The organism is Antrihabitans cavernicola (assembly GCF_008297975.1).
Lineage (GTDB): Bacteria > Actinomycetota > Actinomycetes > Mycobacteriales > Mycobacteriaceae > Antrihabitans > Antrihabitans cavernicola.
Genome location: NZ_VLNY01000009.1, coordinates 115343 through 173013, shown reverse-complemented (window position 1 = coordinate 173013; position 57671 = coordinate 115343). Strand labels below are relative to the sequence as shown.

At 64.6% G+C, this 57671-nt stretch carries 31 protein-coding genes and 1 pseudogene (2 of these 32 running past the window's edge); 24 read left to right on the top strand and 8 right to left on the bottom strand.

The annotated features are described in order from the left end of the window. From FOY51_RS18770 to FOY51_RS18755, 4 genes and pseudogenes are all read left to right on the top strand, one after another. On the top strand, positions 1 to 416 hold part of the coding region annotated (locus tag FOY51_RS18770) for a non-ribosomal peptide synthase/polyketide synthase (RefSeq protein ID WP_149431788.1) (this coding region is incomplete at its 5' end). The annotated region extends 17780 nt beyond the left edge of the window; 416 of 18196 annotated nt are visible. 242 nt (positions 417 to 658) lie between these two features. Then, positions 659 to 17185 (top strand): annotated as a pseudogene (locus FOY51_RS18765) (amino acid adenylation domain-containing protein); the annotation flags it as partial. Positions 17186 to 17199: 14 nt separating this feature from the next. Next, positions 17200 to 18444: a GNAT family N-acetyltransferase gene (locus FOY51_RS18760; RefSeq protein ID WP_149431786.1), complete on the top strand. Its 1245-nt coding sequence runs from the start codon at positions 17200 to 17202 to the stop codon at positions 18442 to 18444. A gap of 209 nt (positions 18445 to 18653) precedes the next feature. Continuing rightward, positions 18654 to 19925 carry a GNAT family N-acetyltransferase gene (locus tag FOY51_RS18755; RefSeq protein WP_187776385.1) on the top strand — a complete coding sequence of 424 codons (1272 nt, stop codon included), beginning with the start codon at positions 18654 to 18656 and terminating at the stop codon, positions 19923 to 19925. 4 nt (positions 19926 to 19929) lie between these two features. On the opposite strand, the gene FOY51_RS18750 is transcribed toward FOY51_RS18755, so the two are convergent. Beyond that, complete coding sequence (locus tag FOY51_RS18750) at positions 19930 to 28938, bottom strand: non-ribosomal peptide synthetase (protein WP_187776384.1); 9009 nt, start codon at positions 28936 to 28938, stop codon at positions 19930 to 19932. Between the two features lie 387 nt (positions 28939 to 29325). Between FOY51_RS18750 and FOY51_RS18745 the strand changes: the two genes are divergently transcribed. Then, positions 29326 to 30348 carry an alpha/beta hydrolase gene (locus FOY51_RS18745; RefSeq protein WP_235916486.1) on the top strand — a complete coding sequence of 341 codons (1023 nt, stop codon included), beginning with the start codon at positions 29326 to 29328 and terminating at the stop codon, positions 30346 to 30348. Positions 30349 to 30384: 36 nt separating this feature from the next. On the opposite strand, the gene FOY51_RS18740 is transcribed toward FOY51_RS18745, so the two are convergent. The 4 genes from FOY51_RS18740 to FOY51_RS18725 all read right to left on the bottom strand — a co-directional run bounded on the left by FOY51_RS18740 (position 30385) and on the right by FOY51_RS18725 (position 34078). Beyond that, the gene (locus FOY51_RS18740) at positions 30385 to 31326 is read right to left on the bottom strand and encodes an esterase/lipase family protein (protein ID WP_149431782.1); all 942 of its coding nucleotides are present in this window, start codon (positions 31324 to 31326) and stop codon (positions 30385 to 30387) included. Positions 31327 to 31488: 162 nt separating this feature from the next. After that, positions 31489 to 32331 carry an ABC transporter permease gene (locus FOY51_RS18735; protein WP_149431781.1) on the bottom strand — a complete coding sequence of 281 codons (843 nt, stop codon included), beginning with the start codon at positions 32329 to 32331 and terminating at the stop codon, positions 31489 to 31491. Beyond that, positions 32328 to 33122, bottom strand: a complete 795-nt coding sequence (locus FOY51_RS18730; protein ID WP_149431780.1) for an ABC transporter permease — start codon at positions 33120 to 33122, stop codon at positions 32328 to 32330. Before FOY51_RS18730 ends, FOY51_RS18735 begins: the two co-directional genes overlap by 4 nt. After that, positions 33119 to 34078 (bottom strand): ATP-binding cassette domain-containing protein, encoded by a 960-nt coding sequence (locus FOY51_RS18725; protein ID WP_149431798.1) that lies wholly within the window; start codon positions 34076 to 34078, stop codon positions 33119 to 33121. Before FOY51_RS18725 ends, FOY51_RS18730 begins: the two co-directional genes overlap by 4 nt. A 248-nt stretch (positions 34079 to 34326) precedes the next feature. Between FOY51_RS18725 and FOY51_RS18720 the strand changes: the two genes are divergently transcribed. Next, positions 34327 to 35838: an aldehyde dehydrogenase family protein gene (locus FOY51_RS18720; protein ID WP_149431779.1), complete on the top strand. Its 1512-nt coding sequence runs from the start codon at positions 34327 to 34329 to the stop codon at positions 35836 to 35838. A 3-nt stretch (positions 35839 to 35841) separates the two neighbouring features. Here the strand turns inward: FOY51_RS18720 and FOY51_RS18715 are convergent, their stop codons facing one another. Then, a complete protein-coding gene (locus FOY51_RS18715) occupies positions 35842 to 37062 on the bottom strand; it encodes a TetR/AcrR family transcriptional regulator (protein WP_371830467.1) in 1221 nt (406 codons plus the stop codon). Positions 37063 to 37243: 181 nt separating this feature from the next. Here FOY51_RS18715 and FOY51_RS18710 point away from each other — a divergent pair, with 181 nt between their 5' ends. Next, entirely contained in the window at positions 37244 to 38293 is a 1050-nt protein-coding gene (locus FOY51_RS18710; protein WP_149431777.1) for an SDR family oxidoreductase, read from the top strand. Here the strand turns inward: FOY51_RS18710 and FOY51_RS18705 are convergent. Next, entirely contained in the window at positions 38290 to 39441 is a 1152-nt protein-coding gene (locus tag FOY51_RS18705; protein WP_149431776.1) for a lycopene cyclase family protein, read from the bottom strand. The two genes, FOY51_RS18710 and FOY51_RS18705, sit on opposite strands and share 4 nt — an antisense overlap. 59 nt (positions 39442 to 39500) lie before the next feature. Further along, positions 39501 to 39977, bottom strand: coding sequence for a hotdog fold domain-containing protein (locus tag FOY51_RS18700; RefSeq protein WP_149431775.1), 477 nt, complete (start codon positions 39975 to 39977; stop codon positions 39501 to 39503). A gap of 488 nt (positions 39978 to 40465) precedes the next feature. Here FOY51_RS18700 and rpsJ point away from each other — a divergent pair, with 488 nt between their 5' ends. The 17 genes from rpsJ to pglZ all read left to right on the top strand — a co-directional run. Beyond that, positions 40466 to 40771 carry a 30S ribosomal protein S10 gene (gene rpsJ / locus FOY51_RS18695; RefSeq protein ID WP_003938093.1) on the top strand — a complete coding sequence of 102 codons (306 nt, stop codon included), beginning with the start codon at positions 40466 to 40468 and terminating at the stop codon, positions 40769 to 40771. A 14-nt stretch (positions 40772 to 40785) separates the two neighbouring features. Beyond that, entirely contained in the window at positions 40786 to 41451 is a 666-nt protein-coding gene (rplC, locus tag FOY51_RS18690; protein WP_149431774.1) for a 50S ribosomal protein L3, read from the top strand. Beyond that, positions 41448 to 42143: a 50S ribosomal protein L4 gene (gene rplD / locus FOY51_RS18685; protein ID WP_149431773.1), complete on the top strand. Its 696-nt coding sequence runs from the start codon at positions 41448 to 41450 to the stop codon at positions 42141 to 42143. The genes rplC and rplD overlap by 4 nt, the downstream gene beginning before the upstream one ends. Then, the gene (gene rplW, locus FOY51_RS18680; protein ID WP_149431772.1) at positions 42140 to 42445 is read left to right on the top strand and encodes a 50S ribosomal protein L23; all 306 of its coding nucleotides are present in this window, start codon (positions 42140 to 42142) and stop codon (positions 42443 to 42445) included. The genes rplD and rplW overlap by 4 nt, the downstream gene beginning before the upstream one ends. A gap of 32 nt (positions 42446 to 42477) precedes the next feature. Next, positions 42478 to 43317: a 50S ribosomal protein L2 gene (gene rplB / locus FOY51_RS18675; protein WP_149431771.1), complete on the top strand. Its 840-nt coding sequence runs from the start codon at positions 42478 to 42480 to the stop codon at positions 43315 to 43317. Between the two features lie 17 nt (positions 43318 to 43334). Next, positions 43335 to 43616 carry a 30S ribosomal protein S19 gene (gene rpsS, locus FOY51_RS18670; protein WP_149431770.1) on the top strand — a complete coding sequence of 94 codons (282 nt, stop codon included), beginning with the start codon at positions 43335 to 43337 and terminating at the stop codon, positions 43614 to 43616. Further along, positions 43616 to 44029, top strand: a complete 414-nt coding sequence (gene rplV / locus FOY51_RS18665) for a 50S ribosomal protein L22 (RefSeq protein WP_149431769.1) — start codon at positions 43616 to 43618, stop codon at positions 44027 to 44029. The genes rpsS and rplV overlap by 1 nt, the downstream gene beginning before the upstream one ends. After that, entirely contained in the window at positions 44030 to 44848 is an 819-nt protein-coding gene (gene rpsC, locus FOY51_RS18660) for a 30S ribosomal protein S3 (RefSeq protein WP_149431768.1), read from the top strand. A 2-nt stretch (positions 44849 to 44850) separates the two neighbouring features. Next, the gene (rplP, locus tag FOY51_RS18655) at positions 44851 to 45267 is read left to right on the top strand and encodes a 50S ribosomal protein L16 (RefSeq protein WP_149431767.1); all 417 of its coding nucleotides are present in this window, start codon (positions 44851 to 44853) and stop codon (positions 45265 to 45267) included. Continuing rightward, positions 45267 to 45500 carry a 50S ribosomal protein L29 gene (gene rpmC, locus FOY51_RS18650; RefSeq protein WP_149431758.1) on the top strand — a complete coding sequence of 78 codons (234 nt, stop codon included), beginning with the start codon at positions 45267 to 45269 and terminating at the stop codon, positions 45498 to 45500. Before rplP ends, rpmC begins: the two co-directional genes overlap by 1 nt. Continuing rightward, a complete protein-coding gene (gene rpsQ / locus FOY51_RS18645; RefSeq protein ID WP_149431757.1) occupies positions 45497 to 45781 on the top strand; it encodes a 30S ribosomal protein S17 in 285 nt (94 codons plus the stop codon). The genes rpmC and rpsQ overlap by 4 nt, the downstream gene beginning before the upstream one ends. 469 nt (positions 45782 to 46250) lie before the next feature. Beyond that, positions 46251 to 46883, top strand: a complete 633-nt coding sequence (locus FOY51_RS18640) for a DUF1819 family protein (RefSeq protein WP_187776383.1) — start codon at positions 46251 to 46253, stop codon at positions 46881 to 46883. Further along, a complete protein-coding gene (locus FOY51_RS18635) occupies positions 46880 to 47503 on the top strand; it encodes a DUF1788 domain-containing protein (RefSeq protein WP_149431765.1) in 624 nt (207 codons plus the stop codon). Before FOY51_RS18640 ends, FOY51_RS18635 begins: the two co-directional genes overlap by 4 nt. Then, complete coding sequence (brxC, locus tag FOY51_RS18630; protein WP_149431764.1) at positions 47503 to 51057, top strand: BREX system P-loop protein BrxC; 3555 nt, start codon at positions 47503 to 47505, stop codon at positions 51055 to 51057. Before FOY51_RS18635 ends, brxC begins: the two co-directional genes overlap by 1 nt. Continuing rightward, complete coding sequence (locus FOY51_RS18625; protein WP_149431763.1) at positions 51054 to 51740, top strand: hypothetical protein; 687 nt, start codon at positions 51054 to 51056, stop codon at positions 51738 to 51740. Before brxC ends, FOY51_RS18625 begins: the two co-directional genes overlap by 4 nt. Positions 51741 to 51828: 88 nt before the next feature. Further along, positions 51829 to 55347: a BREX-1 system adenine-specific DNA-methyltransferase PglX gene (pglX, locus tag FOY51_RS18620; RefSeq protein WP_149431762.1), complete on the top strand. Its 3519-nt coding sequence runs from the start codon at positions 51829 to 51831 to the stop codon at positions 55345 to 55347. After that, positions 55344 to 57671, top strand: the 5' portion of a protein-coding gene (pglZ, locus tag FOY51_RS18615) for a BREX-1 system phosphatase PglZ type A (RefSeq protein WP_149431761.1). It continues 219 nt past the right edge of the window; the window shows 2328 of its 2547 coding nt (coding positions 1-2328); it begins with the start codon at positions 55344 to 55346; its stop codon lies beyond the right edge, outside the window. The genes pglX and pglZ overlap by 4 nt, the downstream gene beginning before the upstream one ends.

Genomic DNA, 57671 nt, shown 5'->3' with positions numbered 1-57671 from the left:
CCTGTGTGGTGGACGGCTCGGACGCTGCGGGGACCGTCATCAGCCACAGCGATCTCGCGACCTACGCAAACTGGGCACGGGAGAAGTTCGCGGTCACCTACGAATCGCGGACCCTGCTGGTCGGCCCACCGGCCGGCCCCGGTGCTCTGATCGAGTTCGTGCTCGCGTCGACGACGGGTGCGGTTTCGGTCATCGGAGACGACGGCGCCGGGCTCTCGGATCTGCTGGCCGACGAATGGGTGACCCACGCCTTCCTGCCACACGGCGCGTTGGCCGCGGCCGATCCCGATGGTCTGGAGGACCTGGAAGTGGTTGTGCTCACCGACGGAACCGCAGATCAGGCGGTTGTGGACCGCTGGTCGGAGGGTCGAACCGTGTGGACGGATATGGCCGACGGGCTGCTCGCGCTGGAGTGAGGACCAAGCGAACACCCACGCGAACCCCGATATGTAGCCTTTAAGAGGTTTACAGTCGCCGGTTTGCGCCCAGATCTGTGTGGTCACGAAAGGTGAATCAACTCGATGCTGTCTCTTCATGCCCGTAAGTTCCGCCGGTGTGGTCGATGAGTACGTCGGACGCGGGCGAGGGACGGGCGCGCGGCGGTCGGGAGCGGCCGGCGGCGCGAGGAGCGCGCCGCAGGCGATCGGGTGTGTTGCTGCTGCCGCAGTTGTTGACGGCGGCGGTCGAGTCCGCGGGTGACGCGCCCGCTCTCGTTTTCCAGGGCCGAACGGTCAGCTATCGCGAGCTGGACGCTTCGTCGTCGCAGCTGGCGCGGGTTCTGATCGAGGACGGTGTCGGACCGGGCAGCGTTGTCGCCGTCGGGCTCACCCGCTCGCTGGAATCGGTGCTGTCGGTGTGGGCGGTCGCCAAGGCAGGCGGCGCATTCGTCCCCGTCGATCCGACCTATCCGGCAGATCGCATCGAGCACATGATCCGCGACTCCGGTGCAGCCCTCGTGCTGACCGTCGAGACGCATCGGGAGGCGCTGGCGGCAGTAGTCGACTCGTCCGTTCCACTGCTGGTGCTCGACGACGCGGACACGCGCGATCGAGTGGAGAACGCGCCGGTTGCCCCGATCACGTATCGCGACCGTCTCCGCACGCTGCACCCGGAAGACGCGGCGTACGTGATCTACACGTCCGGCTCGACCGGCCTGCCCAAGGGTGTCGTGGTGACGCACACCGGGCTCGGCGGGGTTTCGGCCGCCGAGCGTGAGCACTACGGGGTGACGTCGGACTCGCGTGTGCTGCATGTGTGTTCGCCCAGTTTCGACGTGTCCGTCCTCGAACTGCTCCTCGCTTTCACCGCGGGCGCCTGTCTTGTCGTGGCGCCTGCCACCGCGTTCGGCGGCGAAGAACTCGGTGAGCTCCTCGCCCACGAGCGGGTCACCCATGTCCTGATCACGCCGGGCGCGCTCGCCACCGTCGATCCCGGTGCGCTGCCGGACCTTCGGGTCGTGGTGGTCGCAGGCGATTCGTTCGGTCCCGAGTTGGTCGCCAGGTGGTCGCCAGGACGCGACTTCCACAACGGGTACGGACCCACCGAGGCCACCATCCTCGCAACGAGCAGCGCACCGCTGCAGCCCGAGCAGCCGATCACGATCGGCTCGGCGATCCCCGGCGTCGCCACGCTGGTGCTCGACCACCGCCTTCGGCCTGTCCCGCTGGGTGTTTCGGGAGAGCTGTACCTCGCGGGTGCTCAACTCGCACGCGGCTACCACGGGCGATGGAGTCTGACCGCGGAACGCTTCGTCGCTAACCCGTTCGGGGATCCCGGCGCACGCATGTATCGCACCGGCGACCTGGTTCGGGTATCGGAATCGGAAGCGGGTGACGCATCGACTCGGGTCATCGAATACATCGGCCGCAACGACTTCCAGGTGAAGGTTCGCGGCTTCCGGATCGAGCTGGGCGAGATCGACGCCGCACTGACCGCACACGACCATGTCGAGTTCGCGGTGACCATCGGCCACACCAGTGACATCGGAGCGGTGTCACTGGTGTCGTATGTGGTTGGCCCCAAGGGAAATTCGCTCGACACCGACGAACTGACGGCATTCGTTTCCGATGCGCTGCCGCGGCACATGGTGCCTGCATCGATCATCGTGCTGGACGAGGTCCCGCTCACTCCGGTCGGGAAGCTCGACCGTAAGGCGTTGCCGGAGCCGGTGTTTGCCAGTGCGGCGGAATTCCGAGCGCCGCGCACTCCGATCGAACAGACCATTGCGGACGTGTTCGCGGAGGTGCTCGGTGTCGATCAGGTGGGAATCGACGATTCCTTCTTCGCCCTCGGCGGTGACAGCATCGTGTCCATCCAGGTGGTGTCTCGCGCCAAGGCGCGCGGTGTCGTCTTCACCCCGCGCGACGTGTTCGAACACCGAACGGTCGCAGGATTGGCGGCGGTAGCCGAATCGGGCGACGCCGCAGGTGCGGTGACCGAACTGGTCGAGCTCAGCGGTGGCGGAGTCGGATGGCTGCCGCTGCTTCCGTTCGGCCGCTTGATGATCGAGCGCGGTGGCGGATACTCCCGCTACAACCAGACGATCCCACTCGAGCTGCCCGTCGGTATCGACCGCATCGGTGTCGTCAGCACGATCGCCGCCGTTGTCGACCGCCATGATGCGCTGCGCTCCACTCTGGTGCACGACGACCGCGGGTGGGGTCTCGAGGTAGCGGACTCCAGCTCGGTGGACGTCGGACCATGGGTGCACCGGGTCGAACTCGGGGACGTCGACGACGCCGAATTCGTCACGCGTGCATCGTCGGAACTGGATGCCGCGCTCGGCCGCCTGGATCCGGCCGCAGGTGTGATGGTGCAGTTCGTCTGGTTCGACTTCGGACCGAGTCGTTCCGGGCGACTGCTGATCGTCGCGCACCACCTGGTGGTCGACGGTGTGTCCTGGCGAATCCTGGTGCCGGACTTCGTGTCCGCGTGGGCGCAGGTGTCCGCAGGCGGGCGCCCGGAGCTGGCTCCGGTCGGTACGTCGCTGCGACGCTGGGCGCACGGACTGGTCGACGAAGCCGCGGAGCGAACCGGCGAGCTGGAACTGTGGACGTCGATACTCGACGGGCCGGATCCGACGTTGGGCGCGCGTCCCTTCGACGGTGCGATCGACACGGTAGCCACGGTCGAGCGTCTCGACGTCACCGTTCCTGTCGATGTGACCAAGAAAGTTTTGACGGTCGTTCCGGACCGTTTCTACGGCGGCGTCAACGATGGACTGGTCGCGGGACTCGCACTGGCAGTGGCCAAGTGGCGGCGCGACCGCGGAGTCTCGGAGACGTCGACGCTGCTGCAACTCGAGGGGCACGGCCGCGAGGAAGGCGTCGTTCCCGGCGCCGACCTGTCGCGGACGGTCGGCTGGTTCACCAGCGTCTACCCGATCAGGGTCGACGTCGGAGCCATCGATCTCGACGACGCGTTCGCCGGACGTGGTGCGGCAGGTGCGGCGGTGAAGGCCGTCAAGGAGCAGTTGCTGTCCGTCCCGGATTCCGGCATGGGATTCGGGATGCTCCGCTTCCTGAACGACGACACCGCGTCGCAACTGTTCGGCCTGCCGTCGGGGCAGATCAGCTTCAACTACCTCGGCCGAATCTCCTCCGGTGACATCCCGTCCGGCATGGAGGGTGTGGGCTGGCTGCCTGCAGGCGACATGGGCGACGTGAGCGCGCCCGGCGATCCGGACATGCCCGCGAACAAGACCGTCGACATCAACGCCATCGTCACCGAAGGCCCGGACGGTGCCGCCCTGCGTGCGACGTTCGCGTACCCGGTGGGCGCGATCGATGCGGACGACGTGCAGCGGTTGGCCGACTTGTGGGTCGAGGCACTCGGTGCGATCGCGACCTACACCGACACCGCGCAATCGGGCGGTCGAACGCCGTCGGATCTCTTGCTGGCGAACACTTCCCAGTCCGACATCGAACTGTGGGAGACGCAGTTTCCAGCTCTCACCGATGTGTGGCCGCTCTCGCCGCTGCAGTCGGGCCTGCTCTTCCACGCGATGCTGGCGGCGACCTCGGTCGACGTCTACACCGCGCAGGTCGTGCTGACGCTCGAAGGTGCGGTCGACAGTGACCGGCTGCAGACCGCCGGGCGCGCGGTGCTCGACCGCTACCCCAATCTGCGCACCGCATTCATCACCGATGCCTCCGGATCGGCGGTCCAGGTGGTCCTCGATTCGGTCGAGTTGCCTTGGACCGAAGTCGATCTGAGTACCCGCGAGGACAGCAAGGCCGAGTTCGAGCGGCTGTTGGTCGACGATCGCAAGACGCGGTTCGACCTGGCGCGGCCGCCGCTGATGCGGTTCACGCTGGTATCGCTGGGCGACGGTGATCACCGACTTGTGGTGACCAACCACCACATCCTGCTCGACGGCTGGTCCATGCCGCTCCTGATGAAGGACCTGCTGGTCCTCTACGCAACCAGCGGTGACACATCGATTCTGCCGCCGGTCCGCCCGTACCGAAGCTATCTGGCTTGGTTGGGTGAGCAGGACATCGACAGCTCGGTGCAGCGCTGGGCGACGGAATTGGCAGGGGTCTCCGAACCGACCACGCTTGCGCCCGTTGTGCCCGGTCGCGAAATCACCACGCTGTCGGGCGAATACACCTTCGACATCAGCGCCGATGCCACGGCGCGACTGACAGCGTTCGCCGCCGACCTGGGCGTCACCGTCAACACGGTCGTCCAGGTGGTGTGGGGAATCCTGTTGGGCCGCTCGATCGGTCGCGACGACGTGGTGTTCGGTGCCACCGTGTCGGGCCGTCCACCGGAACTGCCGGGCGTCGAATCGATGGTCGGGCTTTTCATCAACACCATTCCTGTTCGGGTGCGGTTCGATCCGTCGGACACGGCAACCTCGGTACTCTCGCGTGTGCAAGCCGAGCAGGCCGACCTGCTCGGTGACCACTACCAGGGGCTGTCCCAGATTCACGGTGCCGTCGGTGCGGGCGTGGAGTTCGACACGCTACTGGTATTCGAGTCCTACCCGGTCGACACCGCGGGTATCGCCGCGGCAAACTCGATCGACGGCATGAGTGTCACCGGCGTCGACATGACGACGATCACGCACTACCCGCTGACCCTGCTGGCCGTGGTAGGGGAGCGGCTCGAGTTCACGTTCCAGTACCTCAGCGACGTTTTCGACGTCGCCACCGTTGCCGCATTCGGTGTCAAGATCACCCGCATTCTGGACGCGATCGTCGACGATCCCACCACAGTCGTTGGCGACATCGAACTGCTCGACGCCGCCGAACGCGATCTGGTGCTGACCGGCTTCAACGACACCGCTCGATCTGTCGACGCCGATGCGACCGTGATCGATCTGTTCGAAGCTCAGGCGGCCGCCACGCCCGATGCCGTCGCGGTGACCTTCGGCGACCAGTCGCTGACCTATGTCGAGTTCGCGTCGCGCGTGCACCGTCTCGCACGCTTCCTGGTCGCCGAGGGCGTGAGCGCCGAATCGTTGGTGGCACTGGGGATGCGCCGATCCATCGACATGCTGGTCGGCATGTATGCGGTGCTCGCCGCGGGTGGCGCGTACGTTCCGCTCGACCCCGACCATCCGGCCGAACGCACCGAGCACGTGCTGGAGACCGCGGCACCGGTCTGTGTGTTGACCACCGACGCCGACGGGCTTGCGGCGCGGGTCGACGTACCCGTCTTCGCGATCGACACCCAGGACCTCACCGGCTACTCGGACGAGCCGATCGGTGCGGCGGAACGGTTGTCGGCGTCGACGCCGGACAACACTGCGTACGTGATCTTCACATCGGGATCGACAGGTCGACCCAAGGGTGTCGCCGTCCGCACCGGCTCTGTGGTGAATCAATTGGAATGGATCACGGCGGAATACGGCATCGGTCCGGATGACGTTGTGCTGCAAAAGACCCCGACCACCTTCGACGTTTCGGTGTGGGAGCTTTTCGGCACGTTGATTCGGGGTGGCAGGCTGGTGATCGCCGCACCGGACGGTCACCGCGATCCCGACTATCTGGCCGGCGTGATCGCACGCGAGCAGGTCACGATGACGTCGTTCGTCCCATCGATGCTGTCGGTCTTCGCAGCCAACGTCGCGGCCCGCGACGTTGCATCGCTGCGCACCGTGTTGATCGCCGGTGAGGCGCTCACGGCGTCGACCGTTGCCCAACTGCGTGCGGTCTCGACCGCGTCGGCACACAATCTGTACGGGCCGACCGAATTCACGGTTCACGCAACGCATTACACCGCCGACGGAACCGAGACCGGTGCTATTCCGATCGGTGGCGCAGTGTGGAATGCACGCGCACTAGTACTCGACGAGCGGCTGCACCCGGCGCCGGTCGGTGTTGCCGGCGAGCTCTACATGGCGGGCACACAGTTGGCACGCGGCTACTTCGGCCGCGCCGACCTGACATCGGACCGCTTCGTGGCCGATCCCTTCGGCGAACCCGGCGCCCGGATGTATCGCACCGGGGACCTGGTGCGTTGGGATGACAAGGGCAACCTGGAGTACCTGGGCCGCACCGACTTCCAGGTGAAAGTACGTGGCCTCCGGATCGAACTCGGCGAGATCGAGTCGGTGTTGTCGCGGCAGGACACGGTTCGCCAGGCCGCGGTGATCGTCGTATCCGACTCGACGGTCGGCGATCAGCTGGTGGGATACGTGGTGCCCGCAGGTGGTGCCGCAGTGGACACCGAGACGCTGACCCGCGCGATCGGCCGCGAACTGCCCAGCTACATGGTGCCCGCGACGATCGTGGTGCTCGACTCGATGCCACTGAACCCGAGCGGCAAGCTGGATCGAAAGGCGTTGCCCGCGCCGGTGTTCGCCAGTGCCGCGGCCTTCCGCGCGCCGACGACACCCACGGAGCAGACCATCGCCGAGGTGTTCGCCGAAGTGTTGGGTGTGCAACGGGTCGGTGTCAACGATTCCTTCTTCGCGCTGGGCGGCGACAGCATCGTGTCGATCCAGGTGGTCTCGCGCGCTAAGGCCCGCGGCGTGGTCTTCTCGCCGCGCGACGTTTTCGAGCAGCGGACGGTTGCCGGACTAGCTGCCGTCGCGACCGCAGGAGATGCTGGTCGTCCGGCCGAACTGGTCGAACTTCCCGGCGGCGGTGTCGGCGGCATGCCGCTGACACCGGTGGTGCGGTACATGGTGGATCGCGGCACCTTCGATCGTTTCAACCAGACGTTGAGCCTGGAGCTGCCGGCGGGAATCGACAGGGCCGGTGTCGTTTCGACGATCTCGGCCGTTGTCGACCATCACGATGCCCTGCGATCGCGGCTCTTCACCGATACGGTCGGTGTCTGGCATCTCGAGACGCGCCCCGCCGGTGATGTCGATGTCGATGCCCTCGTGCATCGCGTCGAAATCGACTCCGCGGAAACCGATCTCGTCGAGGCAGCGACGAGTGCGACAGAAGCCGCACTGACCCGGCTCGATCCCGCAACCGGCAGCGTTCTGCAGTTCGTGTGGCTGGATCCGAAGGACAACGCCGACACCGGTCGATTGATCGTCGTCGCGCATCACCTGGTCGTCGACGGGGTGTCCTGGCGCATCCTCGTGCCGGACTTCGTCAGCGCCTGGGCGCAGCACAATTCCGGTGCGACACCCTCGCTGTCGGCGGTCGGTACGTCGTGGCGTCGCTGGGCACACGCACTGGCAGATGTCGCCACCGAGGACGAGCGACGCGCCGAGCTGCCGATCTGGAAACAGGTCGTTGCAGGCGCAGATCCCGAGCTGGGTAGCCGAGCGTTCGATCCGGCGATCGATGTGGCATCGACGGTGCGCACGGTGTCCGTCAGCCTCGATGCGCAGGCAACCGACGCCTTGCTGACCTCGGTTCCCGAGGCGTTTCACGGCGGCGTCAACGACGCACTGCTCGCGGGACTCGCTCTCGCGCTTGCGAAGTGGCGGAACAACCGTGGTGTCGACGCGTCGTCCGCGTTGGTCCGCATGGAGGGTCACGGACGCGAGGAAGGCGTTGCGCCCGGAGCGGATCTGTCGCGCACCGTCGGCTGGTTCACCAGTGTGTACCCGGTGCGTCTCGATGTCGCCGGTCTCGATCTCGACGATGCGTTGGCGGGTGGAGTCGCAGCGGGTGCGGCCGTCAAGGCGATCAAGGAGCAGCTGCGTCGGTTGCCGGACAACGGCATCGGATACGGCTTGCTCCGGTATCTCAATGCGGAGACGGAAGCGCAACTGCCGCATCGGGTTCCCGGCCAGATCGGCTTCAACTACCTCGGCCGGATCTCGGCGGGAGACCTGCCCGAGGGAATCGAGGCACTCGGTTGGTTGCCCGCTTCCGATCTCGGTGACCTCCCGGCGCCACCCGATCCGTCGATGCCCGCTATGGCCGTCGTCGACATCAATGCCGTGGTTGTCGGTGGACAGCTCTCGGCATCGTTCGCCTACCCGGAGACGTTGCTCGACGAAGCCGCGGTCACCGAGTTCGCACACCTGTGGCGCACAGCTCTGGAGTCGATCGTCGCAGCGACCCAGCAGCCGGGCGCCGGTGGCCTGACGCCGTCCGATCTGCCGCTGGTACCCACCCGGCAGTCCGATATCGAGCTGTGGGAGAAGCGATTCCCCGCACTCACCGACGTCTGGCCGTTGACGCCGTTGCAGTCGGGATTCATGTTTCACTCGATCCTGGCCGAAGCATCGGTGGACGTCTACACCTCGCAGGTGGTGCTCTCGCTGACCGGTTCGGTCGACGCGACTCGTCTGCATGCGGCGGGTGAGGCCGTGCTGAGCCGGTATGCGAATCTGCGGACCGCGTTCATTCCGGACTCGTCCGGTGCTGCGGTGCAGATCGTGCTCGATTCGGTGCAGTTGCCGTGGCGTGAGGTCGATCTGAGCGGCAGCTCCGATGCGGCGTTCGAGCAATTGCTGGTCGACGATCGGACCGAGCGATTCGATCTCGCGCGGCCGCCGCTGATCCGGTTCGTTCTGGTGACGCTCGGTGAGGGCGACTACCGACTCGTTGTCACCAACCATCACATCCTGCTCGACGGCTGGTCGATGCCGTTGCTGATGAAGGATCTGCTGGTGTTGTACGCGACATCCGGCGACGCATCGGTGCTGCCGGTTGTCCGTCCGTACCGCAGCTACCTCGGTTGGCTGGCTGGCCACGACGAGGCCGCGTCGATCCAGGCCTGGCGCACTGCGCTCGACGGAGTTGCCGAGCCGACCACGGTGTCGCCGGTTGCGCCACGTCGCGAAATCACCGCACTCTCCGGTGAGTACACGTTCGAGTTGAGCTCGGAAACGACTGCCGCCCTCGCCACGTATGCCGCCGATCGCGGTGTCACGGTGAACACCGTGGTGCAGGTGGTGTGGGGAATTCTGTTGGGCCGCTTGACCGGTCGAGACGACGTGGTGTTCGGAACCACCGTCTCCGGTCGTTCGCCCGATGTGCCGGGCATCGAATCGATGATCGGCTTGTTCATCAACACCGTGCCGGTGCGCGTGCGCTTCGAGCAGTCGGACAGTGCCGCGAGCGTGTTGTCGCGGATTCAGGCCGAGCAGTCGGATCTGCTCACCCATCACCACGTCGGGCTGCCACAGATTCACGACGCAGTCGGCGTCGGTGCCGAGTTCGACACCCTGCTCGTCTACGAGTCCTACCCGGTCGACACCGCGGGCATCGCCGCCGCGAACTCCATCGACGGCATGAGCGTGACCGGCGTCGACATGACGACGGTCACCCACTACCCGCTGACACTGCTTGCGGTGCTGGGGGATCGGCTCGAGTTCACCTTCCAATACCTGGTCGACCTTTTCGGTCGCACGGAGGTGGAGACCCTCGGTCTGCGGCTGATTCGGATCGTGGAAGCGATAGTTGCCGACCCGACCGTTGCGGTGGGCGACATCGACATCCTCGACGCCGCCGAACGACGCCGGGTCGTCACCGAACTCAACGCCACCGCACACGCGGTCGAGGCCGATGCGACCGTGGTGTCGCTCTTCGAGGCGCAAGCAGCGGCAACACCCGATGCCCCCGCGGTGACGTCCGGCGCGGAGTCGCTCACCTACGGCGAGTTCGCGGCGCGGGTCAACCGTCTTGCGCGCCATCTGATATCGATCGGCGTGGGTCCGGAATCGCTGGTCGCCCTCGGCATGCGCCGATCGGTGGATCTGCAGGTTTCGATGTATGCCGTGCAGGCAGCGGGTGGCGGATACGTGCCGCTGGATCCCGATCATCCTGCTGAGCGAATTGCGCACGTCCTCGACACCGCGGCACCGGTCTGCGTACTGACGGCCGACGGCTTCGACGTGCCGGGCGATGTTTTGACGGTCCCGATCGAATCGATCGACACCACAGGCCTCTCGGGTGCGCCGATCACGGAAAACGAGCGCCTCGGTGCCCTCACGCCGGCGAACGTGGCGTACGTGTTGTTCACATCCGGTTCGACGGGACGGCCCAAGGGCGTCGCGGTCAGCCACCGGTCCGTTGTGAACCAGTTGCTCTGGCTGAGCACCGAATACGGTCTCGGTGCACAGGATGTGGTGCTGCAGAAGACGCCCGCGACCTTCGACGTGTCGGTATGGGAGTTGTTCGGCACGCTGATTCGCGGCGGCAGGCTCGTGATCGCCACACCGGATGGGCACCGCGACCCGGAATACCTGGCACAGGTCATCGCGTCGGAGCGGGTGACGATGACGTCGTTCGTGCCGTCCATGTTGGCGGTGTTCGTCGCGAACGTTGCGGCCGCGGACGTGGCATCGCTGCGGACAGTGCTGATCGCAGGTGAGGCATTGCCGGGTTCGACGGTCGCTGCCTTGGGGCGGGTGAGTGCGGCGAGCGCGCACAACCTGTACGGCCCCACCGAATTCACGGTCCATGCAACGCATTACGCAGTCACCGATACGACGGTTGCCTCGGTTCCGATGGGCGTTCCGGTGTGGAACGCGGCAGCGCTGGTTCTGGATGCGCGCCTGCGGCCGGTCCCGGTGGGCGTCGCAGGCGAGTTGTACCTGGCGGGATCGCAACTGGCACGCAGCTATCACGGCCGGCCGGACCTCACGGCCGACCGTTTCGTCGCCAATCCACTCGACACCGACGGTGGCCGGATGTATCGGACCGGCGACCTGGTGCGCTGGAACGAGTCCGGTGACCTGGAATACCTGGGCCGCACCGACTTCCAGGTGAAGTTGCGCGGTCTGCGCATCGAGCTCGGCGAGATCGAGGCCGCGCTGTTGCGGCAGAGCGCTGTGTCCCAAGCGGTCGCCGTCGTACACACCGACGCCACGATCGGCGATCAGCTGGTTGCCTATGTGGTGGGTAGCTCGATCGACGAGGCTCGCCTGATCACCGAACTGTCACGCGAGGTGCCGAGCTACATGGTGCCGGCCACCGTCGTCGTGCTCGACGAAATGCCGCTGAACGCGAGCGGCAAGCTCGATCGCAAGGCACTGCCCGCACCCGTGTTCGCCAGCGCCGCGGCGTTCCGCGCGCCGGAAACGGCTGTCGAGCAAGCCATTGCAGATATTTTTGCCGACGTTCTCGGAGTCGAACGGATCGGCCTGGACGATTCGTTCTTCGGGATCGGTGGCAACTCGCTGCTGGCAACGCATGTCGCGGCGCGTGTCGGTGCCGCACTCGACACGCGGGTCCCGGTCCGTTTGCTGTTCGAAGCGCCCACCGTCGCTCGCCTGGCCGCCGCCGTGGAAACTCATTCCGGTTCGGGTGGTCGCAAGGAACTGACCGCGATGCCGCGGCCGGACCGAGTGCCGCTTTCGCTTGCGCAGCAGCGGATGTGGTTCCTCAACCGGTTCGACACCGACTCCGCTGCCTACAACATTCCCGTTGCCGTCCGGCTCAGCGGCGATCTGGACGTCGCTGCACTGCAGGCCGCGATCGGTGATCTGGTCGAACGTCACGAGGTGCTCCGCACGCGCTACCCGGCATTCGACGGCGAGGGATTCCAGCAGATACTGGGGCCGTCCGAGGTGGACGTCGAACTCGCTGTGGAGTCCGTGGACGAGTCGGCGGTGATCGAGCGGATCGGTGCGCTGATCGCCGAAGGCTTCGACGTCTCCACCGCGCCGCCATTCCGTGTAGCGTTACTTCGCCTGGCGGACAACGAGTTCGTGCTGGTCTTCGTGGTGCATCACATCTCGTCGGACGGCGTCTCGATGGGTCCGTTGACCCGGGATCTGATGGTCGCGTACGCGGAGCGCACGCACGGCAACCAGGTCGATTGGCCGCCGCTGCCGGTACAGTACGCCGACTACACGCTGTGGCAGCGCGAGGTTCTCGGCGACGAGTCCGCTGCGGATTCCTTGGTGTCGCAGCAACTGGACTTCTGGAAGGGTGCGCTCGCCGGTCTTCCGGAGCAACTGGACCTGCCGTCGTATCGGCCGAGGCCTGCGACGGCGTCCAATGTCGGTGGGACAGTGGCCTTCTCCATCGATGCCGATCTGCATCGCAAGCTCGACGATCTCGCCCGCCGCGAGAATTCGACGCTGTTCATGGTGGTACACGCCGCCCTCGCCGTATTGCTGGCGCGGTTGTCGGGTACCAGGGACATCGCGATCGGCACTCCGATCGCGGGTCGCGGTGAGGCTGCGCTCGACGGTGTCATCGGCATGTTCGTCAACACGTTGGTCCTGCGGACCGAGGTGGATCTGGCGGTGAGCTTCGAGCGTCTGGTCGGCGCCGTTCGCGAGACCGACGTTGCGGCATTCGGACACGCGGACGTTCCTTTCGAGAAGGTGGTCGAGGTACTCGATCCCGAGCGCTCGCCCGCTCGGCACCCGCTGTTCCAGGTGGTGCTGGCCTTCCAGAACATGGCTTCGCAGGCCTTGGATCTGCCGGGTCTGTCGGTGGCGGGCATCGACTTCGATGTGCCGGTGTCGAAGTTCGATCTGCAGTTGACGCTCTCGGAGCTCGGTGCGGGCGCAGGCTTGTCCGCCGTGTTCACCTATGCCACCGATCTGTTCGACGAGGCGACGGTGCGGACGTTCGCGGAGCGTTTCACCGCCATCGTGGACGCGATCGCCGCAACTCCGGATGTTGCTGTCGGTGATATCGGTGTGCTCGGCGACGGGGAATCGGATGCGATCCTTGCTCGCTCGCTGACTTCCGGTGCCACTTCTACCGACGTGACGTTGCTCGATGTGATTCACGATCGCATCGACAGCAACGGCAGTGGGACGGCTGTTCGTTTCGACGGGGTCTCGACGAGCTACGACGAGCTGGGCAGGCGGGCGAACAAGCTGGCGCGCAAGCTGATTGCTGCGGGTGCGGGTCCGGAGACGCTGGTCGCGGTCGCGATGGGCCGTTCGGCCGATCTGATCGTGGCGTTGCTCGCTGTACTCGAGACCGGTGCGGGCTACCTCCCGTTGGATGTGACCTATCCAGCGGAGCGCCTCGAGTTCATTCTCGACGACGCCGCACCCGCTGTGGTGCTGACGCGCTCCGATGAACGTGATCGTTTGCCGCAGCACACGATTGCGACGATTGATGTCGATGTCGACGACGAGGTCCATGTCGATAGCGCAGTTCAGGCCGAGAGTCGGATCGTCGACGCGGATCGGCTCGCTCCGTTGCGGCCAGAGCACACGGCGTACGTCATCTACACCTCGGGCTCGACGGGACGCCCGAAGGGTGTTGCGGTGGAGCATCGCAACGTGGTGCAGCTGATCACGAACACGCAGCCGTCGTTCGGCTTCACCGAAGACGATGTGTGGACGATGTTTCACTCCTTTGCCTTCGACTTCTCGGTGTGGGAGATCTGGGCGGCGCTCGCGACGGGCGGCACCGTGGTGGTCGTCGACTACCTGACTTCGCGCGCACCCGACGAAGTGGTGGAGTTGCTTGCGCGGGAAAAGGTGACGGTGCTGAGTCAGACGCCGTCGGCGTTCTATCAGCTCGCCGAAGCCGATCGGGCGCGCGGTCGTAGCACAGCGGGTCGTGACGATCTGTCGCTGCGGTTCGTGGTGTTCGGTGGTGAGGCGTTGGATCTGCGTCAGCTCACCCGCTGGTACGAGCGGCATCCGGAATCGCCGCGATTGGTGAACATGTACGGCATCACCGAGACCACCGTGCACGTGTCGTTCCTGGAACTCGACCGAATCAGTGCTGCGCAGGCGTCGGCGAGCGTGATCGGTGTCGGGCTGCCCGGCCTCGGTGTGTATGTGCTCGACGAGCGCCTGCGTCCGGTGCCGGTGGGTGTGCCCGGTGAGATGTACGTGACCGGTGCGCAGCTCTCGCGTGGCTACATCGGTCGTCCGGATTTGAGTGCGGGCCGTTTCGTGGCGAATCCATTCGGCCCCAGCGGGACTCGGATGTATCGCACCGGTGACGTCGCGAAGTGGAACGTCGACGGGCAACTCGAGTACGCGGGTCGCAGCGATCAGCAGGTGCAGTTGCGCGGCTTCCGTATCGAGTTGGGGGAGGTGGAGTCGGCGCTGCTGCGATTCGACGGTGTCGCGCAGGCCGTTGCGTCGGTGGTGTCAGACGATTATTCGGGTCAGCGTCTGATCGGGTACGTGGTGCCCGAGTCCGGTCTCGGTATCGCGGACGTCGATCGGACCGAGTTGCGTGACTTCGTCGGCGGATTCCTCACCGGCTACATGGTTCCCGACGTCCTGGTGGTGTTACCGGCGTTGCCGCTCACACCGAACGGCAAACTCGACCGTAATGCGTTGCCCTCGCCGGAGTTCGTCAGCGACAAGGTGTTCCAGGAGCCCAAGACGCCGATCGAGCAGACGGTAGCGGAGGTCTACGAGACTCTTCTCGGTGTCGATCGGGTCGGCTCGGACGACGATTTCTTTGCCCTCGGCGGCAACTCGCTGGCCGCGACTCGGGTGGTGGCTCGGGTCAACGAGGCTCTCGACGCCAACCTCGGCGTTCGCGATCTGTTCGAGGCGTCGACGGTCAACGGCCTTGCCGCCCGGGTGGTGCGCGGTTCGGGCTCTGCTCGACGTGGACCGACCCGGATGGATCGCCCGGAACGAGTGCCGTTGTCCATTGCGCAGCAACGGATGTGGGTGCTCAATCAGCTCGATCTGGAATCCGCGGCATACAACATTCCGTTGGCCATCGAGCTGAAGGGCTCGCTGGACGTCGATGCATTGCAGCACGCGGTGTCGGATGTGATCGAGCGACACGAGAGCCTGCGTACTCGCTATCCGGCGCATGAGGGCGTGCCGTATCAAGAAGTACTGCCGCAGGCCGACGTCGTGTCCGACCTGGAGCTGGATGTGGTCGATGCCCCGGATGCGCTGCCGATGATCATCGAGCTGGTCACGACCGGCTTCGATGTGACCGAGCGGGTGCCGTTGCGCGCGAAGCTGTTCCGGGTCGCCACCGACGACTACATATTCGCTCTGGTCGTCCATCACATCGCTGCCGACGGTGCGTCCATGGCGCCCCTGGCACGCGACATGGTTGCCGCGTACGCGGCACGGACGGCAGGGGCTGCGCCGGGGTGGGCCCCGCTGGAGATCCAGTACGCCGACTTCACGCTCTGGCAGCGTGACGTGATCGGCCTGGACACCGACGACGACTCGATCGCCGCCGAGCAGCTCCGCTATTGGAAGAAGACGCTGTCCGGGCTGCCAGGTCTGCTGGAGCTCCCGAGCGATCGACCGCGACCGGCGGAACCGTCGCTACGCGGTGCCAACGTCGCCTTCTCGATTCCGGACGAGGTACACGGCGAACTCATTCGGATCGCGCACGCGCACAACGCATCTCTGTTCATGGTGATCCAGGCCGGACTGGCGGTGTTGTTGGCGCGACTGTCCGGTCGGACCGACATCGCCATCGGCACGCCGATCGCGGGACGCGGCGAGCGCGTCCTCGACGACCTGGTCGGGATGTTCGTCAACACGCTGGCATTGCGCTCGACCATCGACCCGGCGGCCACCTTCGGTGAGCTGCTCGACCAGACGCGCGAAACCGACCTGTCGGCGTTCGCGAACGCCGACGTGCCGTTCGAACGGATCGTGGAAGAGCTCGGCGCGACGCGATCGAAGTCGCACCATCCGCTGGTTCAGGTCGTGATCGCGTTCCAGAACCTCGAAGCGGCGCAGCTGGAGCTGCCGGGGCTGACGGTCAGCGCACTCGATGCCGGTGCCATGTCCGCGAAGTTCGATCTGCAACTCAACGTCGAGAGCATGCACAACGCGGATGGTTCCACCGCGCAGCTGGACGCCGTGTTCACCTACGCGCTCGACCTTTTCGACGAGTCGACCGTTGCAGCGTTCGGCAGGCGGCTCGTCCGCATCCTCGGCGCGGTGGTGGCCGATCCCGACATCAAGGTCGGCGATATCGACATCTTCGATGCCGACGAGCGAGAGCAGATGCTCGCAGCGGGAGCGGCTCGAACGGTGGCGCCGACCGCGCCGTCCTCGGGCACCAACCTTGCACAGCTGTTGGTTGCCGCGGTCGAGGACGATCCGGAGGCGCCTGCAGTCGCGTTCGGTGACGACGAGATGCCCTATCGAGATCTGGATCAGCGATCGTCGCGGCTCGCACGCGTTCTGATCGATCGCGGTTGCGGCCCGGGTACCGGGGTGGTGGTCGACTTCGACCGCACGATCGAGGGTGCCGTCGCTCGGTGGGCGGTCGTCAAGACCGGCGCCGCCATCCTGGTGGGCGGCGCTGGAGCAGGCCCCGCGGCGGCGCTCGGAGTGACATCGTCGGATCGCTCGAAGGCTTCTGATCTGCCGTGGCTGATCGTGGACGACGCGAGCGTCGAAGACGAGATCGCTCAGCAGTCGCCGCGACCGATCACCTACGCGGACCGCGTGAGTCCGACCAAGGGCGACGACACCGCGTTCGTGAGTGGAACCGGCTCGCTGGTCACGTACGAGCAGTTGGCAACCGTGGTCGAACGGGCGCGCTCGCAGCTGTCCGTCGAATACGACTCCCGGACCTACTACCTGGGGTCGCCGACGTCGCCGGCACTGCTTCTCGAGTTGATTCTCGCAGGGACGGTCGGTGCCACCATGGTCATCGATTCGCAGTCCGACGACGCGGATCCGGAAGAGGTGCTTGCCGCCGAATGGGTGACGCATCTGATCGCCGAGCCCGGAACGCTCGCAAACATCGATCCGTCCGGAATGGACGATCTGCAGAGCGTCGTGGTGGTGGGCGCTGACGCCGACTCCGAAATCGAGCGCTGGTCGTCGGCTGATCTCGAGTTGCACGCCGTCGCGGGCCCGTTCGAGAATTGGCTCGACAACTAGAGATTGGGCAACGCATGCGCCGTTCCGCGAAGTCTCCGCTGCTCGGACTGATCGCAAAGAACACCACGCTCGGCCCTGTCGATGTGAACGGCCGGACCGTGTTGCTGCGGCCGCCTCGGATATCCGATGGCGCCGACTGGCGTCGAATTCGGCTGCGAGACCGCGAGTTCAACGAGGCTGCCGCGCCGACGTCGACGCTGGACTGGGACGAGCGGCACAATCACGACCACTGGGCGCGCAATTACATGATGCTCAAACGTGCGCAACGTGAAGGTCGACGAGTGCCGTTCGCCGTCGAGATCGACGGGCGATTTGCCGGTGAAAGTGCGCTCACGTGGGCCGAAGTGGGTTCCGGCAGTGCGGAACTCGCCCTCTGGCTGGATACGACCGTGGTGCGCGGTGGGCTGTCGACCGTCGTCACCGGGTTGATCGCGGATTACGCGTTCACCACGTTGGGCCTTCCGGTTGTCACGGGATCGACGGCTACCGAGAACAAAGCGGGCAATGCTCTCGCACTCGCGCTGGGTATGCACCCGGAAGCGACGATGGCGTCGTTCTTCGACGCGGGTGGGCGACGTAAGGCGTACAACTGGTACACCCTGACCACCGACGACATTCCGGACGGCGGCTTTGCGGCTCGCGCGGTGGAGCGTGCTCGACCCCACTCGGCCCAGGCTCAGGACTCGAGTACCGACAAAGCTTGGGGGTCACGGGTTCCGGCATCGATCAAGATCGGCGCTTATGCAGCCAAGTACGCGGTCGTCTCGACTGTGCAGCAACAGTTGCAGCGGGTCCGACGTGCTCCCACCGTGAATCGTGGACCGAAAACCGTTGCGGCAGGCGTGGTGACGTTGCGTAGCCGTCGAAAGTCCGATGCGGCACCGATCGCCGAGTGGATGCGCGGGGTCGAGGTCGATCCGGAGCTACCGTTCGCCATCGATCTGAACGGCACGCTCGTCGGCCAAGCGTGGCTGCGGCAGATCTACAACCTGACTGCGGAGTTGGGCGTCGTCGTCGACCCACGAACCGCCACACCGGAACTGACGACCGCTGCAGCAGAGTTGATGTTGAACTACGCATTCGAAGTCGGTTGCGAGCGGGTGTGGATCCCGGTACTTGTCGCGGACGACGATACGAGAAATCTTGCCGAACAGCTCGGTCTGACGAACGAGGGGACGCTCACGCAATTTCGTCCGGTCGGTGGTGTCCGTAAAGACCACGAACTGTGGGCAATAACGCCGAATATTACCGGCCAGTAGCCCATTAGCTTTTCTGGCTAATCAATTACAAACCGTTCAGTGTCATTCAATAGTCGGATTTCAATCCGTTTTGTCGGTGTTAACATCCTCGTGTCTCGAAAGCCCGACTTGTACTGCTCGACGGGTATTCGAACGTCCTGACCAGCAGTGCAACAGATCGTGCCGGGCCCGCTCCGCCGAGTATGTGCATGACGAGATTGGCGAGAGATATGGCACCGCACGACACGTTGTCCAGAATCAAGATCATTTCGAAAACGACGAAAATAGGCCCGCAGAAAATCAACGGTCGCACGCTTGTATTGCGTCGACCGCGAGTATCGGATGCCGCCGAATGGCGTCGAATCAGCATTCGCGATCGTGAATTGGACGAGCCGTTCGCGCCGACATCGACGTTGAGCTGGGACCAGCGCCACACCTTCGAGCAGTGGGTCCGGACCTGTGTAGCGCTACGGCGGCAGCAACGCGAAGGGCGCACGGTGCCGTTCGTTCTCGAAGTCGACGGTCGGTTTGCCGGTCGATGCGCGATTGCGTGGGTCGAGCCGGGCTTGCCGTCGGCGGAACTGAGTATCTGGATCGACGGCGAGCTCGCAGGTGGCGGTGTCGCCATGCTCGCAGGCGCGATGATGATCGACTTCGCCTTCGACACGATGGGCCTGGAACTGATCACGGCCGGAACTGGCGTCGAAAACGTTCGTGTCAATCGCGTATGCGAATTCATGGGTATGCACCTCGACGCGACCATGGACTCGTTCTTCGACGCCGGCGGCATGCGCAAGACCTACAACCTGTGGACGTTCACCCGGGCCGACATTCCTGCAGGCGGCTTCGCTCGGCAGGTGATCGAACGACGCAGGCCGGCCGCTGTCGCCGCGCCGGCAGGTGCGGCGAAGCCCGAGCGGGTGCGAACCGCACAGCGAATCCTGGCGACCGTGTACGGCGCAAGGATGTCGTCCGCCATGACCACGCAAGCATTGGTGCGGAGCTTGCAGCATCCGCCGCATGTTGCGCTCGGACCGAAAACCGTGACGCCGGGTCAGGTCACGCTCCGTGATCGCCGCAAAGCCGATCTGTCGGTGTTGCGCGAGATACTGCCCCCGCATGCCGATGCCGAACTCCCGTTCGCCATCGAACTCGACGGCGTGTTGGTCGGGGAATGCTGGCTGCGGCAGATCCACAACTGTGCCGCCGAACTCGGATTCTCGATCGTGTCCTGTTCGGCCGAATCGCAGATCAGGACGGCGGCCGCCGAGCTGCTGGTCGACTACGCCTTCGAGGTCGGTTGCGAGCGCCTGTGGATCGCGGTCCCAGCGGGTGGTGCGCCCGAGCGGGAGCTCGCGAGCAACCTCGGCATGCACAACGAGGGATTGTTAATACGTTTCCAGCACGACGGAACGCGCACGGACAACGAACTGTGGGCTGTCACGGCGGCTCGGCGTGGCAGGCCTGTGGCGGCGCCCGACGATCGTTGCGTTGCCCTGTAACTTCTCAGATCTGCTTGAGGCGGTCGTCCAGGTATGGACCGAGCACATCCAACGATGCGGGATCGAGCATGGTGCCGTGCTGCGTCGGGATCGCGAAATTGACGACCTGGCCCGATACGTAGGGCTGCCACTTCAGCGCCGCGTCCTCGGGTTCAGGATTGTCGACCGCTGCGCTGAAGAACGCGATGTCGCCGTCGAAGATGCGTGTCTGGTGTGCGTCTTCGAGTCGAATCATCCGCACCGCGCCCGCGAACATGCGCTGGACGTGCTCGGCGGTGATCATGTCCGGCACGTCGCCGTAGCTCGCGAGGATCTCCTCGGCTCGATCGAGCGAGATCTCGACGAGGTTCCCCTCGTCGGGGAGTTCGATTCCGAGAGAACGCATATGGCTCGTCAACTCGTCGGCGAAGACGTCGAAGTCGGATTCGGGGGTGGCGTCCATCAGACCCAGGAATTCGACCGTCTCGCCCGCTGCTTGGAGCGCAACGGCGATTTCGTGCGCGATCACACCGCCGAGAGACCAGCCGAGCAGGTGATACGGGCCGCTCGGTTGCAGCTTGCGAATCTCACGAACGTAGCGGGCCGCGAGCTCGCCGAACGTCGCGTAGTCGAAGTCGCGTTCCAAGATGGCCGGTGACTGCAGACCGTAGATCGGCCGATCCCGGTCGACGTACTGTGCGAGACCGAGGTACGCCCATGCCAACCCGAACAGCGGGTGCACGCAGAACAACGGCGCGGCCGTGCCTCCGGTGCGTAACGGGATGAGGACGCCGAGTCCGGAATCGGCGTCGGCGACGACGGCCGATGCGGGTTCCATCAACCGCGCCGCAAGCTCTGCGACCGTGCGGTCGGTGAACAGCCACTGCAGCGCGACGTTGGTGCCCAACGCGTCCTCGAGCCGCTGCGTCGCCCGTACCGCGACCAACGAGTTGCCGCCGAGATCGAAGAAGTCGTCGTCGAGCCCGACTCGCTCTACGCCGAGCACCTCGCCGAAGGTGTCGGCCACGGTCTGTTCGATCGGTGTGATGGGCGCCCGGAACGTCTTCGATTGGAACACCGGTTCCGGCAATGCTTTTCGGTCCAACTTGCCGCTCGCGTTCAACGGCAGCGCATCGAGGATCACAAACGCGGTCGGCACCATGTACGCGGGAACCTTGCGGCCCAGCTCGGTACGAACAGCGTCGACGTCCAACGCAATGCCGGGCGCGCCGACCAGGTACGCGACCAATTGATCGCCGGTACGCGAGTCGGTCCGCACCACGGCAACAGCCTGCGCGACGGCGGACTGCCCGGTGAGGGAGGCCTCGATCTCACCCAGCTCGATTCGCAGTCCACGGAGCTTGACCTGGAAATCCGTGCGACCGATGTATTCCAGTTCCCCGCTTGCGCCCCACCGCACCAGATCGCCTGTGCGGTACATACGTTCACCGGTCGAGTCGAACGGATTCGGTACGAACCGGCCCGCTGTGAGATCCGGGCGCCCCTGGTAGCCCCTCGCGATCTGGACCCCGGCGATATAGAGCTCACCCGGGACACCGGCAGGTACCGCGTGCAGACGCGAATCCAACACGTACACGCGGGAATTCCACACCGGGCCGCCGATGGGAATGATCGCCTCCGCAGCTGCGGGCAACGGTCCGCTGCGGGTGATGGTGACCGTGCCCTCGGTGGGTCCGTATTCGTTGCGCACCTCTGCGTCGGTGATCGACTGCAGTGCTCCGAGCAGCCGAGGCGGCAGCGGCTCGCCGCCGCAGAGCACCAACCGCAACGACTCGATGTCGCCGGTCCGAGCCGCGGGCACGAACAACGCCAACATGGCAGGAACGAAGTGCATCGCCGTGATGCGATGCCGAGCGATCGCCGCGACCAAATAGTTCGGGTCCCGGTGACCGTCCGGCGACGCAACGACCAGCCGCGCACCGACCAGCAGGGGCCACCAGAATTCGCGGACGGACGCGTCGAAGGTGAACGGCGTCTTCTGCAGGATGGCATCGTCGCGGCCGAGGGGATTTTCGCCCTGTCGCCACGAAACGCCGTTGGCCAGCGACTGGTGCGCTACCGCAACACCTTTGGGCCGTCCGGTCGAACCGGAGGTGAAGATGACGTACGCGGTGTGCTGCGGGCGAAGCGGTGCCGACCGGTCGGAGTCGGTGATCGGTGTCGAATCGAACCCATCGACGGCGAGCGAACCGATGTCGACCAGCGTTCCCGACCACGGGCCGGTGTCCACCGCATGAGACGACGTCAGAACACATACCGGGTTCGCCACCTCCAGCACGTAGGCGACACGATCGGCGGGTTGATCCGGATCGATCGGGACGTAGGCGCCGCCGGACTTCGCTACCGCGTACATCCCGATCAACAGATCGGTGCTGCGGCGAATTGCCAGCCCTACCAACGATTCCGGTCCGACGCCGTTGCCGATCAGCCACCGGGCGAGGCGATTCACGCGAGCGTCGAATTCGCGATAGGTGAGCGACTCTCCTGAATCGGCGACCACCGCGACGGCGTCCGGAGTCCGCGTGACCTGTGCATCGAACATCGAGACGACGGTTGCTGCCGGGTCGAGCGTGCGAGCCGAGTCGTTCCACGCCGTGAGGACGGTCGAACGTTCGTCATCGCGTAGCAGTTCGACATCGCCGATCGCGCGCTGCGGATCGGCAACCACGCTCGAGAGCAGATCGGTGAATCTGTCCGCGAACGATTGCACGGTCGCGGCGTCGAACAGATCCGTTGCATAGGTGATCGCACCCGCCATGCCTGCAGGTGCGCCGGTCTCGGTGACGTTCTCGCTGAGCAGGAAGCCAAGATCGAATTTGGCTGTGGGGACGTCGAAATCGACGCCCGAGATGCTCAACCCAGGCAGTTCCAGCGCGGTACGGCCGAAGTTCTGGAAGGTGAGCATCACCTGGAACAGCGGCGATCGGGCAGTCGAGCGGGCCGGATTGAGGACTTCCACGAGCCGCTCGAACGGCACCTCGGCGTTGCCGAACGCACCGAGATCGGTAGTGCGTGCCTTGTCGACCAGGTCGGTGAACGCGTCGCCCGGCTGCACATCGGTTCGGAGCACCAGCGTGTTGACGAACATGCCGATCACGTCGTCGAGCTCGCGTTCGCCGCGACCGGCGATGGGCGTGCCGATCACGATGTCCGTTGTGTTGCTCAACCGGGCGAGCAACCCGGCCAGTGCGGCGTGCACGACCATGAAGAGCGTCGAGTTCTGGCGTTTGGCAACGGCTTCGAGTCCGCTGCGTACGTTCTCGTCGATCCCGAACACCAGCTGCGCACCGCGCTGCGATGCGACCTGCGGCCGCGGCCGATCCGCGGGCAGGTCCAGCTGATCGGGCAGACCGGCCAGTTGGGTGCGCCAGTATGCGAGCTGTCTGGTACCGATCGAGGTGGGGTCGTCCTCGGATCCGAGGACGGCACGCTGCCAGATCGCGAAGTCGCCGTACTGCACGGCCAGCGGCGTCCAGACCGGTTCGGCCCCTGCCGATCTCGCCGAGTACGCAACCATCACATCTCGCGTCAGCGGGGCGATCGAGAAACCGTCGGCCGCGATGTGGTGCACGACGACGACCAGAATGTGATCGTGGGTGTCCAGCCGCAGGAGTGCGACCCGGAACGGAATGGTCGTTGTGGTGTCGAAGCCCGCGGTCACCAAAGATGCGACGGTATCGACGATGTCGGTGTGGGCGGTATCGATCACCGGGACATCGGGAATCGCATCGCTCGCCGCAACGACGGACTGGTAGCCGGTTCCGTCGTGATCCGGATAGATGGTGCGCAGCGACTCGTGCCTGCCGGTCACATCGCCGATGGCGGCCCGGAGCGCGGGAACATCGAGGTCACCGGTGAGCCGAATGACAGCGGGAATGTTGTTGACACTCGACCCTGGATCGAAGCGATTGAGGAACCACATCCGTTGCTGCGCAAGCGACAACGGGATTCGCGCCGGTCGCTGCTGCGGCACCAGCGGCGGGCGCTGTGACGAATCGCCCGCACCCGACGTTGCCCGGGCAGCGAGCGCCGTGGTGGTCGGATGCTCGAACAGGTCGCGGACCCCGAGGGCGCTACCGAGTGCGCCGTTCGCCCGCGCGATCACCCGCATGCCGATCAGCGAGTTGCCGCCGAGTTCGAAGAACGAGTCGTCTGCGCCCACCCGGTCGAGGGCGAGCAACTCGCCGAAGATGCCGGCGATCGTCTCTTCGGCATGTGTGGTCGGCGCCCGGTAGCTGGGCGCCGTCTGCTGAATTTCGATGCGCGGCAACGATCGCCGATCCAGCTTGCCGCTGGCGTTGAGCGGAACGTGATCGAGCTCGACCACGTGATTCGGCACCATGTACTGCGGCAGCCATTGCTCGGCATGCTCGGTCAGTGCAGCGAGGTCCAGCGTGGCACCTGGTTCGAGCACGACGTAGGCAGCGAGCTGATCGCCAGGCCCGCCGTCGCCTATCACCGTGACAACGGCGCGCGCGACGTCGCCGTGCCGAGTCAATGCCGCCTCGATCTCGCCCAGCTCGATACGCAGCCCGCGCAACTTGACCTGGAAGTCGGTCCTTCCCAGGAATTCCAGCACGCCGCCGGTCGCTTCGGGGTCCGCCGATTCGACGATTCGGACGAGGTCGCCGGTTCGATACATCCGCCCGCCCCCGTCGGGTGCAAGAGCATCGGCGACGAACCGTTCGGCTGTGAGGTCGGTACGGCCGAGGTAGCCACGAGCGAGTTGGACACCGGTGAGGTAGAGCTCGCCCGGCACCCCGATCGGCACTCGCCGCAACCGCGAATCGAGCACGTAGACACCGGTGTTCGGGACGGGGACGCCGATCGGTATCGGCCCATCGTGCTCGGGCAGGCACCGGTACACCGTCGATGTCACCGTTGCTTCCGTCGGCCCGTAGGTGTTGTCGAGCACCGCGGTGTGGGCACGCTGGAACCGTTCGACCAGCGCCTTCGGCAGTTCCTCGCCGCCGACCGATACGTACCGAAGCGAATCGGGCAGGTCCAGCGCGGGATCGCTGAGGAAGAGCGCAAGCATCGACGGAACGAATTCGACGATCGCGACTCCGTGCGTGCGCAGCAGGTGCAGCAGATACTCGGCGTCGAGGTGTCCGTCGGGGCGGGCGATCACCATCCGGGCGCCGATCTGGAGCGGCAGATAGATCTCCCATACCGAGGCGTCGAACGTGGCGGGAGTCTTGTGCAGGAGCGCGTCGGAACTGCTCAGCTGGTACTGCCCGCGCATCCACGCCATCTGGTTGACCACGCAACGGTGGCTTACGACAACACCTTTCGGCCGTCCCGTCGAGCCGGAGGTGAATATCACGTATGCGGCGTTGTCGGGATGCAGGGGAGCGGTGCGCTCGTCGTCGGTGACCCTGGCGTCGCTCACCCCGTCGAGCTCGAGGGTGTCGATCCGCAACAGGCGACTGGTCGCTGGCACGACCGGCTGTTCGGCATCGGCCGTGAGGACCACCAGCGGAGTGCTGCTCTCGAGGACGTATTCGGTTCGCTCCGCGGGGTGATCGGGATCGAGCGGCACGTAGGCACCGCCGGTCTTCAGCACCGCGTAGATCGCGACGATCAAGTCCACCGATCGCCGCAGCGACAGCGCGACCCGGGTCTCGGGTCCCACGCCGATCGAGATCAATTCGCGCGCAAGCCGATTGGTTCGTGCGTCGAATTCCGCGTAGGTCAGCGCTTCGTCGTCCGATACCAGCGCGATCGCCGACGGATCACGATCGACCTGTGCCTCGACGAGGTCGACCAGGGTGTCCGTGTCGGTATCCGCGTGTCGTGCATCGAGCGCCGCGACGACGCGCTCTTCCGACTCCAACATCATCGGCAGATCGCCGACCACCACCTGCTGGTCCGCAACCACTGCGGCGACCACGCCGGTCAGGCGCTCCGCGAAGCGCTCGACGGTCGCTCGATCGAAGAGTTCCGTTGCGTAGGTGATGGTTCCGGACGCGCCTGCTCGCGTGCCGTCGTCGAGTATCTGCTCGGCCACCACCACACTGAGGTCGAGTTTTGCGACCACCAAGTCGGGCTCGATGGGCGCAATCGTCAGCTCGGACGACGCCAGCTGCGGAGGCGTGAAGTTCTGCAGCATGAGCAGGACTTGGAACAGCGGTGAGAAAGCCAACGACCGATTGGGCCGGAGCACGTCCACCACCCGGTCGAACGGCAGATCCGAGTGTGAGAACGCGCCAAGATCGGCGTCGCGAACTCTGTCGAGAACGGTGGCGAACCGGTCGTCGAGCGGCACGGCGGTGCGCAGCGCAAGAGTGTTGCCGAACATTCCGACGAGGTCGTCGAGTGCTTCTTCGCCGCGTCCCGCGATCTGGGTGCCGATCGCGATGTCGTCGGAATTCGACAGGCGGGCAAGGACGATGGCGAGAGCCGCGTGCACGGTCATGAAGAGCGTCGCATTGTGTTCGCGCGCGATCCGGTGCAGCCCATCGAGAATGTCGACCGGAATCTCGAACTCGACGTTGGCGCCGATGCCACTCGGACGCGCAGGCCGCGGCCGGTCGAAGGGCAGCGCGAGCATCTCGGGCAGTCCCGTGAGCTGCTGCACCCAGTACCGGATCTGCTCGGCCGAGAGCGATCCCTGATCCGATTCGTCGCCGAGCAACTCGCGTTGCCAGACCGCGAAGTCGGCGTAGCGCACCGGCAACGGCGCCCAGGCGGGTGGCGCACTCGCTGCGCGGGCCACGTACGCGGTCAGTACGTCGCGCACCAACGGTGCCAACGATGTTCCGTCGCAGGCGATGTGGTGGAAGATCAGCACCAGCACCACGTCGTGCTCGCCGAGTTGCAGCAGCTTCCCGCGCAGCGGCACCTCTTTGGACAGGTCGAAGCCGGACGACGCAACGCCGAGCAGTTCGTTCTGCAGGGCGCTCTCGTCGATTCGCTCCACGTCGAGGCGGGGAACCGCCGCCGACGCAGCCAGGATCTCCTGGTACGGACCGTCGTCGGAGTCGGGGTAGATCGTGCGCAGCGGTTCGTGGCGTTCGATCACGTCGCCGATCGCCGCGCGCAGAGCGTCGGTGTCGAGGTTGCCGGTGAGTCGAATCGCGAAGGGCACGTTGTAGATCGGCGATGTCACATCGAACTGGTTGGTGAGCCACATGCGTTGCTGCGCCATCGACAACGGCGTGCGATCGGTGGGCTCGCGGCGAACGAGAGGTGTGCGAGCGCGCACGGCCAGGGCACCGAGGCGCGCGGCCAGATCTTCGACCGACGACGATTCGAACAGCAGCCGGGCAGGCACCCGAGTGCCGATCTCGGCGCCGATCCGAGCGACTGCCTGAGTCGCGACGAGCGAGTTACCGCCGAGTTCGAAGAAGTCGTCGCCCGCTCCGACGCGGTTCACGCTGAGCACGGCCTCGAACACGCTCGCGATCACGCGCTCGGTCGGCGTCGTGGGCTGGCGATATTCGCGGGTCAACAACTCCGGTGCGGGCAGCGCGCCGCGATCGAGCTTGCCGACGGGAGTCAGCGGAATCCGGTCGAGCGACATGATCGTGGTGGGGACCATGTACGCGGGCACGCTCTCGCCGACGAACTCGGCGAGCTGGTAGACGTCTACCTCACGCCCGGGCACAGCAACGATGTAGCCGACCAAAGCTGTAGTTCCGGACTGGATTTCGCGGGCGAGAGTGACCGCGAATTCGACGTCGGGATGAGCCATCATGGCGGCGTCGATCTCGCCGAGCTCGATGCGGTAACCGCGCAGTTTGACCTGGAAGTCGGCGCGGCCGACGTACTCGACCGTGTTGTCGGTTCGCCAGCGCGCCAGATCGCCCGACCGATACATCCGCTCGCCGGGTTCACCGTTCGGGTTGGCGACGAACCGTTCGCCGGTCAATCCGGGGCGACGGTTGTACCCGCGAGCCAGGCCGGGACCTGCCAGATACAGCTCGCCGGTGACACCGGGAGGGACCTGATTGAGGCGGCTGTCGAGCACCAGCGCCGTCATCCCACGGATGGCGGCACCGATCGTGATCGGCTCACCGGGAATCAGCGGATCGCTGATGTTGGTCATGATCGTGGTCTCGGTCGGACCGTAGCCGTTGTGGAAACGCAGCGTGCGCGCCCACCGATCGACCAACTGTGCCGAGCAGGCCTCGCCGCCGACCACCACGACGTCCAGCGTGTCCAGCCCGGTCGGATCCACCGATGCCAGCGCCGCCGGGGTGATGAACGCGTGGGTGACCTGCTCTGCGCGAAGGAGCTGCGCCAGTTCCGCACCACCGAACACATCGGTGGGGGAGATGACCATGGTCGCGCCCGCACCGGTCGCCAGGAGTAGTTCCAGGACGGATGCGTCGAAGCTCGGCGATGCGAAATGCAGCGTTCTGGAGCCGGTGTCGATCGAATACCGCTCGCGCTGCTCCGCCGCGAAGTTCGCGAGCCCCGCATGCGTGACCATGACGCCCTTGGGTCGCCCCGTGGAGCCCGAGGTGTAGATGACGTAGGCGGGATTGGTCAGGCGTAGTGCGCCGACCCGCTCCTGATAGGTGATCGGGTCGCCGTCATGGTCGGCGATGGTTCGCTCCGCGGCGGGATCGTCGAGAGCGAGCCACTCGACGTCTGTGGGAAGCGCGCCGCGGTGGGCGGTGAGCGTCAGGCCGAGCTTCACACCGGAATCGGCGATGATGAACTCGACGCGCTCGGTGGGGTATTCCGGATCGATCGGAACGAATGCCGCACCGGTCTTGGTGATGGCCCACACCGCGAGCACCGATTCGATCGAACGCGCGATGGTGACCGCAACCAGATCTTCCGGTCCGATGCCACGGGCGATGAGCACTCGTGCGAGTCGAGAAGACCGTTCGTCGAGTTCGGCGTACGTCAGCGAACGCCCCGCACACGTCACGGCGACGCTGCCCGAGCTCAGCTCTACGGCGTTGGCGAGCAGCTGCGGCAACGTCGCGCCGCGCGTCCGGCTCCGTTTCGGCCTGCGTTGAGGTCCGGCAGAGTCTTTCGGGCTGGGCTGAGCCGGCACGACGTTCGCCTTTCGGTTGGCGTGCGCTCTGGGATGCAGCTCGCCCACCTCCTACTTCGACGTATGTGCTGAGCAGAGGAATCTTATCCGGACCCCCTGATGAAACGGTGTGAGGGCGCGCGTCGGCGCCGAATCCCCACTCGGACATCGTCGCCGGGCGCATCGACGTTTCGGAACCCGACATATGGAAAGGAAACGGCTGGTCAGGTATCGACGAATTGCTTCGGTCGGGTAACAAGCCATGATCGATTGCCGATCAATTGAAAGGACCCGGTCCGGAGACCGCTACTATCCCCGTAGCCCGAATCTGACCAGCAAACCCGAAGTTAGGTGGACTTACTGATGCGAGGACCGTTCCGACCATCGTCGATAGCTGCAAAGCTCTTAATGGTGGGCGCCGCGCTGACGTTGCTTCCTCTCGTGGGCGTCGGCACAGCATCGGCCGACCCTGTCGCCGCCGGAAACCTGCTGAATACGGTCAAGTCCGCCGATGGCTCGTACATCGAGAAGGTCGAGTCCAACGGTGCGCAGAACCTGACCATCTACGTGCACTCGGCCGCGATGAACAAGACGTATCCGGTGCAGATCCAGCGTCCGCACGACACCAGCGTGCCCCGTCCGTCCCTCTACCTCCTCAACGGCGGTGGCGGTGGCGTCGACGACGCGTCGTGGCAGCTCCGCACCAACGCGCTGCAGTTCCTTGCGGACAAGAACATCAACGTCGTCGCCCCGATCGGCGGCCCATGGAGCTACTACGCCGACTGGCGTGCACCAGACCCGGTCCTCGGCGTGAACAAGTGGAAGACCTACCTCACCGAAGAACTGCCTCCGATCATGGACGCGGCGCTCGGTGCGAACGGCAAGAACTCGATCGCGGGCCTCTCGACGTCCGGCACGTCTGTGCTCGCCCTCGCGGAATCGGCACCGTCGCTGTACAAGAGCGTTGCGGCATACAGCGGTTGCGCACAGATCAGCGACCCGATCGGTCAGGAATTCGTTCGCTTGTCCGTCGAGACCTACGGTGGCGGCAACATCAACAACCTGTACGGCGCCCCAAACGATCCGATGTGGGCCGCAAACGATCCGCTCGTCAACGCCGAGAAGCTGCGCGGTATCGCGCTCTACGTCTCCAGCGGTAGCGGCCTGCCCGGCCCGCACGAGACCCTGACCGACCCGCATCTGCTCGTCCAGAACGGCAATGCGCCTGCATCACTGGCCAACCAGGTGATCGTGGGCGGCGTCATCGAGGCGGCGGTCAACTACTGCAGCCACAACCTGCAGAACAAGCTGAACCAGATCGGCATCCCGGCCACCTACAGCTTCCCGCCCACCGGAACTCACTCGTGGGGTTACTGGGAAGACGACCTGAAGAACTCGTGGCCTGTCATCGCGGGCCCGCTGGGAATCTAGAAACAGAAGATTTCGGTACGCGATCCGGCCTCCTGCCTACGGGCAGGGGGCCGGATTGTTCTTTGCGTAGGAGGGATCGAGTGCTACCAGCGTCATGTAGATCGGGCGGGGCTGGAGCAGCAGGCCGCTGTGGCGCACTATGCCCGGGCAGCCGTCCTGGACCCACAGGTTGTGCACGTTGGGCGCGTTCGACTGCAGGAACGACCCTTGCGGGGGAGTGACCACCTGGTCGTCCTTGGCGGCGATCACCGTGTAATCGACACCGGGCACCGTTTCGCCGGTGGCGTTGAGATCGCTGATGAGTCGTGAACCGACCAGCTGCTGACGGCCGGCGATACCGAAGATGGCCCAGTCGATGACGTCGGGGCTCAACCCTGTCTGGGCGAGCACCGAGTAGAGCTGCTGCTGCCCGTTGAACGTGGTGCCGTGATTGGTAGGTCCCAACGCGACCAGCGACTTCACCTTGTTCTTGGCCGGGTCGGCGGGATCGGCGCCACCGTCGAACTTCAGGTACTGGCGCGAAACCACGCCGCCTTGTGAGTGGCCGACCAGGTCGACCTGGCGTGCGCCGGTCTTGGCGAGTACCGCATCGACGAAGTTGGACAGTTCGTGTGCGGACTGTCGGATGTCGGAGACACCCCACACGATGATGTTGGGGTTGTACCAGGTCGGAATGCCGCCGTAGTTCAAGGCGAACACGCAGTAGCCGGCCTTCTTCAGCGCGGGCGCCATCACGGGGAACGCGAGCTGCATGTTGGAGCCGGTGCCGTGCACGAGAACGATCGGCTCGGGGTGCTCGGCCGTCGGCTTGCACGACCAGTCGTTGGCGCCGGGCGGAGGCGGCCCCATCTTGGCCAGACCGGGAAGGTCGGGCGGATTGGTGGTGTCGGCGTTGGCGATCGGCGCGATGCCCGCGGCCATGCACACCGAAACGGCCGCCGTTGCAGCGGTCGCTAGTGCTCTGGTCAATGTCTTCATCGGTCGGTCTCCCAGCCGGGTCATGCCTGGGAGCGCGATACCAGCTTGTGGTCGAAATCGGCGCCCCAAGCCCCCAGTTTCAGGGGCTACAGGTCAAGGCAATGTTACCAGTGGGATAAAAAGATGCAATTACGTGACTTTTGTCACGTTATTGTCTCGGCTTTATCGTCCCGACGCCGCGGCCTTGCGATAACCGAGGATCGCTGGATAGAGGAAGAGCAAGATCATGCCGAGCGACCATGCCAGCGTCTTCAGCAACGGCTCGCCCACCGGTCCGCCCAGCGTGAGGCCCTTCATTGCCTCGATCGCGCACGACATCGGTTGATTGGCCACCGTGTTCTGCAACCAGGGCGGGTAGGCGCGGACGGGTACGAACCCGGAATTGAAGAACGTCATCAGCAGCGTGATGATCGCCACCAGCTGGATCAGTTGGCCGCCCTTGGACAGCGTTGCCAACATCGTGACGAAAACGGCGAAGCCGAGCCCGAACAGGATGGGGAAGATCAGCATGGCGACCGCCGCCAGCCACCCCTGCTCGAACCGCAGTCCGAGGCCGAAGCCGGCGGCCAAGATCAGCAGAGTGGTGACGAAGATGCGAATCGTCTCCGCCATGAGCCTGCCGATCAAACCGGCACCGCGGTGGATGGGCATGGTGGCGAAGCGACCGAGCAAGCCTGTCCGTTGCTCGATGTTCAGACCGAGGGCGCTGACCACCGCGCCCGACATCGCTGCGACCAGCGTGATCATCGGAACCGTGCCGTAGACGCTGGGCTGACCGGTGGCCGACGAGATGGAGTCGCCCAGCACGATGCGGAACATCACCAGCATCAGCGCCGGGTAGACGACCATCTGAATGATGGTCGGCGCATCGCGGAGCCAGCCCATCAGCAGCCGCTTGCACTGGATGGCCGAATGGCGGAGCAGTAGAAAAGGTGAGCTTTCGCCGTGCGGGCGTGCCACCTCGGGCAGCGCGACGTGTGTGCGCTCTTGCGTCTGCGTGCTCATTCGCGCCTCGCGCTCGCCCAGATTGCCAAGGGCGTCAGCACCAGTGCCAGGCCCCCCAGCCAGGCAAGGCCGGGCCAGATGACATGCCACGAAACACCGTCGTCGGTGAGATCGCGAAGGGCATAGGAGAACTGGGATACCGGCTGATTGCGGACGAACGGCCGGATCCACGACGGAAAGCCGGTTTCCGGGACGAATCCGCAGGACAGCATGCCGAAGATGAGAGTCGGAAGCGTGAGCGCCTGGCTCACCGCTTGCGGGCTCTTGGAGAGCATGCCGAGCGCATCTGCCCCGATAGACAGAACTGTGCCGACACCGAGCGCGAATCCGCAGAACAGGACGGTCTGACCGATCCCGCCGCTAAGACGAAAGCCGATCACATAGCCGTACGCGATGGCGGCGGTCAGGGTGACGACCGAGCGAAACAGCCCGGACGACACCCGTGAGGCCAGTGGCACCAGCTTGGGGAGCGGCATGGTCCGCAGCCGGTCGGTAAAGCCCGTCACCGCTTCCAGTGCGGCAAGAGCCGCGCTGGCATTCATGGTGAAGGCCATCGTCTGCAGCACGATGATCGCCATCACGAACTGCGCGTAGTCGATGCCCTGGAGCTTCATCACGAACTTCAGCGGCAGGTAGAAGCCCACCGTGAAGATCAGCGGTGCGATCAGCGAGATCACCAGATCGCCGCGCAGAACCATGGTGCGGACCTGGCGCTCGGTCAGCGCCGCCCATTGCCGAAGCGCGGACGGCTGGCGGCTACCGGTGCCGACGAGATCTGCCGTGATCGTCACGTTCCGCTGCCCGAATGGCCGGTGATGGAGAGGAAGACGTCGTCCAGCGACGGTCTGCGCAACGCGATGTCGGCCAGTTCGATCTTGGCGGCGTCGAGCCTGCGCAGCGCCTCGGACAAGGTTGCCGCACCGTCGGGGGCGGGGATCGACAACCGGTCCGCGCCGTTCTCCAGGTGCAGATCCGCGGGGACCAGATTGCCGAGGGCCTGAATCACCGCGGTGAGCTGCGCGGCGACGAGCGGTACCACCTCGCAGTAGCTGCCACCGGTCTTCGATTTCAGCTGATCCGCGGTGCCCTCGGCGATCACGGTGCCCTTGTCGATGACGATGATGTTGTCGCTGAGCACGTCGGCTTCCTCGAGATACTGCGTGGTCAGCAATACCGTGATGCCCTGGTTCTTCAACGCCCCCACCAGCGACCACACCCCCTGCCGACTCCGCGGATCGAGTCCGGTGGTCGGCTCGTCGAGGAACACCACTTCGGGCCGAACGACGAGGCCGCAGGCCAGGTCGACGCGACGGCGCATACCGCCCGAGTAGGTGAGGACGCGACGCTTGCCTGCTTCGACGAGGTCGAACTCCTCGAGCAGGTCGTCGGCGCGCTTGCGGGCGGCCTTCTTCGTCAGGCCCATCAAACGGCCGAACAGCTCGAGGTTCTCGCGACCGGAGAGGCTGTCGTCGAGTGCTGCGTACTGACCGGTCATCATGATCGAGCGCCGAACGCCCGGACCGTCGGAATCGACGTCGTGGCCCGCGACCACCGCGCGACCCGAGGTGGGGCGCAGCAGCGTCGACAAGATCTTGACCGTGGTGGTCTTGCCCGCGCCGTTGGGTCCGAGAATGCCGAGAACCGTGCCGCGTTCGGCGGTGAAGCTGATCCCCTGGAGTGCGTGCACGTCCTTGAACGACTTGTGAACGTCCTCTACCAGGACCGCTGCATCGTGCGAACTCGGCATCAACTCTCCACTGTTGTCCGCGCCGCCAGGTTGCGGCGCGGTCTGAACGCTCATGGTGGTGTCTCGTTTGGCTTCTGGGAATGTTACCCGGCGGCCTCGGCACAGCCGATTCCACGAAAATTCACAGGTTCTCCCAGTCCATGACGAGTACAACGGAATGGACCTGTACCGGCGCGGCTCATCGCATTAGGTTTGGGTGCGGGGGCTCGCCTTGGCAAGACGTACGTAAGACATTCGGAGGGAGCCTGATGGCCGAATCGGCTCAGCAATCACCATCCGCCAACGGTTTACGGCGGGCGCAGGTGCTGACGTCCTACGATCCGCGAACCGGTGAGATCGCCGGTGACTACGCGGTGATGGGCACCGACGAGGTCACCCGCACGCTGCGCGAGGCGCGTGGGGCGCAGGCGTGGTGGTCCGGGCTCAGCTACGCCGCGCGGAAGCGCTGGCTGCTCGACTGGAAGAAGCAGATCGTTCGCCACGCCGACGATCTCGCCGACGTCGTCGTGCAGGAAACCGGCAAGCCGCACGACGACGCATTGCTCGAGATCGTGCTCGCGATCGAACACCTCGATTGGGCGGCCCGCAACGCGGATTCCGTCCTCGGCCGGCGCAAGGTGCGCTCCGGAAAGTTCGGGTTCAATCAGTCCGCGACTGTCGGATACGAGCCGATGGGCGTAGTCGGGGTGATCGGTCCGTGGAACTATCCGGTGTTCACACCGATGGGATCGATCGCCTACGCCATGGCGGCGGGTAATGCGGTGATCTTCAAACCGAGCGAGCTGACGCCGGGCGTCGGTATGTGGCTCGCGCGCAGTTGGCACGAACTCGCTCCCAATCAGCCTGTCCTGCAGACGGTCACGGGCGACGGAGAAACCGGAACGGCGCTGTGCAGATCGAAGGTGGACAAGATCGCGTTCACCGGTTCACCTGCTACCGCACGTCGGGTGATGGCGGTGTGCGCCGAGACGTTGACCCCGTTGGTGGTCGAGGGCGGCGGCAAGGACGCGATGATCGTGCACGTCGACGCGAAGTTGGAGGACGCGGCTGAAGCGGCGGTGTTCGGTGCGATGAGTAACGGCGGCCAGACCTGCGCGGGCGTCGAACGCGTCTATGTGGCGGAGTCGGTGTACGAGCAGTTTCTCGCCTTGGTCCGTAAGAAGGTCGAGAAACTGCATCCCGGTGCCGATCGGAGCGCGGCCTACGGACCGCTGACGTTGGAATCGCAGGCGGGTGTGGTGCGTCGACACATCGAGGATGCGATCGCATCAGGCGGCCGGGCGGTGGTCGGCGGTGTCGACTCCATCCGTGAGCCGTACGTGGAGCCGGTGATTCTCACCGACGTTCCGGAAGACAGCGTCGCCATCACCGAGGAGACGTTCGGCCCGGTGGTGGTGATCAACAAGGTGGACGATCTCGAGGACGCCATCACCCGCGTCAATGCCACGCCGTACGGACTGGGCGCATCGATTTTCACCCGCGACCTGAAGACGGCCGACCGAGTCGCTGCTCGGCTGCGTGCCGGCGTGGTGTCGGTGAATTCGGTGCTCGGCTTCGTGTCCGTTCCAGCGCTTCCGTTCGGTGGCGTCGGCGATTCCGGCTTCGGCCGGATTCACGGCGACGACGGTCTTCGCGAATTCAGCCGCAGCAAGTCGATCACCGTGCAGAAGTATCGGGCGCCCGTGAAACTGCTGTCGATGAACCGGAAGTCGCGCGATGTGCGAGTGACGAAGTGGATGTTCAAGCGCACCCACGGGTGAGCGTCAGCCGAACAGAACGGCTGTCATCAAGGCGTGCACGCGCGCTCGGGTCTCGGGCTGCGGGTCGAAGTGCGTGAGCCTGCCGATGTCGAGAACGAGGCCGAGCGCGGCGTGGACGCGGAACCGTGTCTCGACGGCCCCGTGGCCGGTGTCGGCGAGCAGATGCACCCATTCCTCGATGTGCTGACGTTGCAGCGCGCGCAGCTGATTGCGTTCCAGCGCAGGTAGATTGCCGAACTCGGCGAAGTAGACCGACAGCAGCTCCGGGCTCGAGAAAGCAAGTGAGATGTAGCGATCGGCCAGTGCCAGCAAGGCGCCGCGGGCGGTGGTGGCGCTTGCGAGCGCATCGCCCGTCGCGACGGCGAGCCGATCTGCTGCGCGGTAGAACGCCGAGGAGAGCAATTCGGCTTTGCTGGGGAAATAGCGGTACACGCTCGATGCGTTCATTCCGGCGGCGGCGCCGATCTCTTCGATGCCCGCATCGTGGTATCCGCGTTCGCTGAACACCCGCAGCGCCTCGTTGATCAGCAATTCGCGTTTCGACGACATGGCCAACCCTGTCGCGATCGCAGCCGGATCGGCGAGCGACGCAGCGGGTGCGGGCAGATCGACCCGCAGTACCGACCAGCATGCGGTATCGAGTACGTCCGACAGCTTGCTCGTAGCGAGCGCGGTTCGATGTGCCGTGATGCTGCCGATGACGCTGAGCGTCGCGGCTACCAGCAGGTCGGTGTCGGTCGGCGTGAGGGCTGGCCGCAACTGCCGGAGTGCGTCGGCGATGTGGGCGTTGGCGCTCGCGAAAATCGCGAGTAGTCGCTTGCGATCGACCGGCTCGAGGTAGCGCCGCTCCCATCGGTAGAGCCCGCCGCCGCGACGGTTTTCGACGGTAGCGCTGATCAGTGCGCAGAGGATCGCGTCGAGTCGAGCCTCGGCCGACCGGGAACGATCGGTGTCAGCCGACTCGGCGGCGTTGCGAATGAGCTCGGCGCCGTACTCGGCGGCCGCGACGAGGAGTGCGTATTTGTTGGGAAAGTGGCGATAGAGAGCGGGTCCGGAAATGCCGAGCTCGGCTGCGATCTCGTCGATCCCGACCGGGTGATAGCCGCGCTCGCTGAACGCGCGTGCCGCGGTCTTGACGATCTGGGCCTTTCGATCGCGTGGACGGCGGCGCACCGGCGCAGCGGTGGCCGCATCGGACTCGCTACCTCGAACCGTCACGCGCACCACCTTTTCTGCCAGTCGGGCCACGGCGGCTCTGCCGCGATTGCGTCGAGCCTGCCACAGACCTCTAAGTTAACCGCAATTCGCTCATTCGTGACGCCATGTTCGACAGTTGTGTATCGGATTCTTCCGATTCACGTCGATCGCGGACTGCTGCGCCACGCCGCTCGATAGGCTGACCACCATGTCGTACTTCGTCACCGGAGCCACCGGTTTCATCGGCCGCTTCCTTGTTCCCGAACTGTTGAAGCGCGACGGCGATATTCATGTCCTCGTGCGCTCCGGTTCGGAGGACAAATTGGCCGCGCGGGCCGAGCAGTGGGGTGCGGGCGATCGCATCAAACCGGTGACCGGCGATCTGGGAAAGCCGATGCTGGGGATCGATCCGCAGTGGATCGAGGACAACCACGGTATCGACCACATGTTCCATCTCGCTGCGATCTACGACCTCACGGCGTCCGAGGAGCGAAACGAGACGCTCAACAACGGCGGCACCCGCCAGGCCGTCGCGGTGGCGAATGCGCTCGGTGTCGGCGTCTTGCATCACACGTCGTCCGTCGCAGCCGCGGGCCTGTACGAAGGCACGTTCACGGAAGACATGTTCGACGAGGGTCAGACCCTGCCCAGCCCGTATCACCGAACCAAATTCGAGTCCGAGAAGATCGTCCGCGACGAGGCGCAGGTGCCGTGGCGCGTCTATCGCCCGGCGATCGTCGTAGGGCATTCGCGTACCGGTGAGATGGACAAGATCGACGGTCCGTACTACTTCTTCACACTGCTGCGGCTTGCAGGCAAGGCGCCGACAGGTTTGCCGCTGTTCGTCCCAGGCCTCGGCGATACCAACGTGGTTCCGGTGGATTTCGTCGCGCAGGCGATGGACCACATTGCGCATGTTCCGGGCCTCGACGGCAAGGCATTTCATCTGACGAGTGTCGAGCCGCTGAACTCGGTCGAGTTGATGAACGCGTTCGGCAAGTACGCCCACGCGCCGCGTCTCACCGAAGTGCTGCCCAAGCAGGTGATGCATTGGACGATGCGAATTCCAGGCGTGGCGACTCAGGTGCTGCCGCGGCTCGGAATCCCAGCCGAGGCCATCGAGCACACCGAGTTCACCTGCCGATTCGACTCCACCAACACTGTTGCGGCCTTGGTGGGTACGGGCATCGAGGTGCCGCCGATCGGCGACTACGCGGGTGTGTTGTGGAAGTACTGGGAGCGCAACCTCGCGGACTAGCCGTCGATCCATCGCCGCCGATTGGTCCACCCCACCAGGTCGAACCGCATCCGGAACGGTGTGTGCGCGACGGTGGAGACCAGCACTCTCGGCAAACGCGCGGCGTCGTCGTGTGCGGAGAGCAGGGCCTGTTGATCGTCGGGTGATGCGGTGAAGAACGCATCGAACAGTGCGATCAACTCGGCGTTCGTCAGCCTGCCGAGCGCCTTGAGCCCCCGCATTCGGAGCCAGTAGACCATTCGGGCCCGCAACGGCCACATCGCCTCGACCGGATCGGTACCGCTGGTGAGCGCGTCGACGACGGTGTCGGCCAGCTCGAGCGACTGGGCGATGCTGTAGCCGGTGCATGGGTGCATCGACCCGCCGCGAGCGCCGAAGAGGACGGGCACGTCGCCGCGGTGTCGCCGCTGTGGTGGCTGATCGAGTGGGTAGTGCGCCGCCTCGGTCGGTTCGTCGCCGGTCAACGTGATGCCGTGCGCGGCCAGCCGTGCAATGGTTCGCCGTCGGAGTTCGCGTTGCGGCAGGCCACCTGCGCGACCGAGACTCGTCTCCTCGAAGATCACGGTGCCGTCGCCGACCGGCACCGAGTAGAGGAACGACGGGGGATCGTCTGGCCCGGCGTCGTTATCGTCGCGCCAGTCCAGCAACAGGCCTTCGCCCTCGGCGACGAAGTGCGACACCTTGGCCGCATCGACGAAGATTCCGTGTGCGCTTGCCGCTTGCCGATTTCCGGTGGGGCCGAGGCCACGCGCGTCGATCACGGTGTCCGCGAAAATCGTTGTCCCGCCTGCGAGTTCGACACGATGCGCAGACAACCGGACGGCTCTGTCTGCCTCGACCTTCACGTCGTCGAGGTGGAGAGCTTTACGCAGTTCCGGTTTGGACACGACTCCGTACGGCCGATCGACACTGCGTTCGCGCGACGTCCACACCGCCGGTCGATCGATACGCGACGCGATGACCGATGCGGGCATCCACGCGGGCAGTTCGTCGAGCCATGCGCCGTAGGTGGGCATCCAATCGCGATCGGGACGCGGGTCCACCGCAATCACGCTGAGCCCGGCGGTCGCCGCCCGCGACGCGACCGCGCGTCCGGCCGGCCCCACGCCGACGACGCAGACATCGCAGTCGGACTGCGCAGCGCTCATGCGAGCATTCAAGCGCGATTCGGTCGGCGGCGCAGCGGCGGGGCCGGATTACTCGGTCATTACTTGGGGGTGACCCAGATGGTGATGTCCGCGTGCACCACTTCTACGCCTTTGTTGTCGAATATCGACACCGGCACGATCAGGTCGTCGCCCTTGGTGATCGCGGTGAAATCGGGAAGTTCGGGCAGCTTCGCGACCGCACGCAAGCCGCTGTTCGCCTTGGCGAGGTACGCCACGTTCATCGCCTTGGGGATCCATCGGTGCGTCGACGGCACGGTGGCCTCGGCGAGCATCCCCATCGCCATCTCTGCCAGATTGCACGCCGCGATGGCGTGGAAGGTGCCGATGTGGTTGTGGATGCCGACCCACTTGGGTGCCGTCACCTCGCAATGGCCGGGCTCCATCACCGCGACCTGAGGCAGCACGGTGCCGAAATAGGGAGCTCTCGCTACGACGCCGAGAGAGAACAGTGCGTGCCCGATGCGATTGTCCGGAAGTTTCTTCCAACCCCGGTAAGCCAGCGAATCCTGTGTCATATCACCGACCTTACTCCAGAGTAAGTTCGAAGGGAACGCCGCAGTCCGGCCAGCGCACGGTATTGATTTGAACTAGTGGCTGGTCTGCGGCATACTGTTCAGGTTGCCTTGACCGGGACGCGCTGTTTTGCGGCCTGTGTCGGGTGCAGTACTTATGACAGACCCTGTACGACGATCGAAGCAGTAACTTGCGCTCGTTATAGAGCGCATCCGGTCTCGTCTTCCACGATCTATGGCTTGCAAGCTTCGGTTTGCGCAAACAGTCACGGGCCGAGGAATGCGTGGAAATGCGACACGCCCGACCGCGTGGACCGGAGAACCATGACAGATGAACAGCGGCAAGCGGATCGGATCGGCTGTGTTGGTTGCAGCAAATCGGTCGCAGCACGTTGGTCGTGCCATGAGTTCGGTGACTGCTCGGTGATTCAGACCAGCAAGACCTAGAGAACTGGCAAGAAAGACTGTGTCTATGAAAAGGACGGGTTAGCGTGGCGGGACAAAAGATCCGCATCAGGCTCAAGGCCTACGACCATGAGGCGATCGACGCGTCAGCGCGCAAGATCGTCGAAACGGTGACCCGTACCGGGGCCCGTGTCGTCGGCCCGGTGCCGTTGCCCACCGAGAAGAACGTTTACTGCGTCATCCGCTCGCCGCACAAGTACAAGGATTCGCGCGAGCACTTCGAGATGCGTACGCACAAGCGTCTTATCGACATCCTCGACCCGACGCCGAAGACGGTCGATGCGCTCATGCGCATCGATCTGCCGGCCAGCGTCGACGTGAACATCCAGTGAGTTCGGGACTAGTGATGAGCGACAACAAAAACAGACCAGCCACAGGCATCCTGGGCACCAAGCTCGGCATGACCCAGGTCTTCGACGAGAACAACCGGGTCGTCCCGGTGACCGTCGTGAAGGCCGGGCCGAACGTGGTGACGCAGATCCGTACCGAAGAGCGTGACGGCTACAGCGCCGTTCAGGTCGCTTTCGGAGCGATCGACCCCCGCAAGGTGAACAAGCCCACGTCGGGCCAGTTCGCCAAGGCAGGCGTCACCCCGCGTCGTCATGTCGTCGAGCTTCGCGTCGCCGACGCCGGTGGATTCGAAATCGGCCAGGAACTGACCGCCGAGGTGTTCGCCGACGGTGCATTCGTAGATGTCACCGGCATCAGCAAGGGCAAGGGCTTCGCCGGAACCATGAAGCGTCACGGCTTCAAGGGTCAGGGCGCGAGCCACGGTGCACAGGCCGTGCACCGTCGTCCCGGCTCCATCGGTGGCTGCGCCACCCCCGGCCGCGTGTTCAAGGGCATGCGCATGTCGGGCCGTATGGGTAGCGACCGCATCACCACGCAGAACCTCTCCGTCCACAAGGTGGATGCCGAGAACGGCCTGCTGCTGATCAAGGGTGCGATTCCCGGCCGCAAGGGTGGCCTGGTGATCGTCAAGAGCGCAGTGAAGGGTGGTGCTCGAGCATGACCGAGACCAAGTTGACGCTGGACGTCAAGGCTCCCGGTGGCAAGACCAACGGCACCGTCGACCTCCCGTCGGAGATCTTCGACGTCACCGCGAACATCGCGCTGATGCATCAGGTCGTCGTCGCGCAGCTCGCAGCCGCACGCCAGGGCACGCACGCAACGAAGACGCGCGCTCAGGTCAGTGGTGGCGGCCGCAAGCCGTACCGCCAGAAGGGCACCGGCCGCGCCCGTCAGGGTTCGACCCGTGCGCCGCAGTTCGCAGGCGGTGGCGTGGTTCACGGCCCGCAGCCGCGTGACTACAGCCAGCGGACCCCCAAGAAGATGATCCGTGCCGCTCTGCGTGGCGCATTGTCCGATCGGGCCCGCGGCGAGCGCATCCACGTCGTCACCGAGTTGGTTGCCGGCCAGACGCCGTCCACCAAGAGCGCCAAGAGCTTCCTCGCGGAGATCTCGGATCGCAAGAAGGTGCTGCTGGTCGTCGGTCGCGAAGACGTTGCCGCATGGAAGAGCGTGCGCAACCTCGAAGGCGTCCACCCGATCGCACCCGATCAGTTGAACACCTACGACGTCCTCAACAGCGACGACGTCGTGTTCAGCGTCGAGGCGCTCAATGCGTTCGTGCATGGACCCGCCGAGGCCGCGCAGGAGCGTAGCCCGCGGAGTGACCAGAAAACACAGGAGGAGAGCAAATGAGCACCATCGCTGATCCCCGCGACATTCTGCTCGCACCGGTCATCTCCGAGAAGTCCTACGGGCTGATCGAAGAGGGCACGTACACCTTCCTGGTGCACCCCGAGTCGAACAAGACGCAGATCAAGATCGCCGTGGAGAAGATCTTCGGCGTGACCGTGACCAGCGTCAACACCGCCAACCGTCAGGGCAAGCGCAAGCGGACCCGCTTCGGTTACGGCACGCGCAAGGCAACCAAGCGCGCGCTCGTGACCATCTCGGCCGACAGCAAGCCCATCGAGATCTTCGGGGGGCCGGTCGCGTAAGCGCCCGGACTCCAGAAAGTAGAAGAGAACTCATGGCTATCCGCAAGTACAAGCCGACTACCCCGGGCCGTCGCGGCTCGAGCGTCTCGGACTTCGCCGAGATCACTCGGTCGACGCCCGAGAAGTCGCTCATCCGCCCGCTGCACGGCCGTGGTGGTCGTAACGCACACGGTCGTATCACCACCCGGCACAAGGGTGGCGGTCACAAGCGCGCCTACCGGTTGATCGACTTCCGTCGCAACGACAAGGACGGCGTGCCGGCCAAGGTCGCTCACATCGAGTACGACCCCAACCGCACGGCGAACATCGCACTGCTGCACTACGCCGACGGCGAGAAGCGCTACATCATCGCGCCGAAGGATCTGAAGCAGGGCAACCCGATCGAGTCGGGCCCCACCGCCGACATCAAGCCGGGCAACAACCTGCCCCTGCGCAACATCCCGACCGGTACCACCATCCACGCGGTGGAACTGCGTCCGGGTGGCGGCGCCAAGATGGCCCGCTCCGCTGGTGCAGGCATCCAGCTGCTCGGTAAGGAAGGCACCTACGCCACGCTGCGTATGCCGTCCGGTGAAATCCGTCGTGTCGACGTGCGCTGCCGCGCAACCGTCGGCGAGGTGGGTAACGCCGAGCAGTCGAACATCAACTGGGGCAAGGCCGGCCGCATGCGTTGGAAGGGCAAGCGCCCGACCGTCCGTGGTGTCGTGATGAACCCGATCGACCACCCGCACGGTGGTGGCGAGGGCAAGACCTCCGGTGGTCGCCACCCGGTCAGCCCGTGGGGACAGCCGGAAGGCCGCACCCGCAAGCCCAACAAGCCGAGCGACAAGCTCATCGTCCGCCGCCGCCGCACCGGCAAGAACAAGCGATAACAAGGAGGGAGTGAAGGATGCCACGCAGCCTGAAGAAGGGCCCGTTCGTCGACGACCACCTCCTTGCGAAGGTGGACGTTCAGAACGACAAAAACACGAAGCAGGTCATCAAGACCTGGTCGCGTCGTTCCACGATCATTCCGGATTTCATCGGACACACCTTTGCGGTGCACGACGGCCGTAAGCACGTCCCGGTGTTCATCTCGGATTCCATGGTCGGACACAAGCTCGGCGAGTTTGCACCGACCCGCACGTTCAAGGGTCACATCAAGGACGACCGGAAAGCGAAGCGTAGGTAATGACTAGTTCAGTTCAGAACCCGACCGCTCGCGCAACGGCGAAGCACGTCCGGGTCACCCCGATGAAGGCACGTCGCGTCGTGGACCTGGTCCGCGGCCGGTCGGTCGAAGACGCGCTCGCGATCCTCAAGTTCGCACCGCAGGCCGCCAGCGAGCCGGTTGCCAAGGTTGTCGCCAGCGCGGCAGCCAACGCCGAGAACAACCTCGGCCTCAACCCGGCGACGCTGGTCATCTCGACGGCATTCGTCGACGAGGGCGCGACCATGAAGCGTTTCCAGCCGCGAGCTCAGGGTCGTGCGTTCCGGATCCGTAAGCGCACGAGCCACATCACCATCGAGGTCGAGAGCGTGCCCACGACATCGGGCAACACTCGCAACCGTCGCGGTGGCGCCACGAGCAAGGGAGCCAAGTAAATGGGCCAGAAAATCAACCCGCACGGCTTCCGCCTCGGTATCACCACGGACTGGAAGTCGCGCTGGTATGCCGACAAGCAGTACGCGGAGTACGTGAAGGAAGACGTCGCGATCCGCAAGCTCCTCGCCACCGGCATGGAGCGGGCAGGCATCGCCAAGGTCGAGATCGAGCGCACCCGCGATCGCGTCCGCGTGGACATCCACACGGCACGTCCGGGCATCGTCATCGGTCGCCGTGGCGCCGAAGCCGACCGCATCCGTGCCGAGCTGGAGAAGCTCACCGGTAAGCAGGTGCAGCTCAACATCCTCGAGGTCAAGAACGCCGAGTCCGAGGCTCAGCTTGTTGCCCAGGGTGTTGCGGAGCAGCTGTCCAACCGTGTCGCGTTCCGTCGCGCAATGCGTAAGGCCATCCAGTCGGCCATGCGTCAGCCGAACGTCAAGGGCATCCGAGTCCAGTGCTCGGGTCGTCTGGGCGGTGCGGAAATGTCGCGCTCGGAGTTCTACCGCGAAGGTCGCGTTCCGCTGCACACCCTGCGTGCGGACATCGACTACGGCCTCTACGAGGCAAAGACCACCTTCGGCCGTATCGGCGTGAAGGTCTGGATCTACAAGGGCGACATCGTCGGTGGCAAGCGTGAGCTCGCTGCTGCGGCCGCCCCCGCCGGTGATCGTCCCCGTCGTGAGCGGCCCACCCGCCCGCGTCGTTCGGGCGCATCGGGTACCACCGCTACCAGCACCGAGGCCGGCCGCGCCGCCGAGGCTGCACCGGCAGTTACATCAACGGCAGCGGCTCCATCGGCAGAAACCCAGGAGGCATAGACATGTTGATGCCACGGAGGGTCAAGCACCGGAAGCAGCACCACCCGAGTCGTTCGGGCGCTGCCAAGGGCGGCACCCAGGTGACCTTCGGTGACTACGGCATCCAGGCGCTCGAGCCTGCCTACATCACCAACCGCCAGATCGAGTCGGCGCGTATTGCAATGACTCGCCACATCAAGCGCGGCGGCAAGATCTGGATCAACATCTACCCGGATCGCCCGCTGACGAAGAAGCCGGCCGAAACCCGCATGGGTTCCGGTAAGGGTTCGCCCGAGTGGTGGATCGCCAACGTCAAGCCCGGTCGCGTCATGTTCGAGATGACGTACCCCAACGAGGAGACCGCTCGTGAGGCCCTGCGCCGCGCGATGCACAAGCTCCCGTGCAAGTGCAGGATCGTGACAAGGGAGGAGCAGTTCTGATGGCTACTGGAACACCGGCCGCAGAGCTTCGCGAGCTCACCGAAGAAGAGCTTGTCGCGAGACTGCGTGAATCCAAGGAAGAACTGTTCAACCTTCGTTTCCAGATGGCTACCGGTCAGCTGGACAACAACCGCCGCCTCCGCACTGTTCGTCACGAGATTGCGCGGATCTACACGGTCATGCGCGAGCGCGAGCTCGGTTTGGCTGCAGGCCCGGCAGGTGACGCAGCATGAGTGAGGACAAAGTGACCACGAGTACTGAAGAGCGCAACCGCCGGAAGGTTCGCACCGGCTACGTTGTCTCCGACAAGATGCAGAAGACGATCGTGGTGGAGCTCGAAGACCGGGTCAAGCACCCGCTCTACGGCAAGATCATCCGTCGCACCACCAAGGTGAAGGCGCACGACGAGAACAGCACCGCTGGTATCGGCGACCGCGTCCAGCTGATGGAGACCCGTCCGACCTCGGCGACCAAGCGCTGGCGTCTGGTCGAGGTTCTCGAGAAGGCCAAGTAACACCTGTTCGACTGCTCGGAGCCCGTCCTCATACGAGGGCGGGCTCTTTGCTATGAGCGCGATCGTGCTAACCGTGCCAAGGGGAGGGCTCGGCATGTGGTGAAGAACAAGGTGACGCCAGGTTGACTCTCTGTTGGCTGAGGATTCTAGTGGCGTGGCTGGTGTTGCTTCGCTGCAGCTTCGATATTCAGGCCTTGCTTTTCTTAGCTACCTGTTGTGACAAAGTGAGTGCATGCCGGGTACCGGCTCGTCGCATCACTATTCAGACGAAGTGCCGGGTTTAAGCCCACTTGTGTAGCCGTTACTTCAACCGCACCAGCAGTTCGAGACTTGTGGTGTCGTAGCCGGGCAGGCTAGCGCAAAAGGCCATTCGCGGAATGGTTGCGGTGATGTCGAGACCGGGGCGCGGTGCCGTCGAGGCGCCCTGAATATGCTGTAGATCGTTCGTCCCGGAATTGGAGGTCAGTGCGTGCGTCAACCCGCATATCGACTGTCGTTCACGACAGGCGGGTTACTGCGCGCCGAAGCCGTGGCGATCGCCGGAATCATGCTGTCCAGCAACGATGCGGCGCAAGCTCGTGATCGCGCGATCGCGCAGAACGTGGTCCAGCAGCGCACCACAGCCTCCACGGTCCGAATGACCCGCGAGGTGCTCCAACGATTGGCCGAATTGCCCGAGGCCGGTGTGGAGCTGGTGGCACATGGTTCGGTGGACGACTCCCGCCACGCGCTCTGGCTCGCCGCGTGCTTGCGCTACCGATTCCTGCGTGACTTCGGTCGTGAGGTGGTGCGGGATCGGTACGTTACGGGCAGATCATTGGTGACCTCTGAGGACTTCGACACCTTTTGGAATCTTCAGTCCTCCTGGGTCGACGCCCTGCGTGACGCAGCAGACTCGACGCGGAACAAGCTTCGGCAGAACACATTCCGAATGCTGCGGGACGCTGGAATGTTGAGCGCGAACGGTCAGGTCCTGCCGGTGCACCCGACGGCCGCGGTCTCCGAGGTGATCGCGGCGTCCGACCCGACCTTGCTACTGAGCTTTCCGGCCAATGACGCACGGGTCGGAGGGCTCGCCGGAGCCTCGAATGGAGCACGATGACGAGCGACCGCGCAGTCTCGATGACACTGAGCGAGCGCTTCGACCATGCCTACCGCGTGATGTCCGCACCGAGCTTTCTCGGCATGGAGGGCTTGGGCAACGAAGTGCCGTACTTCATCCTGCCGCACCCGCCGGCTGACCAACCGCGCGTGAGCGGCGAACGGCAGCGCCTGGTCAACAAGCTACGCACCAGCGGTATCGCAGTGTGTGGCATCGACCTATGGTCATTGGCGTCGCAGCTGTGGCGCGGCACCGGGGTATGGGAGCAAATGCTGGCCGCCGAGGCGTCGTTACCGAAGGCGACATTCGGTGAGGCGGTGGGCAACGTGGTCTCGCCTGGCGCGCATCTGTCCCCATGCATCGCGAGCGCAGTCGCCGAGCAGGAGCCGCGCCCCCAGGTGGTGCTGCTCTCCAACGTAGGACGCCTGTTCCCGGTTGTGCGCGCGCACACGATCCTCAACACCCTGCAACCGCTGCTGTCGGACATTCCGCTGGTCCTCATATTCCCCGGCTCGTTCCGACAATCGCCCACCCAAGGCTCGTCACTGGTGCTCTTCGACCGTCTGACGGACGACGACTACTACCGGGCCTTCGATCTCCTGGGACTGGAGGTTTCCTGATGCACATTGAGCAGATTCTCGCGAAGGACATCAACCGACCGCTCGACGGCGTCGTCAAGGCCTCCAACTCAGCGCAGCTCGTCACCGAGGTCAACGAATACGTCATCACCGACGAGGTCGCCCGACACCTGAGCGACCTGCTCGACGTGTACACCCATCCCGGCGACCCTCGATCGAACGGCGTCTGGATTGCCGGGTTCTTCGGCTCCGGTAAGTCGCATTTGCTCAAGATGTTGGCGCATCTGCTCGGCGATGTCAGCGGGGCGGGGATCACCAGGGCCGAAGTTGTATCGACATTCGTCCGTAAGGTACCGGCCGGCGATGCACTGCTGAAGGCCGCGCTGGAGCGCTCGGCGTCGATCCCGGCCCGGTCCCTGCTGTTCAACATCGACGAGAAGGTCGACAAGAACGAGAAAGATCAGCCGGATGCTTTGCTCAAGGTGTTCGTGCAGGTCTTCTACGAGGCGTCCGGCTTCTTCGGCAGGTCGCCGTACATCGCCCGCTTCGAACGTGATTTGGCCTCGCAAGGGTTGTACGAGCAGTTCAAGGAGGCATTCGCGCGGCAATATGGGCAGCCGTGGGACAAAGGGCGCGAGCTCGCGGTCTTCGCCGAACCTGCCGCAGAGAAGGCCTATTCCGAGGTCACCGGCGCCGAATTGGAACGGCCGTTGACGGCCTACCGGGAGAGCTATTCGGTATCCATCGAATCGTTCGCCGACGAGGTAGCGGCCTGGCTCGACCAGCAGCCGGAGCCGAGGACCCGCCTGGGCTTCTTCATCGACGAGATCGGCCAGTTCATCGGTCAAGACACCAAGCTGATGCTGAGCCTGCAGACCATCGCCGAGACTCTCTTCACGCGCTGCCACGGACGGGCATGGGTTGTGGTGACCTCGCAGGAGATCATGGATTCGATCATCGGGGATCGCACCAGGCAGCAGCAGCTGGACTTTTCGAAGATTCAGGCGCGCTTCGCAATTCAGCTCAAACTCGACTCGAAGAATGTCCGCGAAGTGGTGTCCAAGCGGCTGCTGGAAAAGACTCCGAACGGCGCGACAAGCCTGGGTGCCGTCTACACACAGAACGCGGACCGCTTCCGTTCCCTGTTCGCGTTCCGCGACCAGCGCAGCTACCAGAACTACGCGAGCGTCGACGATTTCGTCGGCACGTACCCGTTCGTCGACTACCAGTTCGAGCTGTTTCACACGGCGATGAAGGGGCTTTCGGACTACAACGCGTTTACGGGCAGGCACGCCTCGGTCGGCGAGCGGTCGCTGCTGGGTGTGACCAAGGAGATCGGCTCCGCGATGAAGGCCGCGGAGGTCGGGTCGCTGGCCACATTCGACATGTTCTACGACGGCATCGAAAAGTCCGTGCTCTCCGACGTCAAGAGAAACGTCTCGCTGGCTGCCCGAAACCTGATGGATCCGGATGCCGCGCTGGCAGTGCGGGTGCTCAAGGCACTCTTGATGACCAAGTACGACGACCAGTTCGAGGCGAGTGCGCAGTCGCTGGCGGTGCTGCTGACCCCAGCGATCGACACCAATGTGGCGGCGCTACGCGATGATGTCGAGCGTGCATTGCAGTTGCTGGTAAGGAACACGTATGTGCAGCGCACCGGTTCGACATACACCTACCTCACAAACGAGGAACAGGACGTCGAGAAGGCGATCAAAGGGTTCGACCGCAACGACGCCGCGATCAAGAAGCTGCTGAACGAGGAGGTGGTGCAGGCGTCGGGCGTGACGGCGAAGGTACGCCACGACGGGACGGGCGCGGACCTCGGTCTGGAACGGTTTCTCGACGGCGAACGGCAGGGGCGCTCGGAGAAGTTGGGTGTGCATTTCGTGACCCCACTGCGGGGGTACTCGCTCGAGGATGTGAAGTTTCGATCGGTCGGTGACGCGGGCACGGTGTTCGTAGTCCTCGAACTGGATCAACGCGCACTCGATGAGATCGATTTGCACGTTCGCACCCGCGACTATGTGCAGCTGCAGCTGACGTCGACGCTGCCGGAGTCTCGCCGTCGCATTCTCGAATCGCACCAACGGAGCAACGTGGAGCGTCATCGCGAGGTGACGAGTGTGCTGCGTCAAGCCGTGGCCGGTGCGGAACTGGTGCACAACGGTAGCGTGCTGGCGATCGGCGGCGGTTCCGCCAAGGAGCGGGTGCATGCGGGGTTGCAGATGGCCATCGAGTCGCGGTACACGCGCATCAACGAAGCGCGTGGGGTGGCGGCGTACAAAGAAGCCGATCTACCCCGGATACTGCGGGATGAGGACACCCTCGACATCGACGCGAAATCCTCGCTGGACACGCTCGCGCAGACCGTGGTGGTTCAGCTTCGCCAGTCCAAGCTTCGGCAGGTGAGCAGCAACGTCGGGTTGTTGGTAGAGGAATTCGCGGATCCGCCGTGCGGATGGTCGATGACGACTGTGCTGGTGGCGATCGCCCATGGCGTGAAGACGGGACGGGTGCGCCTCAAGCTCGACAGCCGCGTCCTGGTCCGTACGGAGATTCCCGGGGAGCTGCGTAATACGGGCAAGCACCGCAAGATCTACGTCGACGAGGTGCGCGAACAGGATCCGGCCAAGGTTCGGAAACTGCAGCGCTTCCTCGGCTCCTACCGCGACGTTTCCGACACCGCGTCCACAGCAGAAGATCTGGTGCGCCGGGTACGGAACGCACTGACCGAGGACCTTGCGCAGGTGACCGGCTGGGCGAGCATGGATTACCCGTTCGGCGCGGAGGTAGAGCGTGCGATTACGACGATCCGCGCTGCGGCGGAGGGACACGACGACGACTGGTACCTCGCCGACTTCCTGATCACCTCCGACGAGCTGCTGGAGTTGAAGGAAGACGTGCTGGATCCGCTGCGAGCATTCCTGAGCGGCCCGCAGCAGAAGATATTCGATGATGCGCGGGCCTTCCTGGACCGACGTGGTGCGGAACTCGATAACACCCACGCAGCCGATGCGGATGCCCTGCGCCGCGGACTGGATAGCCCGACATTCTTCCGCGGCAGCGGGATACCGCAAATCAAGCAAGCACATTTGCAGTTGCGGGGGCGGCTAGAGACCGCCGTGGCCGCCGAGCGTATCGCCCTGCGTAGACGTGTGGAGCAGCGCCTTGACGAATTGGTGGGTGGGGAGATTTTCACCGACGCCGTAGCGACGGCCCAGCAGCAAGCGCGCAGTCGGTTTCAATCGCTACTCAGCGAGATAGATGCAAAGTCGTCGTTGGGGCAGGTGGCGCTGGCGCGGTCGAACTTCGATGTGCAGTTCGAGTCGATCGTGGAGATACTGATCAGCTCCCGGGCTGAGCCCACCCCGGAACCGGAGCCGCCACCGGGTGAGGACACACGCGAGCGGCCGGCGAAGAGTGTTTCGCAGAGCGCCGTAACGACGGCCAAGAAGACGACGGTGCGGCTGGATACCGTGATCGTCGAGGGGGTGCCGATGATGCTCGCCACCCGCGAGCAGGTAGAGACTTACGTCACCGCGTTGCGAACCAGTCTGCTCACCGCGATCGAGGATGGGAAGACGATCATCCGATGAACCAAGTCCCAGCTCTCCAGACTGCGGTCGATCGATATTCGAATGCATTGGCTGTGCCCACGATGCTGGAGAAGTTACACCCGCGAAAGCAAGGAAACCCTGGGAACGCCGGGGCTTTGGCTCCCGCGATTGTCTTGACATCGATATCTGCGTACGAGGGCTTCGCGGAAGAGTTTCTGGCGATTCTTGCCGCGCACCGAGGGCAAAATTATGCGCAAGTCGCCAAGTTCGTGACCATGAACAATCCGACGGTCGCCACATTTGAGTCAAAGCTGAAGCAACTGCTGCAATGGCCTGCCAATCAGAACTGGGAGAAACAGTTCTCGATGTCCGTCTGGGATCCTCCGCGTGAAGGGGCGTCGACGTGGATAACCCAACGAACGCTCAGCTGGAACGAAACGAAGGATCAGGCGGAAGGCTGGATGCAGGTGCGGCACTGTCTCAGCCACGGGCTTGTGCGCGGGTACCGGCCCGAGATCTGGCCCGGCCCATTGAAGGGGACGGTGCAGGCATCGGGGGTGCTTCGCCCACAGAAAAATGGCAAGCATTCCTTGTCGCTGCACGGGGCGGAGTCATGCGCACATATCTACCGGCTCGCCGCGCAACAGCTGTCCGACGCGGCGGTGGGATACGCAGCCCTCGCTTCGCTCAACTGGTCGAATTGTCCCGACTTCGCTCTCTGACCTCCGTTCCTGACTAGATCGTTCGGGCTCGTCGGTGTGGTCAGCACACAGCTTTGATGTAGGAGCAACCGTGCGCAATACAGCAGAATTGAAGAGCTTCGCGACCACCTCGCGTACCACCCTCATCGAGCAGATGCGGGCCCGTACCAAGCAACTGCTCGGCGACGCCAAGGCCGCGGCCGAGTATCCGCGTGAGCTTGCGCGGCTGCGTGATTCGGTTGATGAGCACGGCGAAGGATGGGTCGCCGAGACGGCGGCCTACACCTGGTTCAACCGGCTGACCGCGGCACGCTACATGGATGCCAACAGGTTATCAGGGCCGTACGGCGTGGTGTCACCCGAGTCGGGGTCGGCATCAGCTTTGCCGGAGATCCTTGCCCGGGCGCAGGCGGGCGAATTTCCGACCGAGCTTCCCGGGACCGTGCAGACAACTGTGACGGACGTGCTCACCGGACGGCGCACGTCCGCAGACCCCGACGCCGAGGCGTACAGCCTGCTGTTGGCTGCGGTGTTCCGAGCGTGGCACAAGCCGATGCCGGAGGTGTTCCCCGCGGCGGTGGACTGGATCGGTTTGTTCACCCCGGTGGATATTCTCGCTTCGACGTCGGTGCGTGCGCACGCGGTCGAGGCAATGGACGCGGCGGCGTGCGAGAACGTCGAAGTGGTGGGTTGGCTGTATCAGTTCTACAACGCGGAACTGAAGCAGCAGATCAACGATTCCAAGGTGCCGATCGACGCCGCCGAAATTGCGCCGGTGACACAGCTGTTCACGCCGCATTGGATAGTGCGGTATTTGGTGGAGAACTCGCTGGGCCGACTGTGGTTGCGCTCGCAGCCGTCCAGTGAGCTGCGTAACCACATGAACTATTACATCGAACCCGTTGCAGGCCAAGAAGACACCGGGGTGACGGTGGGGTCACCCGAGGAGATCCGGCTGCTGGATCCGGCCTGCGGTTCGGGGCACATGCTCACCTACGCCTTCGATCTGCTGTACACGATCTACGAGGAGGAGGGCTACACGCCGAGTTCGATACCCGAGTTGATCCTCACCCATAACTTGCGTGGACTCGAGATCGACGAACGGGCGGCACAGTTGGCGTCGTTCGCGCTTGCGATGAAGGCCCGCGGCCGCGACCGTCGCTTCTTCACCCGGCGCACCGCCGATGACCGGCCGGTGCAGCCGGACATCATCCGGGTCACGCCGGTGGTGTTCGACGAGATCGAGGCCGAGCGGATCACCGGTGGGGTGGCGCCGGGGGAGCGCGAGATGTTGGCGCGGCTGTTGCATTCTTTCGCTGACGCCGACACGTTCGGCTCACTGATTCGGGTGGACCCCGAAGCACTCGGCTTGCTGGACATGGCTGTCGGAGATCTCGACGAGACGCACGATCTCGACATGTTCTCCGGGTTCTCCGTGGGTGCGGCTCGGATACTGCTTCGCCAGGCGAAGGCGTTGGTGGACAACCAGTATCACGTGGTGGTGGCGAATCCGCCATATCTTGGCAGCGGGAATATGGGCGGCCTACTTAAGGGTTGGGTGGCAAAGAACTACCCCGATGCGAAGGCCGACCTACTCACGGCATTCATGGTGCGGGCTGCCGAGGTTTGCGTGCCGTCCGGGCAGTGGGGCATGGTCGTGCTGCCGTCGTGGATGTTCCTGAATACATTTGTATCGTTCCGTGAATGGTTCCTTGGCGGCCGTCGCATCGAGTCGTTCCTGCACCTCGGCCGAGGGCTCTTCGGCTCGGACTTCGGTTCGGACGCCTTCACCGTCACGAACATGCCTGCGCCACAGGGTTACCGGGGCGTGTACCGGCGGCTCTTTGAAGAACACGTGCAGGTTCGCAAGCCATACGTGATCGAAGCGCTGTTCCTCGACCCCGGCTACAACCGATTCGACACCGCCCAATCCGATTTCGCCCTAGTCCCGGAATCGCCGATCGTGTACTGGCTTTCGGACGCGATGAAGGGAGCCTTCGCGAAGCAACGTTCACTCGCCAATGACATCGGTACGCGCGAAGGATTGACGACGGGCGACAACGCGGCCTTTCTTCGTGAGTGGTTCGAAGTCTCCTTGACAGATTTTTCGTATCCTAAGAACAATTCTCCGGAACGTCGAACGTGGAATAAGCGCTGGTATCCATATCAGAAGGGTGGTGCGTATCGAAAGTGGTATGGAAACTCTGAATTTGTCGTCGATTGGGAAGATGACGGGCGTCGCCAACGCATGAATGTCGATCCCTCGACCGGACGGGTGCGTTCGCATAACTACAACTTGGATTACGCCTTTGTTGCGGGATTCACTTGGACTGGGATTTCGAGCGGCGGATTCTGTGCGCGGGTGTCGGACGAGGGATACATGTTCGACACGAAGGGGCCTATGGGTTACCCAAAAGAACCGTCTCAAACCGAACGAATCATCGGTTTGATTAACTCAAGTGTGGGTGCGCGCTTTCTTGAGATCATCTCACCCACTATTGATTACAAGCTGGGACACCTCCTAAATGTGCCATCTCTTCAGGATTCTGTATCGAACCGAGTATCTCGGATCGTGAACGAGATCGTCTCTTGCTTCCGGAATGACTGGAATGAATACGAAACCTCCTGGGACTTCGAAATCAACCCTCTGGCGGCTCTCGGTATCGGCTCGCTCGAAGCCCACGCCAAGACCCGCTGGGATGAAGCCATCGCCAACACCAAACGCGCGCAGGAGCTGGAAGTGGCAAACAATGGCTACTTCGCCACGTTGTACGAACTTCAAGACGAGGTCCAGTGTTCGGTGCCGCTCAACCGGGTCTCGCTGACGCAGAATCCGTACTTCCGTTATGCACCCACCCGCGGCAACGAGCGAGACGACGACGAGTACCGCGTCCTCTTTTTCCGGGACGTAGCTCGAGAGCTCGTGTCCTATGCCGTCGGCGTAATGATGGGCCGCTACAGCCTCGACAAACCGGGTCTGGTGCTCGCCGATGCCGGAGCAACGGTGGCCGACTTCGACAAGAAGGTGCCGGACGCCCGTTTCCGTCCGGATGTCGACGGCATCCTGCCGATCACGGCCGAGCGCTACTTCGAAGACGACATCGTTGCCCGACTGCGCCAGTTCCTCGCCGTCGCGTTCGGCGCCGAGCACCTCGAGGCCAACGTCTCCTGGCTCGAGCATGCCCTTGGGTCCGGCCGGCGCAAGAATTTGCGCGACTACTTCCTGAACGACTTCTACGCCGATCATCTCAAGACCTACTCCAGTCGCCCGATCTACTGGCAGGTCTCCTCCCCGAATGGCGGTTTCAGTGCGCTGTTCTATCTGCACCGCTACACCCCGGCTACGCTCGGGCTGATCCACCAGAATTACGCGGAAGAACTGCTCGGCAAACTGCAGGCACGCTTGGACACCATCGAGCATGCGCTGCCATCCGCCGACAAACGTGAGGCCACCCAACTCGGGAAGGAACGTGACCGGCTCACAGTCCAACGACGCGAAGTCCGGGACTGGATCGACAAAGCACTGTTTCCACTCGCATCCGCCGAGATCGCCCTCGACCTCGATGACGGCGTCAAACAGAACTACCCCAAACTGATGGGTGTGGTGAAGAAGGTGACCCGGCTGTGAGTTCCGTGCCCGCCGAGCGCATCGCCGAGCTGCTCGCCGACCGGTTCGCCACGACGCCGATCCTTACCTGGCGCGACGTCGAGGGGGAGCACGCCGACGCCCTCGATGCGGTCGCCGCCGCTGTAGCTGCGCGCAGCAGCATCGAACTCACCACGCATCGGGTGTCCGGCAACGAGTTCGGCATCAAGCACCAGTTGTATGCGGCGCTCGATGGCCAGCAGCACGAATGGGCCCGGCACCTGCTCTACCGCACCGGTGAGCCGCCGCAAGATCGGGAAAACTGGCTGCTCGATATCGAGGCCGGCTACGGCTTGTTCACCGCCGACACCACCTCGATCCTGGTGCACGATCTCGGTCTCGACGGACGCGGCGTCGACGCAGTCGTGGCAGATCACCTGGGCGTGTTCGATTCGGTGAAACGCACCAGTGCTGTGCGCGAGCACCTTGCGACGCTGCCCGCCGACCTGTCCACCGACAAGCTCGCCGACACCACGCGCGGATCGCTGTGCGCTGCCGCACTCGGCCTGCACGGGCCGGGCTGCCACCGCCTGCACCGCATCATGGAGTCGCTGCTGACCGACCTCGTCGACGACAGTGTCGCCGGATACGACGCACTGTCCCGGTACTCGCTCACCGAATTTCTGTGGAACGGCTGTACCAGCATCTACGGGTATAGCTCGCCGGAACCGACCGTCGCGGGGTTCGCGACCTGGCTCTTCGATCAGGCCTGGCGCGGCTGGCCCGACGCCGCCAACGCTGCCCGCATCGACTTCGAACGCCTGCGTGACGACCGCCGTTCGCGTTCGGTGTTCACCGGCTTGGCCGAGCGAGCTCAGGACGATCTCAACGTCGCCGACGGGTTGCGCGCGGATCGGCCGTCGGTGGAGATCCTCGCCGACCGCGACGTCTTTCCCGTCGTAGACGTTGCTGTGGTCGACGCACTCGCAGCCGCCGTGCTGCGCCGCGCACTCCCGCCGGACCGGATCGCCGAGATAGTTCGACAACGCACGGCCACCACATGGTTCGACGAGCACGCGAACAGTTACCGGGCCCTCGCCGCGGCTGCCGACTGCCTCAGCCGGATCGAATCGTTCGCCCCCGTGATCGCCGACCCCACCGACGGGGTGCGTAGCTACGCCGAGCACTGGTCAGCCATCGACCGCGCATACCGCACCTTCCGCTGCCACCTCGACCTTGCCGAGACCGACCTGCCGGGCGAGCTGATCGACCAGGTCGAGCACCGCTACGTCGAGGGTTACCAACGCCCACTAGCCGAGGCGTGGCAGCGGCAAGTGGACTCGCTCGATTCGTGGCACATTCCCGGAATTACCGCGCTGGGCGAGTTCGCGAAAACCGATCTGCCCGCCAAGGCCAAGACGCTGGTCATCATCTCCGATGCGCTGCGCTACGAGGTAGGCGCCGAACTCGCCGACCGGATGAACAGCGACGACTGGTTCTCCGCGACGATCGAACCTCGTCTCGCGCCACTCCCGTCGTTCACCCAGCTCGGCATGGCCTCGCACCTGCCACATAACCAGCTCGAGTTGATCGACCACGAGACGGTTCACGCGGACGGCAACCCCACCGACGGGCTCAAAGCCCGTGCCGCGCTGTGGGCCACCGCCGACGTCGCGGCCCTCGCCTTCCGAGACGTGAAAGCCATGCGCAGCGAAGACATTGCCGCGATATGGTCGGCGCATACCGCCGTCGTCGTCTACCACGACGTGATCGACGCCGCAGGCGAGAAACTGGTGTCCGAGCACACTACGCCGGACGCCTGCACGCGGGCTCTCGACGAGATTGCTTGGCTGATCGGCAAGTTCGGCAAAGGCAAGGCCCGCGCCAGCCGCGTCCTGGTCACCGCTGACCATGGTTTCCTCTTCCAAGCATCGAAGCTCGGACCGGGCGACTTTCTCAGCGAGGCCGCACACGGCGAGCAGATCGTCTACCGCAACAAGCGCTACGTGCTGGGCCGCGGCCTACGGGAGGATCCCGCCTTCACCCTGTGGAGTGCTCGGCAACTCGGCCTCGACGGGGACCTGCAGGTGCAGATACCGCGCTCGTTGCACCGATTGACCTTGCCCGGCGGCGGTGTGCAGTTCGTGCACGGCGGTGCCACCCTGCAGGAGGTCGTGGTTCCGCTGGTCACGCTCATCCAGTCGCGCAGCAAGGACACCAGCAAAGTCACCGTGGACCTCAACACCAGCAGCCCCACCATCACCTCCAGCGCGGTGCTGGTTACCCTCACTCAGCGGGAACCGGTCACCGGCAAGCGTCGCGGGCGGAGCTTGAGCATCGGCGTGTTCGCCGACGACGGAACGCTG

What these genes read in the sequence shown, in the direction of transcription:
- FOY51_RS18760 (WP_149431786.1), top strand. Translation starts at nt 17,200, where the DNA reads ATGCGCCGTTCCGCGAAGTCTCCGCTGCTCGGACTGATCGCAAAGAAC.
- FOY51_RS18755 (WP_187776385.1), top strand. Translation starts at nt 18,654, where the DNA reads ATGGCACCGCACGACACGTTGTCCAGAATCAAGATCATTTCGAAAACG.
- FOY51_RS18745 (WP_235916486.1), top strand. Translation starts at nt 29,326, where the DNA reads ATGGTGGGCGCCGCGCTGACGTTGCTTCCTCTCGTGGGCGTCGGCACA.
- FOY51_RS18740 (WP_149431782.1), bottom strand. Translation starts at nt 31,326, where the DNA reads ATGAAGACATTGACCAGAGCACTAGCGACCGCTGCAACGGCGGCCGTT.
- FOY51_RS18735 (WP_149431781.1), bottom strand. Translation starts at nt 32,331, where the DNA reads ATGAGCACGCAGACGCAAGAGCGCACACACGTCGCGCTGCCCGAGGTG.
- FOY51_RS18725 (WP_149431798.1), bottom strand. Translation starts at nt 34,078, where the DNA reads ATGCCGAGTTCGCACGATGCAGCGGTCCTGGTAGAGGACGTTCACAAG.
- FOY51_RS18720 (WP_149431779.1), top strand. Translation starts at nt 34,327, where the DNA reads ATGGCCGAATCGGCTCAGCAATCACCATCCGCCAACGGTTTACGGCGG.
- FOY51_RS18710 (WP_149431777.1), top strand. Translation starts at nt 37,244, where the DNA reads ATGTCGTACTTCGTCACCGGAGCCACCGGTTTCATCGGCCGCTTCCTT.
- FOY51_RS18705 (WP_149431776.1), bottom strand. Translation starts at nt 39,441, where the DNA reads ATGAGCGCTGCGCAGTCCGACTGCGATGTCTGCGTCGTCGGCGTGGGG.
- FOY51_RS18700 (WP_149431775.1), bottom strand. Translation starts at nt 39,977, where the DNA reads ATGACACAGGATTCGCTGGCTTACCGGGGTTGGAAGAAACTTCCGGAC.
- rplC (WP_149431774.1), top strand. Translation starts at nt 40,786, where the DNA reads ATGAGCGACAACAAAAACAGACCAGCCACAGGCATCCTGGGCACCAAG.
- rplD (WP_149431773.1), top strand. Translation starts at nt 41,448, where the DNA reads ATGACCGAGACCAAGTTGACGCTGGACGTCAAGGCTCCCGGTGGCAAG.
- rplW (WP_149431772.1), top strand. Translation starts at nt 42,140, where the DNA reads ATGAGCACCATCGCTGATCCCCGCGACATTCTGCTCGCACCGGTCATC.
- rplB (WP_149431771.1), top strand. Translation starts at nt 42,478, where the DNA reads ATGGCTATCCGCAAGTACAAGCCGACTACCCCGGGCCGTCGCGGCTCG.
- rpsS (WP_149431770.1), top strand. Translation starts at nt 43,335, where the DNA reads ATGCCACGCAGCCTGAAGAAGGGCCCGTTCGTCGACGACCACCTCCTT.
- rplV (WP_149431769.1), top strand. Translation starts at nt 43,616, where the DNA reads ATGACTAGTTCAGTTCAGAACCCGACCGCTCGCGCAACGGCGAAGCAC.
- rpsC (WP_149431768.1), top strand. Translation starts at nt 44,030, where the DNA reads ATGGGCCAGAAAATCAACCCGCACGGCTTCCGCCTCGGTATCACCACG.
- rplP (WP_149431767.1), top strand. Translation starts at nt 44,851, where the DNA reads ATGTTGATGCCACGGAGGGTCAAGCACCGGAAGCAGCACCACCCGAGT.
- rpmC (WP_149431758.1), top strand. Translation starts at nt 45,267, where the DNA reads ATGGCTACTGGAACACCGGCCGCAGAGCTTCGCGAGCTCACCGAAGAA.
- rpsQ (WP_149431757.1), top strand. Translation starts at nt 45,497, where the DNA reads ATGAGTGAGGACAAAGTGACCACGAGTACTGAAGAGCGCAACCGCCGG.
- FOY51_RS18635 (WP_149431765.1), top strand. Translation starts at nt 46,880, where the DNA reads ATGACGAGCGACCGCGCAGTCTCGATGACACTGAGCGAGCGCTTCGAC.
- brxC (WP_149431764.1), top strand. Translation starts at nt 47,503, where the DNA reads ATGCACATTGAGCAGATTCTCGCGAAGGACATCAACCGACCGCTCGAC.
- FOY51_RS18625 (WP_149431763.1), top strand. Translation starts at nt 51,054, where the DNA reads ATGAACCAAGTCCCAGCTCTCCAGACTGCGGTCGATCGATATTCGAAT.